Annotated in this window: 47 protein-coding genes and 1 pseudogene (2 of these 48 only partly in view); 25 read left to right on the top strand and 23 right to left on the bottom strand. The window is 71.7% G+C overall.

Features of this window, described 5'->3' with window-relative positions; genetic code table 11:
- A protein-coding gene (locus QF035_RS07340; RefSeq protein WP_307519083.1) for a LacI family DNA-binding transcriptional regulator crosses the window boundary here: on the top strand, positions 1–29 show its 3' portion. Its footprint begins 1,075 nt before the window's first position; only the last 29 of its 1,104 coding nucleotides appear in the window; the start codon falls outside the window, past its left edge; its stop codon occupies positions 27–29.
- A gap of 18 nt (positions 30–47) precedes the next feature.
- Positions 48–2,036 carry a DUF2264 domain-containing protein gene (locus QF035_RS07335; protein ID WP_307519081.1) on the top strand — a complete coding sequence of 663 codons (1,989 nt, stop codon included), beginning with the start codon at positions 48–50 and terminating at the stop codon, positions 2,034–2,036.
- On the opposite strand, the gene QF035_RS07330 is transcribed toward QF035_RS07335, so the two are convergent.
- Positions 1,957–2,394: an STAS domain-containing protein gene (locus QF035_RS07330; protein WP_307519079.1), complete on the bottom strand. Its 438-nt coding sequence runs from the start codon at positions 2,392–2,394 to the stop codon at positions 1,957–1,959. The genes QF035_RS07335 and QF035_RS07330 overlap by 80 nt on opposite strands.
- A gap of 315 nt (positions 2,395–2,709) precedes the next feature.
- On the opposite strand from QF035_RS07330, the gene QF035_RS07325 reads away from it, so the two are divergent.
- The 5 genes from QF035_RS07325 to QF035_RS07305 all read left to right on the top strand — a co-directional run bounded on the left by QF035_RS07325 (position 2,710) and on the right by QF035_RS07305 (position 8,518).
- Positions 2,710–3,207 (top strand): hypothetical protein, encoded by a 498-nt coding sequence (locus tag QF035_RS07325; protein ID WP_307519077.1) that lies wholly within the window; start codon positions 2,710–2,712, stop codon positions 3,205–3,207.
- Positions 3,208–3,223: 16 nt separating this feature from the next.
- Positions 3,224–3,757, top strand: coding sequence for a GNAT family N-acetyltransferase (locus QF035_RS07320; protein ID WP_307519076.1), 534 nt, complete (start codon positions 3,224–3,226; stop codon positions 3,755–3,757).
- Positions 3,758–3,859: 102 nt separating this feature from the next.
- Positions 3,860–5,359, top strand: a complete 1,500-nt coding sequence (locus QF035_RS07315) for an ABC transporter substrate-binding protein (RefSeq protein WP_307519074.1) — start codon at positions 3,860–3,862, stop codon at positions 5,357–5,359.
- Between the two features lie 15 nt (positions 5,360–5,374).
- On the top strand, positions 5,375–7,222 hold the full coding sequence (locus tag QF035_RS07310) for an ABC transporter permease subunit (RefSeq protein ID WP_373466614.1): 1,848 nt from the start codon (positions 5,375–5,377) through the stop codon (positions 7,220–7,222).
- 6 nt (positions 7,223–7,228) lie between these two features.
- Positions 7,229–8,518 carry an MDR family MFS transporter gene (locus QF035_RS07305; RefSeq protein WP_307519072.1) on the top strand — a complete coding sequence of 430 codons (1,290 nt, stop codon included), beginning with the start codon at positions 7,229–7,231 and terminating at the stop codon, positions 8,516–8,518.
- Positions 8,519–8,619: 101 nt separating this feature from the next.
- Here QF035_RS07305 and QF035_RS07300 read toward each other — a convergent pair whose 3' ends face one another.
- Positions 8,620–10,128 (bottom strand): MFS transporter, encoded by a 1,509-nt coding sequence (locus QF035_RS07300; RefSeq protein ID WP_307519070.1) that lies wholly within the window; start codon positions 10,126–10,128, stop codon positions 8,620–8,622.
- A gap of 125 nt (positions 10,129–10,253) precedes the next feature.
- Here QF035_RS07300 and QF035_RS07295 point away from each other — a divergent pair, with 125 nt between their 5' ends.
- From QF035_RS07295 to QF035_RS07285, 3 genes are all read left to right on the top strand, one after another.
- On the top strand, positions 10,254–11,087 hold the full coding sequence (locus tag QF035_RS07295) for an alpha/beta hydrolase (RefSeq protein ID WP_307519068.1): 834 nt from the start codon (positions 10,254–10,256) through the stop codon (positions 11,085–11,087).
- A gap of 76 nt (positions 11,088–11,163) precedes the next feature.
- The gene (locus tag QF035_RS07290; protein ID WP_307519067.1) at positions 11,164–11,550 is read left to right on the top strand and encodes an ArsR/SmtB family transcription factor; all 387 of its coding nucleotides are present in this window, start codon (positions 11,164–11,166) and stop codon (positions 11,548–11,550) included.
- Between the two features lie 6 nt (positions 11,551–11,556).
- A complete protein-coding gene (locus QF035_RS07285; protein ID WP_307519066.1) occupies positions 11,557–12,087 on the top strand; it encodes an SRPBCC family protein in 531 nt (176 codons plus the stop codon).
- A 23-nt stretch (positions 12,088–12,110) separates the two neighbouring features.
- On the opposite strand, the gene QF035_RS07280 is transcribed toward QF035_RS07285, so the two are convergent.
- From QF035_RS07280 to QF035_RS07255, 6 genes are all read right to left on the bottom strand, one after another.
- Positions 12,111–14,879 carry an NHLP bacteriocin export ABC transporter permease/ATPase subunit gene (locus QF035_RS07280; RefSeq protein WP_307530945.1) on the bottom strand — a complete coding sequence of 923 codons (2,769 nt, stop codon included), beginning with the start codon at positions 14,877–14,879 and terminating at the stop codon, positions 12,111–12,113.
- Between the two features lie 115 nt (positions 14,880–14,994).
- A complete protein-coding gene (locus tag QF035_RS07275; RefSeq protein ID WP_246575645.1) occupies positions 14,995–17,112 on the bottom strand; it encodes an NHLP family bacteriocin export ABC transporter peptidase/permease/ATPase subunit in 2,118 nt (705 codons plus the stop codon).
- A 143-nt stretch (positions 17,113–17,255) separates the two neighbouring features.
- On the bottom strand, positions 17,256–18,062 hold the full coding sequence (locus QF035_RS07270) for an HlyD family efflux transporter periplasmic adaptor subunit (RefSeq protein ID WP_307519065.1): 807 nt from the start codon (positions 18,060–18,062) through the stop codon (positions 17,256–17,258).
- A 107-nt stretch (positions 18,063–18,169) separates the two neighbouring features.
- A complete protein-coding gene (locus tag QF035_RS07265) occupies positions 18,170–18,385 on the bottom strand; it encodes a hypothetical protein (protein ID WP_055617627.1) in 216 nt (71 codons plus the stop codon).
- A 505-nt stretch (positions 18,386–18,890) separates the two neighbouring features.
- On the bottom strand, positions 18,891–19,586 hold the full coding sequence (locus QF035_RS07260; RefSeq protein WP_307519064.1) for a type 1 glutamine amidotransferase domain-containing protein: 696 nt from the start codon (positions 19,584–19,586) through the stop codon (positions 18,891–18,893).
- A gap of 218 nt (positions 19,587–19,804) precedes the next feature.
- Positions 19,805–20,218: a PaaI family thioesterase gene (locus QF035_RS07255; RefSeq protein ID WP_307519063.1), complete on the bottom strand. Its 414-nt coding sequence runs from the start codon at positions 20,216–20,218 to the stop codon at positions 19,805–19,807.
- A gap of 185 nt (positions 20,219–20,403) precedes the next feature.
- Here QF035_RS07255 and QF035_RS07250 point away from each other — a divergent pair, with 185 nt between their 5' ends.
- Positions 20,404–21,738, top strand: a complete 1,335-nt coding sequence (locus QF035_RS07250; protein ID WP_307519062.1) for a S1 family peptidase — start codon at positions 20,404–20,406, stop codon at positions 21,736–21,738.
- Between the two features lie 172 nt (positions 21,739–21,910).
- On the opposite strand, the gene QF035_RS07245 is transcribed toward QF035_RS07250, so the two are convergent.
- Positions 21,911–24,082 carry a SpoIIE family protein phosphatase gene (locus QF035_RS07245; protein WP_307519061.1) on the bottom strand — a complete coding sequence of 724 codons (2,172 nt, stop codon included), beginning with the start codon at positions 24,080–24,082 and terminating at the stop codon, positions 21,911–21,913.
- Positions 24,083–24,210: 128 nt separating this feature from the next.
- Here QF035_RS07245 and QF035_RS07240 point away from each other — a divergent pair.
- Positions 24,211–24,870, top strand: a pseudogene (locus QF035_RS07240) (LuxR C-terminal-related transcriptional regulator); the annotation flags it as partial.
- Here QF035_RS07240 and QF035_RS07235 read toward each other — a convergent pair.
- From QF035_RS07235 to lanKC, 4 genes are all read right to left on the bottom strand, one after another.
- Positions 24,796–26,709 (bottom strand): ATP-binding cassette domain-containing protein, encoded by a 1,914-nt coding sequence (locus QF035_RS07235; protein ID WP_373466932.1) that lies wholly within the window; start codon positions 26,707–26,709, stop codon positions 24,796–24,798. The pseudogene QF035_RS07240 and the gene QF035_RS07235 overlap by 75 nt on opposite strands.
- Before the next feature lie 116 nt (positions 26,710–26,825).
- Positions 26,826–28,646 (bottom strand): ABC transporter ATP-binding protein, encoded by a 1,821-nt coding sequence (locus QF035_RS07230; RefSeq protein WP_373466613.1) that lies wholly within the window; start codon positions 28,644–28,646, stop codon positions 26,826–26,828.
- On the bottom strand, positions 28,637–28,753 hold the full coding sequence (locus QF035_RS07225; RefSeq protein WP_055617622.1) for a SapB/AmfS family lanthipeptide: 117 nt from the start codon (positions 28,751–28,753) through the stop codon (positions 28,637–28,639). The genes QF035_RS07230 and QF035_RS07225 overlap by 10 nt, the downstream gene beginning before the upstream one ends.
- A gap of 81 nt (positions 28,754–28,834) precedes the next feature.
- Complete coding sequence (gene lanKC, locus QF035_RS07220) at positions 28,835–31,540, bottom strand: class III lanthionine synthetase LanKC (protein ID WP_307530939.1); 2,706 nt, start codon at positions 31,538–31,540, stop codon at positions 28,835–28,837.
- Positions 31,541–31,807: 267 nt separating this feature from the next.
- Here lanKC and QF035_RS07215 point away from each other — a divergent pair, with 267 nt between their 5' ends.
- The 8 genes from QF035_RS07215 to QF035_RS07180 all read left to right on the top strand — a co-directional run bounded on the left by QF035_RS07215 (position 31,808) and on the right by QF035_RS07180 (position 39,006).
- Positions 31,808–32,197: an effector-associated constant component EACC1 gene (locus QF035_RS07215; RefSeq protein WP_307519059.1), complete on the top strand. Its 390-nt coding sequence runs from the start codon at positions 31,808–31,810 to the stop codon at positions 32,195–32,197.
- A 22-nt stretch (positions 32,198–32,219) separates the two neighbouring features.
- A complete protein-coding gene (locus QF035_RS07210) occupies positions 32,220–32,885 on the top strand; it encodes a caspase family protein (RefSeq protein WP_444968446.1) in 666 nt (221 codons plus the stop codon).
- Positions 32,882–33,160 carry an nSTAND1 domain-containing NTPase gene (locus QF035_RS07205; protein ID WP_307519057.1) on the top strand — a complete coding sequence of 93 codons (279 nt, stop codon included), beginning with the start codon at positions 32,882–32,884 and terminating at the stop codon, positions 33,158–33,160. The genes QF035_RS07210 and QF035_RS07205 overlap by 4 nt, the downstream gene beginning before the upstream one ends.
- Before the next feature lie 26 nt (positions 33,161–33,186).
- A complete protein-coding gene (locus tag QF035_RS07200; RefSeq protein ID WP_307519056.1) occupies positions 33,187–34,065 on the top strand; it encodes a WD40 repeat domain-containing protein in 879 nt (292 codons plus the stop codon).
- A gap of 73 nt (positions 34,066–34,138) precedes the next feature.
- Complete coding sequence (locus QF035_RS07195; protein WP_307519054.1) at positions 34,139–34,957, top strand: WD40 repeat domain-containing protein; 819 nt, start codon at positions 34,139–34,141, stop codon at positions 34,955–34,957.
- A gap of 8 nt (positions 34,958–34,965) precedes the next feature.
- Positions 34,966–37,437, top strand: coding sequence for a SpoIIE family protein phosphatase (locus QF035_RS07190; RefSeq protein WP_307519053.1), 2,472 nt, complete (start codon positions 34,966–34,968; stop codon positions 37,435–37,437).
- A 27-nt stretch (positions 37,438–37,464) separates the two neighbouring features.
- Entirely contained in the window at positions 37,465–37,980 is a 516-nt protein-coding gene (locus tag QF035_RS07185; RefSeq protein ID WP_307519051.1) for a metallophosphoesterase family protein, read from the top strand.
- An 87-nt stretch (positions 37,981–38,067) separates the two neighbouring features.
- Positions 38,068–39,006 (top strand): aminoglycoside phosphotransferase family protein, encoded by a 939-nt coding sequence (locus QF035_RS07180; RefSeq protein ID WP_307519050.1) that lies wholly within the window; start codon positions 38,068–38,070, stop codon positions 39,004–39,006.
- Positions 39,007–39,039: 33 nt separating this feature from the next.
- On the opposite strand, the gene QF035_RS07175 is transcribed toward QF035_RS07180, so the two are convergent.
- Positions 39,040–39,648, bottom strand: coding sequence for a TetR/AcrR family transcriptional regulator (locus QF035_RS07175; protein WP_307519048.1), 609 nt, complete (start codon positions 39,646–39,648; stop codon positions 39,040–39,042).
- A 94-nt stretch (positions 39,649–39,742) separates the two neighbouring features.
- Between QF035_RS07175 and QF035_RS07170 the strand changes: the two genes are divergently transcribed.
- A complete protein-coding gene (locus QF035_RS07170; protein WP_307519046.1) occupies positions 39,743–40,492 on the top strand; it encodes an SDR family NAD(P)-dependent oxidoreductase in 750 nt (249 codons plus the stop codon).
- A 78-nt stretch (positions 40,493–40,570) separates the two neighbouring features.
- Here the strand turns inward: QF035_RS07170 and QF035_RS07165 are convergent, their stop codons facing one another.
- The 6 genes from QF035_RS07165 to QF035_RS07140 all read right to left on the bottom strand — a co-directional run bounded on the left by QF035_RS07165 (position 40,571) and on the right by QF035_RS07140 (position 48,203).
- Positions 40,571–41,674 (bottom strand): XdhC family protein, encoded by a 1,104-nt coding sequence (locus tag QF035_RS07165; protein ID WP_307519045.1) that lies wholly within the window; start codon positions 41,672–41,674, stop codon positions 40,571–40,573.
- A complete protein-coding gene (locus QF035_RS07160) occupies positions 41,667–42,866 on the bottom strand; it encodes a vWA domain-containing protein (RefSeq protein ID WP_373466612.1) in 1,200 nt (399 codons plus the stop codon). Before QF035_RS07160 ends, QF035_RS07165 begins: the two co-directional genes overlap by 8 nt.
- Positions 42,867–42,878: 12 nt before the next feature.
- The gene (locus QF035_RS07155; RefSeq protein WP_307519044.1) at positions 42,879–43,814 is read right to left on the bottom strand and encodes an AAA family ATPase; all 936 of its coding nucleotides are present in this window, start codon (positions 43,812–43,814) and stop codon (positions 42,879–42,881) included.
- Between the two features lie 647 nt (positions 43,815–44,461).
- The gene (locus QF035_RS07150; protein WP_307519043.1) at positions 44,462–45,322 is read right to left on the bottom strand and encodes an FAD binding domain-containing protein; all 861 of its coding nucleotides are present in this window, start codon (positions 45,320–45,322) and stop codon (positions 44,462–44,464) included.
- Positions 45,319–47,700, bottom strand: a complete 2,382-nt coding sequence (locus QF035_RS07145) for a xanthine dehydrogenase family protein molybdopterin-binding subunit (protein WP_307519042.1) — start codon at positions 47,698–47,700, stop codon at positions 45,319–45,321. The genes QF035_RS07150 and QF035_RS07145 overlap by 4 nt, the downstream gene beginning before the upstream one ends.
- Positions 47,697–48,203, bottom strand: a complete 507-nt coding sequence (locus tag QF035_RS07140; protein WP_307519040.1) for a (2Fe-2S)-binding protein — start codon at positions 48,201–48,203, stop codon at positions 47,697–47,699. Before QF035_RS07140 ends, QF035_RS07145 begins: the two co-directional genes overlap by 4 nt.
- A gap of 259 nt (positions 48,204–48,462) precedes the next feature.
- Between QF035_RS07140 and QF035_RS07135 the strand changes: the two genes are divergently transcribed.
- Together QF035_RS07135 and QF035_RS07130 are read left to right on the top strand one after the other, a co-directional pair.
- The gene (locus QF035_RS07135) at positions 48,463–50,430 is read left to right on the top strand and encodes an elongation factor G (RefSeq protein ID WP_307519039.1); all 1,968 of its coding nucleotides are present in this window, start codon (positions 48,463–48,465) and stop codon (positions 50,428–50,430) included.
- Positions 50,431–50,528: 98 nt separating this feature from the next.
- Positions 50,529–52,388: a cellulase family glycosylhydrolase gene (locus QF035_RS07130; RefSeq protein WP_307519038.1), complete on the top strand. Its 1,860-nt coding sequence runs from the start codon at positions 50,529–50,531 to the stop codon at positions 52,386–52,388.
- A gap of 135 nt (positions 52,389–52,523) precedes the next feature.
- On the opposite strand, the gene QF035_RS07125 is transcribed toward QF035_RS07130, so the two are convergent.
- Positions 52,524–53,774 carry a YncE family protein gene (locus tag QF035_RS07125; RefSeq protein WP_307519037.1) on the bottom strand — a complete coding sequence of 417 codons (1,251 nt, stop codon included), beginning with the start codon at positions 53,772–53,774 and terminating at the stop codon, positions 52,524–52,526.
- A gap of 156 nt (positions 53,775–53,930) precedes the next feature.
- Between QF035_RS07125 and QF035_RS07120 the strand changes: the two genes are divergently transcribed.
- Together QF035_RS07120 and QF035_RS07115 are read left to right on the top strand one after the other, a co-directional pair.
- Positions 53,931–54,593, top strand: a complete 663-nt coding sequence (locus QF035_RS07120) for a TetR/AcrR family transcriptional regulator (protein WP_307519035.1) — start codon at positions 53,931–53,933, stop codon at positions 54,591–54,593.
- A gap of 194 nt (positions 54,594–54,787) precedes the next feature.
- Positions 54,788–56,227, top strand: coding sequence for a M6 family metalloprotease domain-containing protein (locus QF035_RS07115; protein ID WP_307519034.1), 1,440 nt, complete (start codon positions 54,788–54,790; stop codon positions 56,225–56,227).
- 84 nt (positions 56,228–56,311) lie between these two features.
- On the opposite strand, the gene QF035_RS07110 is transcribed toward QF035_RS07115, so the two are convergent.
- Positions 56,312–57,547 (bottom strand): glycosyltransferase, encoded by a 1,236-nt coding sequence (locus tag QF035_RS07110; RefSeq protein ID WP_307530935.1) that lies wholly within the window; start codon positions 57,545–57,547, stop codon positions 56,312–56,314.
- 82 nt (positions 57,548–57,629) lie between these two features.
- Positions 57,630–57,671, bottom strand: partial view of a sigma-70 family RNA polymerase sigma factor gene (locus tag QF035_RS07105; RefSeq protein ID WP_307519033.1) — the final stretch only. The gene runs 843 nt beyond the window's last position; the window shows 42 of its 885 coding nt (coding positions 844–885); its start codon lies beyond the right edge, outside the window; it ends in the stop codon at positions 57,630–57,632.

Below are 57,671 nucleotides of genomic sequence, written 5' to 3'. Positions count from 1 at the left end.
GCGACGCAGCGCCCGACCACCCCCACTGACGGAGGACCCACCCCCGTATGACCGCGCCGCACGTGTCGCTCACCGACCCGACGCACTCGTCCTTCCTGCCGCCCCCCGACCCCGTACGGTCACCCGTCACCGGCTGGACCCGCGCACACTGGGAGGCGATGGCCGACCGGCTCCTGGCCGGCCTGCTCCCATACGCGTCAAGGGAGTTGGCCCAGTACCGGCTGCCCGGCCGGCCCGGCCACGCCGGATCCTGGTCCGACGGCCTGGAGGGGTACGCCCGCTCGTTCCTGCTGGCCGCCTGCCGCATCGCGGGCTCCGGCGGGCGCGTCCCGCCGGAGCTGATCGAGCGGTACGCGACCGGACTAGCCGCAGGTACCGATCCGGAGAGCGCCGAGCGCTGGCCGCCCATCGCCGACCGGGCCCAGCCCATGGTCGAGGCCGCCTCGATCGCGATCGCCCTGCACGAGACCAGACCATGGATCTGGGACCGGCTCGACGACGCGGTACGACAGCGGGTGGCCGCCTGGCTCGGCGGATTCGTCGGCGCCCGGGCCAACGACTCCAACTGGCGGCTCTTCCAGGTCGTCACCGAGGAGTTCCTCGCCTCGGTCGGCGCCCCGCACAGCCGCGCCGAGATCGACGGCGGCCTGGCGCGGCTGGAGGACTGGTACCGGGGCGACGGCTGGTACACCGACGGCGACGGCCGCAAGTTCGACTACTACAACGGCTGGGCCCTGCACCTGTACCCGGTCCTGTGGGCCCGCATCGCCGGACCCCGCGCGGACGCCTCGCTGACGGAGGTCCACCGGGAGCGCCTGCGCGCGTTCCTCGGCGCACACCAGTACTTCTTCGGCTCGGACGGCGCACCCGTCCACCAGGGCCGTTCCCTCACCTACCGCTACGCGACCACCGCCCCGCTGTGGGCCGGAGCGCTCGCCGACGCGACCCCGCTGCCGCCCGGACGCACCCGCCGTCTGACTTCGGGCGCCCTCAAGCACTTCACCGAGCGCGGGGTGCCCGACGAACGGGGACTGCTGAGCCTGGGCTGGTACCGGCCCTTCCTCCCGGTCACCCAGCGGTACTCGGGTCCGGCCTCGCCGTACTGGGCGAGCAAGGCCTTCCTCGGGCTGCTGCTGCCCGCCGACCATCCCGTCTGGACGGCTCCCGAGGAACCGGGTCCCGTGGACGCTGCGGACGCGTATCTGGCGCTGCCCGCTCCCGGCTGGCTGCTCCACTCGACGGCCGCCGACGGGATCGTACGACTGGTCAACCACGGCAGTGACCGCCTGCCACCGCCTCCGGCCGAGGCCGCGGACAGCCCGCACTACGCGAAGTTCGCGTATTCCAGCGCCACGGCACCCGACACCCCCGCGGATACCCCCGCGGACGGTCCCGCGACCGGGCCCGACAGTCACCTCGCCCTGCTCACGGCGGACGGGACGGCGGCCTCCCGACGGGGCCGGATCCATCCCCTCGGCGCGGAGGGCCGCGGTGCGGCGTCCTGGCACCGGGCCGTTCTGCCGGGCTCCGACGGGGGGCACCGCATCGAGACGACCAGCGTGGTCCACGGCCCCTGGGAGATCCGGGTCCACCGCGTCGAGGGGCCGCCGGGAGCCGTCGTACGCGAAGGGGGATGGGCCCTGGCCGACGACAGCGGGCCGTTGACCGAGGCCGCGGGGCCGGGTTGGGCACTGGCGCGCCGCGAGGCGGACGGTCTCACGAGCGCGGTCGTGGCGCTGCACGGGTGGGAGGAACCCGGGGCCGACGGCCCGTCGCGCGGCACCGTCGCACAGGTCCGTGGCGCCAACGCCTACGGCGAGTACTCCGCCACACCCTGTCTGTGGCTGCCCGCCCACCCGGGGAGTCGGTATCTCCTGGTCACGCTCGTCGTGCTGAGCGCCGACCCGGCGCGGCCCTGCGACCCCGAGGTGCTGCGGGCACGGGCCGGTACACGTGTCACCGCGGCGGGAGCGGTGGTGGTGCGTTTCCCGGACGGGACGGAGGAGGAAGTGCCGGCAGGGGAGGGAAGCGGCTGAGGAGCCCCGAGGCGCGTAACAGCCGGTGGATGCGGGGCTGGTCGGAGACGAGGCGGAGGGAGCCGCCCCGCTCCTTCGCCCGGCGGTCGGCCCGGCACAGCACGCGCAGCCCGGAGCAGTCGAAGAAGGCGACCTGGCGGAGGTCGACCAGGACCTGGGGCGCGGGGCCCGCGGTCACCGCGTCCAAGTGCTCGGCCAGGGCGTCGGCCGTCGCCATGTCGATCTCGCCCAGCACCTCGACGACGGTGAACCCGCCGCTCGGATAGCTGTGGGCGTACGGACTCGCCGTGGGGACTTCGGACTCCGCGGTGCCGCACTCGGGCAGCCCGGGGGCCTGGTCTTGGGATTCCGGCGACATGTCGTCTCCACCTCTGCAGGGGAGGGCGTATTCGATCTCGGTAGCTTCCCCGCCCGCAGCGGAACCATCCACGCCGCGCCGTCCACAAGATCTAGTTCACTCGACCCAGTGAATTTCAGCTGCAACGGTTGACTTTTGGTCTTTGTGTTTACTCAACGCGCCCTGTGCAAGGGGGTGTTGCGGACGTAGGGTCGCCGTGCTGCCCCGGTCACGGGCCGCAGTCACGGGCCACATCTTCGCCCGTTGTCCGCACGAATGTTCACGAGCTGTGTTCGTATGACTGACCATGAACTGTCTGACCAAGGAGGGTTGGCGGTGGGAACGCCGGTACGCACTCCGTCGGGCGGGCCGCCGCTGCTGACCGAGTGCGGGCTCATGGAGCCGGTGCAGGAGATGGAGTTCACCGCCCATTTCTCCCGCGCGGACGGGGAACTCGCCGCCGAGGAGGCCGCCGCGGCGGTGACGCGGGTGATCGACGCCCCGCTGTCCTTCGTCACCCCGGTCCTCGACGCCGGCCGCTCCGCGAGCAAGTGCCTGCTGGCGCGCAGCGCCGCCGACACCTGCCGGATCGTGCTCACCGCGGACCTCACCGGCATCACAGTGGCGGCCACCGACGACGTCAAGGTCTCCCTGGACTCATGCGACCAGGCCGGCGCCAAGAACCTGCCGCTGCTCGCCGTCGTCGACGGACTGAAGGTGCACCACGGGCCGGACGGCCATGTCTGGGTCGTGTGGAAGGGCTCCTGGCGGCGGGTGAACGCCACCTCCGACGGGCACGGTGACCACACCCCGGACGGGTCCGCCCAGCCTTAATGCATATGATGTGCAAGTGCGCGACTACTGCATAAGAACGGCGACCCCCGACGACCTCGACGGCGCGCGGTCCGTGATGCTCGACACCGTCTACCGGGACTTCGGCACCGGGTACGTACCGCGCTGGCACCGCGACATCATCGACCTGGACTCCTTCTACCTCGCACCCGACCGGCACACCCTGCTGGTCGCGGTCGACGAGCGCGACGGCACGGTGGCTGCGACCGCCGCGCTCGACTCCCGGGGCCCGGCGCATCCGCCCAACCCGCGCCACCTCGCCGAGCGCTACCCCTCCGGGGACACCGCCCAACTGCGCCGCGTGTACACGCGCGCCGATCACCGGCGACAGGGCCTGGCCCGGCGGCTGGTCGGCGAACTCCTCGACTTCGCGGCGGCCGACGGCGGCTACCGCGCCGCCTATCTGCACACCGACCCCGCGGTACCCGGCGCCGAGGCCTTCTGGCGGTCCCTCGGCAAAGTGGTCCACGACGAGCGCGAGGAACCCGGCGGCGGGCAGCGGATCGTGCACTTCGAAGTGCCCCTGCCCTGACGGACCCACTGCGCGAGCACCGCGCCCGCAGGGTTCGCGCCGCGCGAAGAAACCATTCCCCACGAATCACGAATCTCTCCCCCCCCCACGAAGAAAGAGACCATGCGCTTTCTGCCGCGCCGTCGCCGGTTCGTCGCCGGCCTGCTGCTCGTCCCTCTGCTCACCGGCTGCTTCGCCTCCGAGGGCGGGGAGGAGTCCTCCGGCGACGGGAACGGCTCCCGGCTCAAGGTCGCGCTCGCCTTCCCGCCCGCCGAGAACTTCAACCCGTACGGTGCCGACGCCACGCTCCTCAGCAGGCTCGGCGTCACTGAGGGCCTGACCCGCCTCGACGCCAACGGCGCCGCCGCCCCCGCGCTCGCCGAGTCGTGGAGCCGCGAGAACGACCGCAGTTGGCAGTTCACCCTGCGGGACGCGGCCTTCCAGGACGGCACCGAGGTCACCCCGAAGGCCGTCGCCGCGGCCCTCACCCGGGCCGCGGGCGCCGAGCCCGTGACCGCCGCCCTGTCCGGCGTCGAGCTCACCGCCGAGGCCGCGGGCGACCGACGCGTCCGGGTGACCACCGCCGAGACCGACCCCGCACTGCCGTTGCGCCTGTCCAGCCCCGGCCTGGTGGTCCTCTCCACCAAGGCGTACGCCGACAAGGACGCCGTCAGCCCGGTCGGCACCGCCACCGGACCCTTCGAACTCACCAAGGTCACCGGTACCACCGCGGCCACCCTGGACCGCTTCGACGACTACTGGGGCGGCCGCGCCCAGGCCTCGGGCGTCGACGCGAAGTTCACAGCCGACGGCACGGCCCGTACGAACGCGATACGCACCGGCGGTGCCGACATCGCCGAGGCGGTGCCGGTCTCGCAGGCGACCTCCCTCGACGAGGTGGCCCGCCGCGAGACGGCCACCACCCGCACCACGAGCCTGCTCCTCAACACCGAGAAGGGTGCCTTCAAGGACCCGAAGGCGCGGGCCGCCGCCCGCGAGGCGATCAACACCTCCGCCCTCGCCAGGGGCATCTACGAGGGGCACGCCGACCCCGGCGTCGGCATCTACGGACCCGCCCTGACCTGGGCGGCCGACAAGCGCGTCAAGCCGGCCGGGAGGGCCGGAGCGGCAGCCGCCGACGGCACCTCGGTCACCATGGCCACGTACGACAACCGGCCCGAACTGCCCGAGGTCGCCCAGGTGCTCAAGCAGCAACTGGAGCAGGTCGGCTTCAAGGTGAAGCTGGAGGTGCGCGAGTACTCACGGCTCGAAAGCGACGCGCTGGCCGGGAAGTTCGACGCGTTCGTGTCCGCCCGCAACACCATGCTCGACACCGGGGACCCCGTCTCCATCCTCGCCAGCGACTACACCTGCAAGGGCAGTTACAACCTGGCGCTGCTGTGCGACAAGAAGGTCGACAAGGCCGTCGCCGAGGCCGAGGCGGTCACCGACACCGCGAAGCGGCAGGACGCGGCGATGACCGCCGAAGCGGCGATCCTCGGCACGGACGCCGTCGTGCCGCTGGTCCACCAACGCATCATCACCGGCGTCGGCGCCGCGATCAGCGGTGTGCTGCTCGACCCGTACGAGCGCGGCCTCGTCGGCGTCGGCACGCGCCGCTGACGGGCGGCGGCGCACGTGCTCAAGGCCGTCGTACGCGGCGGGGCGCCGGTGCTGCTCTGGCGCGCCGCCCTCGTCGCCGCCCTGCTGTGCGGTGTCGGGCTGCTGCCCTGGCTGTCGCGCACGGACCCGGCGTTCACCGTGCTCAAGGCACGGTCCGCCGAACGCGCCCCGACGCCTGAGGTACTGGACGCGATCCGTGCTCAACTCGGCCTGGACGCCGGGCCGTTGAAGCTGCTCGGCGACTGGTTCGGCGGGCTGCTGCACGGTGACGCGGGCCGGTCGTGGATCTCCGGTGCGGAGGTCACGCCGTCGGTGCTCCAGGCGCTCGGGGTCTCGCTCCTGCTGATGGGCGGGTCGCTGGCCGTCGCGGTGCTCACGGCGGGGGCGGTGTGTGCCCGTACGCTGCGGCTCGGTGCGGGGCGGCGGCCCGACGGCCGGCGCTCGGCGGGCACCGGATCGGCGCTCCTGTCCACGCTGCCCGACTTCCTGACCGCCTCGGTGCTCGCCGCCGTCGTCGGCGTGCAGCTCGGCTGGCTGCCCGCGCTCGGCTGGTACGGGCCCCAGTGGATGGTGCTGCCCGCGCTCTCGCTCGGCCTGCCCGCGGGCGCGCTGCTCGGGCGGATGCTCGACGACCTGCTGCCGGGCGCGTTCGCCGAGCAGTGGGCGCTGGCGGCCGCCGCGCGCGGAGTCCCCGGCCGGAGCATCGCCCGTCAGGCACTGCGCCGCTGCGTGCCCGGACTGCTCCCGAACTTCAGCCTGTTCGTCGTCGGCCTGACCGGCGGCGCGGTCGCCGTGGAGCAGGTCTTCGACATCCCCGGCCTCGGACGGCTGACCCTCCAGGCCGCCGTGGCGCAGGACCTGCCCGTCCTCCAGGCGGGCGCCCTCGCACTCGTCCTGCTGGCGGCGGCCGCCGGAGGCCTCACCCGGCTCACGGCGCGGCTCCTGATCGGCCCGGCCCTGCGCGACGGCGCACTCTCCTCGCTGCACCGCCCGACACCGCCCCGGCCGACAACCCTGCCCCTGCTGTACGGCGGACTGCTGCTCTCAGTCGTCGCGCTGGGCCTTGCCCGGGATCCGCTGCGCCTCGACACCACCGACCGCCTCCAATCCCCTTCCTGGGCACACCCGTTCGGCACGGACGGACTCGGGCGCGATGTGCTGGCACGGGTCGGCCATGGCGCTCTGAGCACCCTGGTTCTGGCTCTGGCCGTGAGCGCGGCCGCGCTCCTGCTGGGCGTTCTGCTGGGGCTGCTGCCACGGTTCTCCGGGCCGCTGGTCGACACGGTCAACGCCGTACCGCCGGTCCTCGCGGCCCTCCTCGTCACAGGCGTCGCGGGCAGCGGTCCCTCGACACCGGCGCTCGCGGTGACCGCCGTCGCCTGGGCACCGCTCGCGGCCCACACCTCGGCACTGCTCCAACAGGAGCGCGCCACCACGCACTTGACGGCGACCCGGGGCCTGGGCGCGGGCCCGCTCCAACTGCTCCGCCACGAACTCCTCCCGGCCGTCCTGCCCCCGGTCCTGCGCCACGCACTGCTCCGCCTGCCCGGCGTCGCCCTGGCCCTCGCGGCCCTCGGTTTCCTCGGCCTCGGCGCGCAACCGCCGTCCCCGGAGTGGGGCCTGCTCCTGTCCGAGAACCAGCCGTACGCGGAACGGGCCCCCTGGGCGGTACTGGCACCCGCCGCCGCACTCGCCCTGCTGGGGGCGGTGGCCGTCACGGGCGGGGGCGGGGTGCGGTGGCCCGGGAGGCCGCGTCGCGCACGCCGACGCGACACCGGCAAGACCGAGACCGAGACTGAGACCGAGGCGGCGACGCGGCCCGGACCGCAGGCCCCCGCCCGCCCGATCCGGGCCGAGGCGTGACGTCCGATGCCTGAGCAATCGCCTCCGCGTGCCTCTCCCAACGGCCGTACGGAGTCCGGCCGCCCTCGCCGCAGGATCCTTTCCTCGCTGCGGACCTTCGTCTCTCTCCCTCCGCTGCTCCGGCTGCTGATCCTCACTCAGCTCGCCTTCAACATCGGGTTCTACGTGGTGCTGCCGTTCCTCGCGGAGCACCTCGGGACGGCAATCGGCATGGCGGGCTGGATGGTCGGGCTGGTGCTGGGACTGCGGACGTTCAGCCAGCAGGGGCTGTTCGTGGTGGGCGGGGCGCTGGCCGACCGGTACGGCGTACGGCCGGTGGTGCTCGCCGGCTGTGTGCTGCGGATCGCCGGATTCGGCTGGCTCGGATTCGCGGAGGCGAGCTGGGCGGTCGTCGGAGCCGTCCTCCTGATCGGTTTCGCCGCCGCGCTGTTCTCGCCGGCCGTCGAGTCGGAGGTGGCCCGGCAGGCGGTGTGCCGCGAGGAGGCGGGGGAGGGCCCGCGCACCCACGTACTCGCCCTGTTCACCGTGGCGGGCCAGGCGGGCGCGTTCCTCGGCCCGTTCCTCGGCGCGCTGCTGCTGGCCGTGGACTTCCGCGCCGTCTGTCTCGCCGGTGCCGGAGTCTTCGTACTCGTCCTGGCCGGGCACGCGTGGCTGCTGCCGCAGCACATTCCAGGCCGGGCCCGCGTGCGGAGCCGTGGTGGCGTCCGGCGGCTGGTGCGCAACCGTGGCTTCCTCGCGCTGTGCTGCGCGTACGGCGCCTATCTGCTGGCGTACAACCAGCTCTACCAGCTCCTGCCCGTCGAGGTGGAGCGTGCGGCGGGCTCGCAGGCGCCGCTGGCCTGGCTGTTCGCGCTGTCCTCGCTGCTGGTGGTGACGGCCCAACTGCCTCTCACGCGCTGGGCGGGGGACCGGCTCGACCTGCGCCGGTCCATGGCGGCCGGGCTGCTGCTCATCGCGGCCGGTTTCGCGGTGGTCGCCGTGGCCAGGCCCGCCGCGTGGACGGGAACCGTGGGGCTCCTGCCCGCGGCCGGTTACGTCGCCCTGCTCACCCTCGGCCAGATGCTCGTCGCGCCCGCCGCCCGGGCCTGGGTGCCCGACCTCGCCGACGACGGCAGGCTCGGCCTCTACATGGGCGCGCTGTCCTCCGTCTCCGGCCTGATCGTCCTCGTCGGCAGCGCGGCCACCGGATCTCTCCTGGACACCGGCCTGCCCCCGGCCGTGCCCTGGCTGGTGCTCGCCGTGCTCCCCGTGGCGGCGGTCGTCCTGCTGCCCCGGCACCACGTGCCGAGCAAATGAGACACCCCGAACCGCCGACATCAAGAGGCCGACATGACAGGCCGACATGAAAGAGGGGCCGCCGTCTCCCTGCAGACGGCGGCCCCTCGGCTTTCGGTGGGTCACATGTGGACGACCGGCGCGGCTTCCGCGTCCTGCTCGGGAACCCCGCGGCGGTAGAGGAGGAAGGCGATCACCGCGCCCACCGCGAAGAAGCCCGCCGACCACCAGAAGGCGGTGGTGTAGCTCTCGATCGTCGACTGGGCCTGGACCAGCTTGTTGGTGGCGTCCTTGCCGGACATGTAGCTGGTGGCGGCGCTCGCGGCGAGCGTGTTGAGCAGGGCGGTACCGATGGAACCGCCGACCTGCTGCATGGCGTTGACCGTCGCGGAGGCGACACCGGCGTCCTCCGGCGAGATCCCACTCGTGGCCAGGGCCATCGCGGGCGGCATCACGATGCCGAGTCCCGCGCCGATCAGGAGCAGCTGCGGCAGCACGTCGGTCGAGTAGCTGGAGCCGACCCCGATGCCGGTCAGCCAGGCCATGCCGACCGCGGCGATCGCGAAGCCCGCCGGGATGACGACCTTCGGGCCGATGCGCGGGACCAGCTTCGTCGTGGAGACCTGGGCCATGACCATCAGGGCCGCCATCATCGGCAGGAAGGCGACACCGGTCTTCGTCGGGCTGAAGCCCAGGTTCAGCTGCAGGTAGTAGGTGAGGAAGAGGAAGACTCCGAACATGCCCGCACCGGTCACGAGCACGGCGAGGAACGAGGCTCCGCGGCTGCGGTCGAGCAGGACGCGCATCGGCAGCAGCGGGTGCGCGGCACGGGTCTGCCACCAGGCGAACACCGTCAGGAGCAGCCCGCCGGCGATCAGGAAGCCCCAGGTCTGGGGCGAACTCCAGTCGTGCGTCTCGGCGTTGGAGAAGCCGTAGACGAGGGCGAAGAGACCGGAGGAGACCAGCAGCGCACCGGGCAGGTCCAGCTTGGAGCTCGCGGCGTCACGGTGGTTGCTCAGCAGCATCCAGCCGCCGACGAGGGCGATCACGGCGAAGATGATGTTGACGTACAGGGTCCAGCGCCAGTCCAGCGCGTCCGTCAGCACACCACCGAGCAGCAGTCCGAGCGCACCGCCGGCACCGGCGATGGCGCCGTACACGCTGAACGCCTTGGCGCGCTCCTTGGCGTCGGTGAAGGTCGTGTTGAGGAGCGAGAGCGCGGCGGGTGCGAGGAGTGCGGCGAACACACCCTGGAGGGCGCGCGCGGTGACCAGCATTCCGAAGCTGTTCGCCGCGCCGCCGAGCACCGAGGCCCCGGCGAATCCCGCGACACCGATGAGGAAGGTGGGCTTTCGCCCGAAGAGGTCGGCCAGCCGGCCGCCCAGCAGAAGCAGTGAGGCGAAGGCCAGCGCGTACGCGGTGACGATCCACTGGCGGTTGCCGTCGGAGAAGCCGAGGTCCGCCTGCGCCGACGGCAGGGCGATGTTCACGATGGTCGCGTCCAGCACCACCATCAGCTGGGCGATCGCGATGATCGAGAGGATCCACCACCGTTTCGCCGACGACGGCGCGTCGGCCTTGTCGGGTGTGCCCTTACGGGCACCTTCGGAAAGAGTCTCAGTCTGGGGCATCGGAGCATCACTCCAGGGAAGGTTCGCTCGGCATCACGGCTACGTAAACGAAACCGTTTCGTACGCCTTGAGGCTAGACCACTTTTATCGAAACGGCAAAGTTTCGCTACTGCGAGAGGGCTCACATGCGCAGGGGCATGTTCGAGGTCGACGGGGCCGAGCTGTACTACGAGGTGCGCGGCGACGGGCCCGCACTGCTGCTGATCAGCGGCGCAGGGGGTGACGCCGGATATTTCACGGGGATCGCCGACGAGCTGGCGGACGCCTTCACCGTGATCACGTACGACCGGCGGGGCAACTCCCGCAGCACGGGCCAGGGCGACGCGCTGATGGATCTGTCCCAGCAGGCTTCCGACGCTCGCGCGCTCATCGACGGCCTGGCGGGCGGCCGCGCCCTGGTGTTCGGCAACAGCGGAGGCGCGATCATCGGTCTCACGCTGGCCGCCCGCCACTCGGAAGTGGTCGTCGGGCTGATCGCGCACGAGCCGCCCGCCGTGAACGTCCTGCCCGACGGCGACCCCGCACGCGACTTCTTCGCCGAGGTGGCCGAGGCGTACGCGCGGGGTGGTGCCCCAGCGGCGGGCCGCCTCTTCGGGCGGACCGTGCGCGGCGAGGGCACGTACCTGTGGCCCGAAGACCTCTGGAAGAGGTTCCTCGGCAACGGCGACCACCTCTTCGGCCGGGAGTGGCCGGGCTTCGCCGCCTTCCTGCCGGACGAGGCCGCACTCTCGGGCGCCCCGTTCCCGATCGTCCTGGGGGCCGGCTCGGCGGACCGCGGTACCTACTACGCGCGGCCCTCGATCGAGATCGCCCGCAGGATCGGCGTGCCGTGGGTGGAGTTCCCCGGCATCCACATGGAGTTCCTGCCGCGCCCCGCGGGCTTCGCGGCGGCCGTACGGATCCTGGCGACGCAGATGTGGACGCGGGGCGGTGACGTGCCCCAGGGCTGGCTCGGGTGAGGCCGCGGCCCCCTGCCGGTGTTCCCCGACTGTTCATTCCTTGACTGGCATATAACCGTGGAGGCATATTGGAGCCATGTCCGACGCCTCCCTCTGGGCCGCACTCGCCGATCCGCACCGAAGGGCCATCGTCGCGCTCCTCCTGGAGCGGCCGAGGCCCGTCGGTGAGATCGTCGAGGCGTGCGGTCTGAGCCAGCCGAGCACGTCCAAGCATCTGAAGGTGCTGCGGGACGCCGGCCTGGTGCGCGTACGACAGGACGCGCAGCGCCGTGTCTACGCGCTCGACCCGGCGCCGATCGCGGAGCTCGACGCCTGGCTGGCCCCGTACCGCAAGCTCTGGAGCATGAGCCTGGACGCGCTGGGCCGACGCCTGGACGAGACGGCGACAGCCGCAGCGACGGCACCGGGGGAGTCGTCGGACGAAGAGGACGCAGACACTTCAACCCCCTCCCCGAAGGACTGAGTCACCATGTCCACGGAACCCACCGGCACCTACCTCACCCTGGACGACGGCCGCCCCGCCGTCCGCTTCACCCGCACCTACGACCACCCAGTCGACCGCGTCTGGGAGTTCGTCACCGAGCCCGGGGAACTGGCCCACTGGTTCCCCTCCCGCGTCGAGATCGAGCTCCGCGAGGGCGGCACGATCAGGTTCGGTGACGACCCGAACATGGAGGACTCCACCGGGCGAGTGCTCGCGGTCGACGTGCCCCGGCACCTCTCCTTCAGCTGGGGCGGCGACGAACTGCACTTCGATCTGGAGGAGTTGGACGAGAAGCGCACCCGTTTCACCCTCACCAACGTCCTGGAGGCCGAGAACACGGCCGCCCGCAACGGCGCCGGCTGGGAGGTGTGCCTCTCCGCCCTCGACGCGCACGCCCGCGGAGCCTCGCTCGGTGGCCCGCACGCGGGTGCCGGTGCGCCCTGGCAGGAGGTCTACCGGGCGTACGTCGAGGCCGGCGTCCCCTCCGGAGCCGCGATCCCGGGACAGGACGCCTGACGCCGGCCCCCGCCGCGTGGCGGCTACTGCATCTGCCGCCGCACCAGCTCGTGCAGCCGCCCGCCCGTGTCCGCCAACAGCTGGGCGGGCGGGCCCTGTTGGGCGACCCGGCCGTCCTCCATCACGATGACGCGGTCCGCGTCCATGACGGTGGACAGGCGGTGCGCGATCACCACACGCGTGGCGTTGAGGGCTCGGGTGCTCTCGATGACCGTGCGCTGGGTCTCGTTGTCCAGGGCGCTGGTCGCCTCGTCGAAGAAGAGGATGCGCGGGCGCCGGATCAACGCCTGGGCGATCATCAGCCGTTGACGCTGGCCGCCGGACACGGCGCCGCTGCCGGAGACGATCGTGTGCAGGCCCATCGGCATGCGCTTGATGTCCTCGGCGAGCCCGGCCATCTCGGCGGCCGCCATCGCCTCCTCGGGCGTGTAGGGCTCGGTGCCGCAGATGACGTCCAGGATCGACCCGGTGAACGGCTGCGCGTGCTGGAGCACCACACCGCACTGACGGCGTACGGCGGACTGGTCGAGGGCCGCCAGGTCCTGGCCGTCGTACAGGACGCTCCCCGAGACCGGCTTGTCGAAGCCGATGAGGAGCCGCAGCAGGGTGGACTTGCCGCAGCCGCTGGGGCCGACGACCGCCACGAACTCGCCCGGCCGGATCGCGAAGGACACGTCGTCCAGGACCAGCGGACCGTCCTCGGTGTACCGGAAGGAGAGCTTCTTCGCCTCCATGGCTCCGGACAGTTCGGCAGGACGCGTACTCGCCACCCGCACCTCGGGCGTCGCGTCCAGGACCGGCCTGATCTCCTCGAACATCGGCAGCGCGGAGACCATCGACACGAAGGCACCCGTCACCTGGGTGACCGAGGTCAGCAGCATCGTCATCGAGGTGTTGAACGTCAGGAAGGCGGCGGCCGACAGCGAACCGCGCGCGGGACCCGCCAGCAACATGAACATGATGAGTGAGCAGAGCGGCAGATACACCGCGCCCAGCACCGTCGTGAGGTTCTTGATCCGGCCCACGCGCTGCTGGAGTTCACGGCTGCGCGCGAACTCGCCGGCCCAGGCCGCGTACGCGTAGTTCTCCGCCGCCGCGACCCGCAGCTTGGGCAGGCCGCGCAGGGTCTGGAAGGCCTGGTTGTTGAGCTTGTTGCTCAGTACGACCAGCCGGCGCTGCCAGCGCACCTGCCACAGACCGAGTCCGAGGAAGACCCCGGCGATGACGACGAGCATGCCGATCGCGGCGAGAGCCATCGGGACGCTGTACCAGAAGAGCAGCGCGAGGTTCATCGCGCCGACCGTCACCGACTGGACCACCACCGGGCCGACGCCCGCCATCAGCCGGCGGATCGCGCTGATCCCCATGGCCGCACTGGCCAGTTCACCGGTGGAGCGGGACGTGAAGAACTTCGTCGGCAGCCGCAAAAGCCTGTCCCACACGGCCGGTTGGAGCGTGGCCTCGATACGGCCCTCCAGCCGCAGCATGGTGAGGTTCTGCATCAGCATGAAGGCCGCAGACACCACACTGGCGATCATGATGGCCAGACAGAACTGGACGATCAGGCTCTCCTGGGCCTTCGGCACGAACTCGCCGAGCACCTTGCCGGTCGCGATCGGCACCAGCGCGCCGAGGGCCACCGTCACCAGACCGCTCATCGCGAGGTTGCGCATGTCCCCACCGGTGCCCCGGAGACTGAACCGCAGCAGCCGCAGCGGGCTCAGCCGACGTTCGGGCAGTGGCCGGTAGAACATGACGGCCCGCGGTTCGAACTCCGCCGCGTTGGCCTTCTCGACCGGCGTCTCACGACCGCTCGACGGATGCACCGCCACATATCCGCCGCGCCGCCACAGCAGCGCGGCCGGGGCGCCGGACGCGACCCGGTGCCCGACGAGCGGCCCGATGTTGTCGCGCCACCAGCGCCCGTCGAGGCGTACGGCACGCACCCGGACCCGGGAGGCGAGCGCGATCTGTTCGACGGGGTCGAGCCGGTCGCTCTCCACGCCGCCCTGCGCCGGGTCGGCGAGCGTGATCCCGGCGGCGTGTGCGACGAGCTTGCAGGCGGCGTACGTGGCATCGGCGTCCGCCGCGCCCGGACCCGATCCCGATCGCTTGGACATGGAGGCGATGAGCGTCCGGTCGGCCTGCGCGCGGACCGCCTCGCCCGCCTTGATGCCCGCGGCCGTGCGGGTCTCGTGCGTGCGCTCCAACTGCTCGATCCAGCGGTCGAGGGTGGCCAGCAGCCGGTACTGCTGGTCGACCATGGCCTGCCACATCGCGGGGTCCACGAGCAGGTCCGCCGCGGCCTCGGCGCCGTACACGGAGCCGTACTGCACACTGCCCGGCGGCACCTGCATCCACAGCACGTCGTCGTCCGTGAGCACCGCGTCCCGCTCGGTCGCCAGGGGGGCCTCGAAGAGGATGGCGAGGCCCCGGCCGACGCCGAGCGACAGGGCGTACTCCAGCGGGCTGGTGGCCGGGGGGACGTACTGGGGGTTGCCGTACGCGTCGTACGTCCAGGTCTCGGTCTGCGGGGGCTGGTACAGCTCGCGCAGCGCGATCCGGCGCAGTACGCACGCGCGCAGCGGCCTGCCGACCAGGGTGTGCTGGGGTCCCGCGACCGGGCCGAGCAGCAGCGCGCCCGCTTCGAGGCGGCCGAGGTGGTGCCAGTGGCCCTGCTGGGCGGCGTCGACCGCGAACAGGTCCATGGCGCCGGACACGACCAGCCACAGCACGTGCGGCCCTTCGAGGTCCAGACGGGTGAGGCCGGAGCCGTCGACCGGTGTGCCCATGCCGCCGAGCGCGCCGAGCACGTAGTCGCCCTCGGTGGCGGGCTGTTGGTGCTGCTCGTTCGGTTGATACTGCTGGTTCTGGTTCTGCTGGTCCTGCGGGTACGCGGACGTCATCTCATCGCTCCCTGACCAGCTCGGCGTACGCGCCGCCGGCCGCCACCAGGGCGTCGTGACGCCCGCGCTCCACGATCGTGCCGTGCTGGAGCACCACGATCTCGTCGCTGTCGCGCACGGTGCTGAGCCGGTGCGCGATCACCACGCAGGCACAGCCGCGCTTGCGCAGGTTGTCCATGACGAGCTGCTCGGTCTCCGCGTCCAGGGCGCTCGTCACCTCGTCGAGCACGAGGATGCTGGGCCTGCGCACCAACGCCCGTGCGATCTCCAGGCGTTGACGCTGACCGCCGGAGAAGTTCCGCCCGTCCTGCTCGACCCGGCTCTGGATACCGCCCGGGCGGCGCATCACCACGTCGTACAGAGCCGCGTCCTCCAGCGCGGCGACCACGGCCTCGTCCGGGACCGACGGGTCCCACAGGGCGATGTTGTCGCGGACCGAGCCCTCGAAGAGGAACACGTCCTGGTCGACGAAGGAGACGGAGGCCGCGAGCGCGCCGCGCGGGATGTCCTCCAGACGCTGGTCGTCGATACGGATCACGCCCTCCCAGGGCGCGTAGAGCCCCGAGATCAGCCTGGACACCGTCGACTTGCCGCTGCCCGAGCCACCGACCAGGGCGACCTGCTGGCCCGGGCCGACCGTCAGCGAGAAGCCGGACAGCAGCGGCTTGTCGAGCGGGCTGTAGCCGAACGTGATGTTCTCCAGCTCCACATGGCCGTGCAGCCTGCGCGTGCTGTCGCCCCCGCCGCGGCGCGAGTAGAGCGGATCGGCCGCGAAGTTCTCCACATCCTTCAGACGGGCCACGTCGGCCGCGAAGTCCTGGATGCGGCCCGCGACGCCGTTGAGCCGGGTGATCGGCGCGGTGAAGCGGGTCACCAGCGCCTGGAACGCCACCAGCAGACCGACGGATATGTGCCCCTCCACGGCCCGCATACCGCCGATCCACAGGATCAGCGCGCTGTTGAGCGTCGCGAGGGTCGGCGCGACCACCCCCAGCCAGGCACTCGGCACACCGAGCCGCTGCTGCTCCTCCAGCGTGGTGGCGTGCTGCCCGGCCCACTTGCGGAAGTAGCCCTCCTCGCCGCCGGTCGCCTTCATCGTCTCGATCAACTGGAGGCCCGTGTACGCCGTGTTGGTCAGCCGCGCGCTGTCGGCGCGCAGCTTGGCCGTACGCGTCGCACGCAGCCGGATCACCACCCGCATCGCCACGATGTTGAGCAGTGCGACCCCGATGCCCACGGCCGTGAGCTGCGGGTCGTAGGTGTAGAGCAGCACGGCGTAGAGGACGACGACCACCGCGTCCACGCCCGCCGCCGCGAGGTCCCGGGCCAGGGTCTCGGCCACCGCGTCGTTGGACTGGAGACGCTGCACCAGGTCGGCCGGGCTGCGCTGGGAGAAGAAGGTGACCGGCAGCCGCATCAGATGCCGGAGGAACTTCGCGCTGCTGAGCGTGGACGAGATGATGCGGCCGCGCAGCAGGTTCGTCTGCTGCAGCCAGGTCAGCACGACCGTCAGCAGCACCGTCGCGCCCATCGACGAGAACAGCACCCCGAGCAGCGACGTCTGCCCGCCGATCAGGAACATGTCGATGTACGTACGGCTGAGCGCGGGCACCGCCGCGCCGACCGCGACCAGCAGCAGGCTCGCCAGGACGGCGGCGGGCATCGTGCCCGACGTGCCGCGCAGCCGGGCCGGCATGGCGCCCATGACGCCGGGTTTGCGGCCGCCCTTCTTGAAGTCCGGACCCGGCTCCAGGACCAGCACGACACCGGTGAAGCTGGTGTCGAAGTCCTCCATGGGCACGAAACGACGGCCCTTGCCGGGGTCGTTGATGTGTACACCGCGCCGGCCGAAACGGCGCCCCATGCCGTCGTAGACGACGTAGTGGTTGAACTCCCAGAACAGGATCGCCGGAGCCCGCACCTCGGCGAGCGCGACCGTGTCCATCTGCATGCCCTTGGCCGTCAGGCCGTAACTCCGCGCAGCCTTCAGCAGGTTGCTGGCCCGGGAGCCGTCCCGCGAGACGCCGCAGGCGATGCGCAGCTCCTCCAGCGGGATGTGCCGTCCGTAGTGACCTAGGACCATCGCGAGCGAGGCGGCGCCGCACTCCACGGCCTCCATCTGGAGGACGGTGGGCGTACGGACAGTCTTGACCCGGCCCTTGGGGACGGGGCGCTTGGGCGGGGTGGCCTTGCGGCGGCCCCGTACGGGCGGCGGCAGTTGTGACCCCCGGCCGGCCGCGGTGGTGGTCTCGTCGGTCGCGCTCACGGCAGCAGCCAATCGATCGGGCGCTGGTCCTCCAGGCGGATCGAGCCGGAGCCCACGGTCATGGAGCTCAGCCGGAACGGCGGACCGTCGGCCGACGACCACTTGTAGCCGGACTTCGTGCCCGACGAACGGTCGAGCCGGACGAGGACGGCCACCGGCCTGCCCTTCTTCGTGAACTGCTCACCCAACTGGCTGTCACCGAGGAAGGCGGCGATCTGCTGTTCCGACTGGGCGGCCCGGTCGACCGACTTCACATGGCCGCGCAGCACCCCGTACTGCTGGGTCGGCGCGGACTGGACGGTGAGGTCGACGGCCGCGTCCGAGGGAATCGTGGCGGCGTTCTCGGCGGGCACGTACACCGTCGCGTACAGCGGGTCGTCGGCGTCGGCGACCTTCTCCACGGCGGCCACGTTCGTACCCGTGCTGATGATCGCGCCGATCGTGGCGGCGAGCCCGGTGACCCGGCCCGCGGCGACACTGCGTACGACCGTCTCGCCCTTCGCCGTACGGACCTTGAGGACGGGGGCGTTCGCGGCGATCCGCTGTCCCTGCTCGGCGACGACCGCGGTCACCTGGCCGGAGACAGGGCTCTGCAGGAGGTAACTGCCCTGCCCGTGCGTGAGGATGGCGGGCGCGCTCACCGTGGACGCCACGGAGCCCGTCACGGCCCAGACCGACGCGGCCGCCATGACGACCACCGTCACGAACAGCACGAGCCAGCCCTGGGGGCGGGCGAAGCGCACCGGGAGGTCGAGCTCCTCCGGCGACTGCAGCTTGGCGAGGGCCTGTTGGCGGAACTGCACGGTCTTCCCTCACCTGCGAGAAATGAGATCCGAACTACGACATCCGTAAGTCCCGGAACCGGGAAGCGGTTCCGGGACTCACGGCACGCTATGCGATCACAGAGTGATCAGATGCCGGCGACCAGGCCGGTGACCGGGGCGGTGTTCAGGCCGGTCGCGCCCTCAACGGTGCCCACGACGGTGTCGACCAGGCCGGAAACCGGGGCGATGCCGTCGACGACGCCCGTGACGGTGCCGAGCGCGTTGACCGAGAGGCCACCGGAGACGTTGTCGAGCTCAGCGTCGGAGATCTCGACGGTGGCAACCTGGGGGGTGGAGTTCATGATGGAACTTCCCTTCCTATTGATATTCACAAGGGGGGAGCGGCCCCCTCTGGGGACAGATGGACGGCCGCGATCGCGGGCGTCCGGAACCCGGAACCGGGAACCGTCGAACGACCCCCGCGGTGCAATGGATCAAAGCACGCTGCCGCGCTACTCATCCAATCAACGACCCATGTGATCAGGGCATTTGAGAGCCGGATCGACTCAACGGTGCAGGCGTGCGCACGTCTCGGTGGCGACTTCTTCACATGCCCCCGGGGTGATTCACATTTCGGCAACAAAGAGTGCCGGCCCGAATCGGGCACACCTCTCCAAAGACGCGGCACGCGACGCTCCACTGTGTGGATTCGTCGCGTGCCGTGACCCGCGTGCGTATTCGATGTGCAGATTTGCTGAAGCCAGGATTCCGCTCCCTGGCCCGAACGGGCTGTTACCGCGTGGTGGCGGAGTGCAAGCCGATGGCCTCTGTTGCGGGAGTGGCGTTACCCGAGTTACGGGAGTGGCGTCAGCCGAGCTTCTTCAGGAGCTCGGTGGCGAGCGGCGCCGAGGAGGCGGGGTTCTGGCCCGTGACGAGGTTGCGGTCGACGACCACGTACGGCGCCCACGGCTCGCTCTCCTGGAAATCGGCGCCGGCCTCCACCAGCCGGTCCTGCAGCAGCCACTTGGCCTTGTCGGCGAAACCGGCCTGGGTCTCCTCGGTGTTGGTGAAGCCGGTCAGCCGGTAGCCCGCGAAGGCGTTGGAGCCGTCCTCCTTCGTGGCGGCCAGCAGCGCGGCCGGGGCGTGGCAGACGACACCGAGCGGCTTGCCGGACTCCAGGGCGAGAGTGAGGAGCCGGCCCGAGTCGGCGTTGACGGCGAGGTCCTCCATGGGGCCGTGGCCGCCGGGGTAGAAGACGGCCGCGTACTCGTCCAGGTCCACGTCCTCCACACGGATGGGGTGCTGCAGCTCGGCGAACGAGCCGAGCGCGGCGGCGACCTCGGCGGCGCCCTCCTCGCCGCCGTTGAACTCGGGAGCCAGGCTGCCCCGGTCCACGGTCGGCACGACGCCGCCCGGGGTGGCCACGACGACCTCGTACCCCGCCGCCTTGAACGCCTTGTACGGGGCGACGGCCTCCTCGGCCCAGAAGCCGGTCGGGTGCTTGGTGCCGTCCGCGAGGGTCCAGAAGTCGGTACCGGTCACTACGAAAAGAATTTTTGCCATGCCTCGAAGGTAGGCCGACGGGACACGGAGATCCAATAGGGGATCCATTGGAGGGCATCGGATTTCCAATGGCATCACGGGAATAGACCCGAATGGCCGTCGGTGCGCCCGAATGTCGTCCTTTCGTCACCCGCAACTGGAATGCGTGGCGGATCCCGGTCGGGAAACGGATCCGGGCCCGGCAATGGGCAGCTCCGGGCCCGGCAGTGGGCCGCGGATCAGCCGAGCAGCGCGTACACCGTGCTCGCGCGGGCCGCGATCTCCTCCGTGCCCTCGGCGGTCATCGTGATGTCGGCGAAGGCCATCCGGCGGCCCAGTTTCGTCACGACCGCCTCGATCAGGACGTCCGCGTCCGTGACCGCGCGCTGGAACGTCGTGGACTGCTGGACCGTGGTCATCGGCCCGTACGCACCGCGCGCCGCCGACACCGCGATCACCGTCGCCGTGTCAGCCGCGGCCATCAGCGCCTGCCCGGACAGCGAGCCGCCCTCCCGGGCCAGCCGATCGGACCAGGGCAGCCGCAGCAGCGCCCGGCCGTCCCCCAACTCCTCGACCGACAGACCGAGTTCGAGAACCCAGGGAGCGAAGTTCACCGAGAGGATCTTGTCCGCATCAGCGGTGGTCAGCGTCATGCGGGCATTGTTCCCCGGCATCGGCGGCCGGTCACCCGGGACAGCTGAATCATGCTTTCGCAAAGGAAGTTGAGGAAAGACGTTGAACGCCACACGCACCGCTTGCGTACCTACAGCCATCCAGGCGCCCGCAGTCAGCTGCCAGACGGCGGCTCGGACCCCCCAGTCCCCAGGAGGTCAAGAAGTTGAGTCACAAGCGGATACCCAAGCGCAAGGCCGTCATAGCCGCAGGAAGCGTGGTGGCGCTCGGCGCGGCGGCACTCATCCTGCCCAACGCGATGGCGTCCCAGACCGATGCGACGGAAGGTGCCGCCCCCAGAACGGTGAAGGCCGCGGAGGCGTCCGACCTCGCCTCGCAGCTGGCCGAACTGCTCGGTGAAGCCTATGCCGGTGCCTACTACGACTCGGGCAAGCAGCAGCTCATCATCAACGTCGTGGGCGACGACAACAACATCATCGTCCAGGCCGAGGAGGCCGGTGCCGTCGTCCAGCAGGTCGACAACAGCACGAAGGAACTCACGGCGGCCTCGCAGACGCTGAAGGCCGACGCGACCATCCCCGGCACCTCGTGGGCCGTCGACCCCAGGACGAACAAGATCCAGGTCACCGCCGACAGCACCGTCACGGGCGCAAAGTGGGACCAGCTCGAGTCGACCGTCAACACCCTCGGTTCGGGCATGGCGACCATCAAGAAGTCGGCCGGCACGTTCAAGACGTTCGTCGAGGGCGGCGACGCCATCTTCGGCGGCGGCGCACGCTGCTCGCTCGGCTTCAACGTCGTCGCCGACGACGGCTCCCCGGCCTTCCTGACGGCGGGGCACTGCGGTGTCGCCGCGGCCCAGTGGTCGGACTCCGAGGCAGGCGCGCCCATCGGTACGGTCGAGGCCGCCACGTTCCCCGGTGACGGCGACTTCGCCCTCGTCAAGTACGACGACCCGGCGACCGAGGCCCCCAGCACGGTGAACACCGGCCAGCAGTCGGTGGAGATCACCCAGGCCGCGGAGGCCGCGGTCGGCCAGGCCGTCATCCGGATGGGCAGCACCACCGGCCTGAACGACGGTGAGGTCACCGGCCTCAACGCCACCGTGAACTACCCGGAGGGCACGGTCACCGGTCTCATCCAGACCAACGTCTGCGCCGAGCCCGGCGACAGCGGCGGCTCCCTGTTCACCGCGGACGGCAGCGCGATCGGCCTGACCTCGGGCGGCAGCGGCGACTGCACCGTCGGCGGCGAGACATTCTTCCAGCCGGTGACCACCGCGCTGGCCGCGGTCGGCGCGACCCTCGGTGCGGGCGACGCGGGTGCCGGTGCCGGCGAGGAGGCCGGCGCTGGTGAAGAGGCTGGTGCCGGTGAGGAGGCCGGCGCTGGTGAAGAGGCCGGTGCCGGTGGTGACGCGGTCGGCGGTGAAGAGGTCGGCGGCGAGGAGCAGGTCGGCGGCGTCGAGGACCAGAACGGGCAGGTCGAGGACCAGAACGGTGACGGTGTGGACGACGAGTCGGGTCTCACGAACAACCAGTGACCTGAACGTACGTCGGTAACGGCGCCTCGTTGGTTTGCAGCGGCTCGGTCCCCCCGGGGGCCGGGCCGCTCCGTGTGTGGGGCCGGCTCGGGGTGGTGTGTCGTCTGCGGGCCGCATGTGGCTGGTCGCGCAGTTCCCCGCGCCCCTGAAGGGCGCCTTTGTCGGGCCTCTCTTACGGGGCGGGGCGGGCGCGGAGCAGGAGTAGTGCCACGTCGTCCACCCGTTGTTCTGCCGTTCCGCTGTGTTCCACGAGGGAGTCGGCGACCTCGTCGAGAGGGCGGTCGCCGATCTCGCTGAGGCGTTGGGCCAGGCCGGCCAGTGCGTCCTCGATGTCGACGCCGGGGGACTCGATCAGCCCGTCGGTGTAGAGGGCGAGCAGCGACCCGGGCGGCAGCGCGACGTCGGTCGTCGGGTAGGTGGCGGCCGGGTCGATGCCGAGCAGCGGCCCGCCGGCCAGGTCCAGGACCCGTACCTTGCCGTCCGGCTTTCTCAGCAGGGGCGGCGGATGGCCCGCCCGGGCCATCACGAGCTGCCCGTGCGCCGGGTCCAGACGCAGGTAGACACAGCTCGCGAAGAGTTCCGTACCCAGGTCGATCATCAGCCGGTTGGTGCTGCTCATGACCTCCCCGGGCGGCTGGCCGACGGTCGTGTACGCACGTACGGCGGTACGGATCTGCCCCATGAGGCCGGCCGCGGTGACGTTGTGGCCCTGCACGTCCCCGATCACCGCCGCGGCCTGGCCGCCCGTCGCTCCCTCGCCGCCCGTCGGCACGAGGTCGTAGAAGTCCCCGCCGATCTCCATGCCCTGTGTCGCGGGCAGATAGCGGGCGGCCGCCTCGATGCCGGGCAGCGACGGCAGCGAGTGCGGCAGCAGCGCGGCCTGCAGACCGTGCGCCAGCTGGTGCTTGGCGTCGTAGAGGCGGGCCCGGTCCAGCGCCTGCGCGATCAGTCCGCTCAGGCTGGTCAGCACGGCACGCTCGTCGGCCGGGAAGGGATGCGGGTCGGCGTACGCGAGGACACAGGTGCCCACCGGCCGCCCGGACGCGATGAGCGGCAGGAACGCCCAGGCCGCCATGCCGTCGGGCGTGGAGTTCCGGGCCGGGTAGAGGCGCTCCAGCTGCTGACGGGAGTCGAAGAAGGCGGGCACACCGCTTCTCAGGGCGTGCGCCCCGGGAGTCTGCTCGGTCAGCGGCATCCCGTCGAAGCGCTCCACGACATGCGGATCCGGATAACCGCGGTGCCCGAGGACGTGCAGCCGGCCCGCCTGGGAGCCGAGGAGCACCAGTGCCTGGCTGCCGACGGCGGGCGCGATCTCGTCCGCGACCAGTTGCACCACGTCCTGCACGCCGACCGCCTCGGTGAGCGCCCCGGCCAGGCTCAGCACCTGCGAGATGGTCACGAGGCGCGTGCCGGTGTCCGCGTGCCGGAATCCCGCGGGGCCCTCCCGCGCCACGGCCCGCGCCCGGGTGATGCGCAGGCTCAGCCCGTTCGTACTGGGATAGAGCCGGAACGACAGCCAGTCCGCGGGCGGCCGGAGCGCCACGAACGACGTGGCCTGCTGGCTGAGCAGCGCGGCCCGGTAGCGGTCCTCGTAGACCGGATCGTTGAGCCACGGCACGGTCGCCCACAGCTGGGTGCCAAGCAGCCCGCTGACCGGCAGGCCGAGCAGGTCGCCCGCCGCCGCGTTGGCGAAGCTGATCCGGCCGTGCAGATCGAGCGCGCACAGCCCGTACGGCAGCCGCGCCACCATCCGCGCCGCCTCCACCGTGCCGAGGGTTCCGGCCACCGTCGCCACCGACGCCGGGGCGATCAGATCGGGCTCCGGATGGATCGGCCGGCCCTCCTCGACGGCCCGCTCCAGGCGCAGCGCGAGCCGGTCGCAGGCAGCGGTGAGATGGTCCCGCTCCCGGTCGGACAGCTCCGCGGGGTGCGAGCCCGGCCAGGTCACGAAGACCGCCCCGAAGGTGGCCCTGTCGGTCGCCACCGGCAGTGCGGCCAGTGCGAACGGGTACGGCAGGACGACGGCGATCCGCGGATAGTTGCGGGCCATCTCCTCCTCGCCGCCCACCCACACGAGCCGTCGGTCGCGCGCCGCCTCCGCCACCGGGATCGGCGCGCTCAGGCCCACCCGCTCCCAGGGCGCCGCGAAGGCCCTGGGCAGACCGGCCATCACCGCCATCTCAAGGACCGGCTCGCCGGGAGTCAGCAGATACACCGCGCCCGAGTGCGCGTGCACGTCGTCCATGAGCGCGGCGAGCGTCAGCGACAGCAGCGGCCGGCCGACCGGCGGCGGGGCGGCGTCCCGGTCCTGCCCGGACGCCTGCCAGTCGGACACGCCGACCACCTCCTCCCACGGACACGCGAAGGAGCCCAGGGCACAAGGCTCCCTCGGGAGGGCGCTTCCCGCACGGCGAGGGGCCTCTGGGTGCCACGGCCACCGGCTTCGACGTCGCGGCCACCGGCCTCGATGCCATGGTCACCGGCCATTGCGCCTCGGTCACCGACCATGGCCGGTTCTTCACGCCCGGGACAGGAGAGAAGTGGGACGCGCCTGGCATTGGGCACACGCGCAGAGCACGACGGAATCGGCAGGCGGAGGGGGTAGGGACGGACGTGATCCGGGTGCTTCTGGTGCACGATGTGTGTCTGGTGCGGTCGGTCCTGGCGGAGTGGCTGCGCCATGTGTCCGACTTGACGGTGTTCGACGCCGAGTGGCGCGGTGCGCCCGGGAGCGCCCGATCGCTGCGGCCCGACGTCTGCGCGGCGGATCTCGAACGCGTCGACTCGCACGAGATGCCGCCGCTCGGTGACCTGTGCGGTCGGGGCGTTTCGGGCCCCCGGCTGCTGGTGCTGGCCACAGCGCGAAGACCCGGTCTCCTGCGGCGCGCGTTCGACGCCGGGGCGCTCGGCTACGTCGACAAGGAGGGCTCGCCGGAGCGGCTGGTCTCCGCGATACGACGGGTGGCCGCGGGCGAACGCTTCGTCGACGACTCGCTCGGCTTCGGGTTCCTCAGGGCCGCCCGGATGCCGCTGACCAGCAGGGAGCTGAGCGTGCTCTCACTGGCCGCCGAGGGGGCCTCCGTCGCGGAGATCGCCGGAAGCCTCCATCTGTCCAACGGGACCGTACGCAACTACATGGCGGCGATCACGCGGAAGACCGGCGCCCGCAACCGTGTCGACGCCATCCGGATCTCGCAGGGGGAGGGCTGGGTGTGACGTCCCCGGCCGGTGGGCGGGCGGGGCGGCTGGGACAGCCGGGGCTTCGCCGACCGGCGACCAGGCACCGACCAGATCGCGGTAGAGCGGGGACCGCTCCAGCAGGTCGTCGTGGCTGCCGTACTCGGTCCGTCGGCCGTCCATGACCAGCACCCGGTCGGCTCGGAGGGCGGAGCTGATGCGGTGGGCCACGACGACGAGCGTGCCGCCCCGCCGGGCGAAGGCACGCTCCACGCGCTCCTCGGCCGCCGGGTCCAGGTGACAGGTCGCCTCGTCCAGCAGGGCGAGGGAGGCTCGCGCCAGGTAGGCGCGGGTCAGCGCGATGAGCTGGCGCTCGCCCGAGGACAGGGCTCCCGGGTCGACCTCGGCCGTCGGCCCGCCCAGCCGGTCGAGCAGCGCGCTCAGCCCGACGGCCTCGGCCGCGGCCAGCAACTCCCGCTCCGGCACCCGGTCCGGCCGCAGCTGGCCGAGGTTCTCGGCGAGCGTCCCGGTGAAGACGTACGCCTCCTGCGGGATCAGTACGCGGGTGGGGTGCCCGGGGTGGCCGGGCACAGGGAGATCGGGCCCGGGGCGGTCGGGCGCCGGGTGTATGCCGACGGAGCCCCCGGTCGGTGCGAGGAGCCCGGCGATGAGGGCGGTGAGCGTGGACTTGCCGATGCCGCTGGGGCCCACTACCGCCAGGTGGGTTCCGTGGGGGACGGACAGGTCGAGGCCGTCGATCACCGGCTCGCTGGCGGGGCCGTAGGCGAAGGTGAGGGACGAGAGGGTGACGGCGGCGGGAGGGCGGCCGGGCGGGGTGGGACCCGGTGCGGGTGTCGTGTCCGGCGCGGGGGCGTTCACGGGTGCCGAGGACTTGGTGGGTGCCGGAGTGTCGGGTGCGAGCCGGCGGAGGACGACCGCCAGCCGGGAGCCGCTCGTGCCCAGGCCGTGGATCAGGTTCTGGAGGGCCGGGAGCAGGGACTGCGTGACATAGGCGAGGGCGCCCACCAGGGCGCCGGGTGTGACCCCGTGGGCGAGGAGCCAGGGTGCGGTCGCGAGCAGAAGGACGATAGGGAGCTGTCCGCCGATCGCCAGGGCAACCACCCGCAGGACGCCCCAGCGGGCCAGGGACCGTGCGGCGCACTGCTCGGCCGCGATGCGCGCCCCCGCGTCGGCGGCGACCGGGTCCTCGGCACCGGCGGCCGTGATGTCCCTCAACCCCGGGCAGACCGTGCCGAGTCGGTCGGCGAGTTCCTCGTCGGCCACGAGGAAGGCCTCCTGGCGGCGGGTCAGTGGCCGCAGTGTCAGGGTGAACAGGGCCACGCCGGCGACGAGCGGTGGCGCCACCACGAGCAGCAGCGCCGGCGCGAGCGAGAACAGGCCGATCAGGGCGCCGGCGGCGGTGAACACGAACGAGCGCGACACCATGACGAGTCCGGCGAAGGTGTCCCGGGCGATCTCCACCTGCTGGGTGAGCCGGGACAGCGCGCCCCGGTCCGCGTCCCGCACCCCCCGCTCGACCACGTGCCGCACGAGCCGGTCCCGCAACGGCTCGACCAGCGCGGCCACGGCCCCGTAGACGCGCCCGGTTCCGTACGCCCCGACGACCACGGCGAGGGCGGCCGCCGCGAGCCAGCCGAGCCCGACGTCCACCCGACCGGCCAGGAACCCGGCGTCGAGGGCCCGCGCCAGCGCGTACCCGGTGAGGAAGGTCTGCGCCGTCTCCAGTACGGACCACGCGGCGAGCCGCCCGACCACGCGCCGCCTGGCCCGCAGGAAGCGGAGCCCGCGCCGGTGGACGCTGTTGTGCCTGTCCGAGGTGGTGCGGTCGGAGCGCCGGGCACGACGGGGCGGTTCGGCTCCGGGCCGCCGGTCGGCCGATGGGTCCCCGCTCACGGAATCCCTCCGTTCCGCTCGTCGCCTGTGTAGTTGGCGTTGTCGCCCGCATCGCTCCCGAACACGGCCCGGTACTCGGGCTGTGCCCACAACTCCGCATGCCGGCCGACGGCCCGTACGCGCCCGCCGTCCAGCCAGGCCACCGAGTCCGCCCGTGCCGCCGTCGACGCCCGGTGGGCGACGACCAGGCGGCCGCACCCCGGTGTGCGCCGGAAAAGCGCCTCTGTGACGTGGTGTTCCGTCACCGTGTCGAGGCTCGACAGCGCGTCGTCCAGGATCAGCAGCCGCCCGCCGCGCGCGAACGCCCGTGCCAGACCGAGGCGTTGGGCCTCACCGCCGGAGAGGGGGGACGAAGCGCAGGGTGTCGCGTAACCGTGGGGGAGACGGCGTACGAAGTCGTCGGCGCGGGCGGTTCGGGCGGCCTCCCGGACCCGGTCCGGGGGCGGTGGCGGGTGGCCGAAGCCGATCGTGTCCTCGATGGTCTCGCCGAGCAGGGCGGGGCGTTCGAAGGCGTAACCGACGGCGCGCCGCAGTGTGTGTCGGTCCAGTTCGCGCAGTGGTACCCCGTCGAGGAGCACCTCGCCGGAGTCCGGGTCGGCCAGCCGCCCGGCGAGCGCGGCGAGCAGCGACTTGCCCGCGCCCGAGCGTCCGACCACGGCCAGTGTGGTTCCGCCGGGGATGACGAGATCGACACCGCGCAGCACGGTGCGGCCGCCGCGGTTCTGGGCGGTCACCGCACGCAGCTCCAACTGCCCCTGCCTCGACGGGAGATGACGTGTCCCGTACGCAGTCTCCGGCTCTTCCAGTACCTCGCCGAGGCGGCGGGCCGAAGCCCGGGCCTCGATCAGCCCGCCGAGTCGGCCGACGAGCACGCCGACGCCGGTCGCCAGTACGGCGTACCGGGAGGCGGCCAGCAACTCGCCGACAGAGAGCCGGTGTTGGGTGAGCAGCAGCCCGGCCGTGGCCAGCACCGCGATCTGCAGCAGGGGCGCCACCCCGACGGCCTGTGCGGCGGCGCGCCCCTGGACGCGCCACATCCGGTGGCCCTCGCGGGACAGTTCGGGCAGCGGCCGCAGGATGCGCGCCACCTCCTTGTCGGCGGTCCCGCCCGCCGCGATGGTGCGTGCGCCGCCGATCGCCTCCGCCAGCGCGCCCGCGATCCGCCCCTGCGCGTCCTGGTAACGCGCCACGCACCGCGAGGAGTTGCGGGCGAAGGCCCGGAGCACCGCCACGACGACGGGCACCCCGCCCAGGAACACGAGTGCCAGCCGGGGATCGATCAGCCAGAGTGCCACGATCGCCCCGAGCGGGGCGGCCAGCGCGGCGAAGAGCCCGGCCAGTGTGGCGGGGGCCGTTCCGGCCTGCGCGGCGTTGCCGACGAGGCGTGCGACGAGTTCACCCGGCCCGAACCGGTGGCCGGCCCGGGGACCGACGCCCAGGACATGCCCGGTGAGCCGCTCGCGCAGCCACGCCGTGGCGCGGGCGTTCGTGGTCGCGCCCAGTACCGTCTCGCACGCGTCGAGCACGGCGAGCACCAGTACCAGGGCGGTGCAGTACAGCACCCAGTTGGTCGCCCGGGAGGGATCCGCCAAGGGATCCGCCAGCAGGGCGTCGAGCGCCCGGCCCAGCGAGGCCGGCAGCAGCAGGCCCGCCGCCGTCCCGGCCAGGGACAGGAAGGTGAGGGTCGCGCAGCGGACGCCACTGTGCCGGGTCGCCGCCCGTAACAGCGCACCCCCGCGCGAGGCCCCGGGCGGCCCCTCCCCACTTGGGGTCGGGAACCGCCCGGAGCCGTGAGAACGCGGTGATGTCAGAGACACAGGGTGACGCTGGCCGCGCTGATGCACGAGAGCAGGCTGAGGGTGCTGTTCGCGCCGCCGTCCGTCTGCTCGTCGGATTCCATCGTCTGCAGGTCGAGAAGTGCCATGGTGATGTCCTTTTCTCTGTGAAGTCGCCCTGTGGGGACGGGGTTTGGTGTCACGACTCCGCCGAATGGCGGAACCGCGTATCAGGGCCGCCGTGGAGGCGGCGGGAGGAACGGCAGATGGGCGAGGGCCTCACCGTCGAGGGCGGCGCCGAGCGCCAGCAGACACCCTGCCGTTCCGGTGCCCAGGTCCATGGAGAGGCGCATCATCTGGTGCCCGGGGAAGGCCAGTTGGCCTTGGTAGGGCATCGCGAACCAGCCGAGCCCGGCGATCTGCGCGGCGAGCTGCCCGGGGTCGGCGCCGGTGCGGCTCAGGTGGAGGATCATGCCCGCCCGGCCCTGGAACAGCCCGGGCTGCGCGTAGAAGCGCGAGGTGGCGGCGGTCAGGATCTGCGAGCGGGCTCGCTCGAACGCGTCCGGTTCGTGCGCGACTTGGCCATTCTCGTCCCGACCGTCCTCGCTTCGGCCGTCGCCGGCGTGCGCGAGGTAGTCGTCGACGACCAGGCCGATTCCGGCGCTGCCGTCGCCGAGGTAGGGCATGGTGCGTCGGCCCTCGTCGACTTCCAGGCCGCCGCCCCGCTGGACGACGCAGCACTCCAGGTCCCGTCGCAGCGCCTCGGCGGCCGACGTCAGCAGCTCGGGGTCACCGGTCGACTCGTACCGGCGCAGCAGGAACAGCGCGGGCCCGCTCGCGCCGCGGAGGAGTCCGGCGCGGCGCTTCTTCGGCTCGGGCCGTGGCTCGGCCGCCCGCTCCCGGAGGATCCGCGCCACCTCCGCCGCACGGAGGTCCAGTTCCGGCTCCCCGGTCGTGCGTGCCAGCCGGTCGAGCACCAGGCCGAGCCCGGCCAGCCCGCCCTTCAGGTCGGAGGACAGCTTCCGCCACTTCTCCTTGAGCACGGTGTCGACGAGGTCCAGCGCCCGCTGCCGGTGCCCCAGCAGGTCGAGGACGTACGCGACGCCCGCGAGGCCGTCGTACAGCCCGAGCGGCGTTCCCGTCGGCACCGGGTCGGTGTGGTCGAGCAGCCAGCGCTCGCCCTCCTCGTACCGGTCCGCGCCGGTCTCGGCCAGGGCGTACAGCACGCCCGCGGCCCCGTACGCGAGTCCGAGTCCGCCGCCGTCGGAGAACTGGGCCATGTCCCCGGGGAAGAGCCGGTCGTCGCGCTCCGGCGTGGCCGAGGCGAGGATCGCCTTGACCATCGAGTCGCGGCTGTACGGCCAGTCACCGGGCTCGGCGAGCGCGGCGTACGGTGAGGCGTTCGCGGGTGACGGCAGGACGGCCGCGGAGGACGATGCGGCGTCGGCAGGTGACGGCGGGGCGGACAAGGGCGGGGCAGTCGTGGGGGACGCGGGGTCCCGGGTGATCTCGGCGACCGCCTCGGTCAGGAACTCCCGTGGTACGTCGGGGAATTGACCGGTGATGACCTCGGCGAGGTGAGCCGCCTTCGCGCGGTCCACCACGAACAGCGTGGTGACCGGCATGAACATCGCGAGCCGCAGACACGCCAGTGCGTACCGGTCCACGTCCGCGCCCGTCCGGTCCGGAGGTGCGAAGAACCCCGGATGGGCGACGACTTGGCGTCCGCCCTCCTCGATCGGCGCCGCCGCCTCGAAGTCGAGGAGCGCGACCGACTGTTCGTCGGGGGCGACCATGATGTTGAACATGTGCAGGTCGTTGAAGGCGATGCCACGCGCGTGCACCGCCTCTACCGCCTCCTCGACCAGCCCGTGAACGCGCAGCGCCCAGGCCGTGTAGTCGGCGACGGCGACGGGATCCGGGTCGGCGGTGAGCAACGGATGGCGTTCGGCGAAGAAGGAGTTGAGCGGCCGGCCCTCCAGGAAGTCCATGACGAGGAAACGGTGGTCACCGAGCGGGAACCAGTCGCGCACCTCGGGTACGACACCGAGCCCGGACACCCGCTCCAGCGCGTACTTCTCCCGGGCGAGCCGGGCGACGGCGTCCGCCCCGTCGGCGGCGAGCCCCGCGTGCGGCCGGCCCTCCTTGAGGACGACCCTGCTTCCGTCGCGGGTGTCGACGCCCGAGTACACGCCACCGCCGTTGGAGAAGTGCAGCGCCTTCTCGATGCGGTACGGCAGTTCGCCGACCGTCGTCGTGTTCCGCGCGGCGAGCTGCGGTTCCAGGAACGCGGGCAGGGTCACCCACTCCGGCACCTGGAAGGAGGGCGCCCGCCGGTCCGGCACGAGCCGACCCTCGCCGTCCGTCACCGCGGGCACCAGCCTGCCGCGCTCGTCGACGACGAAGGACCGTGCGAACGCCCCGTAGCGCACATACAGCGGACCGTCGTTCCAGCGCAGGTCGGTGAGGATGTACGGCCCTTCGAGCCCCTTCAGGAGTGCGCCCAACTCCTCCAGTACGACCTGGAGTTGATCCTCGTCGGCCGGATAGACGGTGACGAACTTGCCGCTCGTGTCGCGGGCGGCGTACTTGACGTTCCGCAGATGCAGCAGATGCGGACCCGGCACGAACTTGAAGGGGATCAGCCGGGGCACGCAGTAGTCCCACACGGCCGCCGCGATGCGCTCCGCGTTCTCCCGGGTGGCCGAGGCGTGGATCTTCCATCCCTGGACCGGGCCGGACCGTGGCCTGCCCTCCCCGTCGACGGGAGTCATCGTCAGCCAGTCCCCGATCCGGGCCGCGCGCCATCCCTCGGGCACCGCCCGCCGGGCCGTCTCGTAGCCGGGCGCTTCGCCGCGCCCCTCCCCGGTCAGCCGGTCGGGCGTCTCGTAGAAGAACCTGTCGGCCAGCGCGTAGACCTCGTACCGCTCGTCCATCGCATTCCCCTCGACGGCTGCCGAGCCTTCCACCCCGCCGGGAGCCCGGACAGTCACGGCTGTCACGAGGTGACCGTGAGGAATGCACGGGTCGAGTCGTGTTCGGTCGCTTTCGAGCGGTCGCGGTCGGAGCAGTGCCGCAGATCGCCGCATTTGCCTCATGGATAGCCAATTAGAGCTTGACCGGCGCTTATGGCGCGGACCGCTGGCACCATCACAGGTCTCTGCCAATGGCGGTGCGCCTATCACGGTGCGAAGGGGGACCCCATGGATGTGAGCGTGCGTCTCGACGGAGCCACCCAGTCCGGCCAGTTGCGTTCGCTGGCCCTGTGGCTCACCGCGGAACGGGAGCTGCGCGGCAGGGTGCGAACTGTCGAACCGCCGCCGGAGGAAGGGACGTTGGGCCCGGTGGTCCAGGAGGTCCTGATAGCCGTCGTCCAAGGAGGCATAGGCGCCTTCGTCGCCGCTCTCGTCGGGTGGAAACGCCGGCGCGGCGTCGACATCACGTGCTCGGTCACCACGACGACCGGCATCACCGTCGAGGTGTCCACCGGCCGGGTCCGGGTGGCGGACGCGGAGGAACTGCAGGCTCTGGTCGCCGACTTGGCGGAGGGCCTCAGCCGTACTCACGAGCTGCGGGGCCAGTCGGACGAGTGACCTCTCCGAGCGCCCCGGACGGCTGCTCCTGCCCGCGCTGGCCTCCTCCGGGAGCCGCGCGCTGCTCATCGGCACGGGTTCCCATCCCGACGGGGCCGGACTGCCCTCGGTGCCGGCCGTCGCCGGCACGCTCACGGATCTGGGACAACTGCTCGTGGAGCGGTGCGGGCTGGACGAGCAGAACCTCGTCGTCGTCCGCGATCCGGCCGACCCCATGGAACTGGGACTCACTCTCGCGGACCAGGCCGAACAGGCCGCGGACGTCCTGTTCGTCTACTACGTGGGCCACGGACTCGTCAGTCCCGGCGGCGGCCTCCATCTGGCCACGCGGTACACCGACCGGCGCACCAACCGCCTGTCCCACACGGCCCTGGCCTACGCGGGGGTGCGGGACTGCCTGCTTTCCAGCCCCGCCCGGTCCATCGTGGTGGTGCTCGACTGCTGCTACTCGGGCCGGGCGATCGGCACACTGGGCCCCGCGGCGGGCGAGGACACGGCCGGCGGGGGGACGGACGGTGAGGCCGCCCAGCCGGCGAGGGTGCACGGCGCCTACGTACTGACGTCGACGGGCGGGGAGGAGCGCGCGCTTGCGCCGCCCGGACAGCCCCACACAGCCTTCAGCGGCGAACTCATCGCCCTGCTCCGCGAAGGCGAGCCCGATGCCCCCGCCTACCTGACCCTGCGTTGACGGCGAAGACCGGGCCGTTGTTCGTGCTCGGTCCGTCCGGGTCGGGCAAGTCGTCACTGCTGCGCGCGGGTCTGCTGCCGGCCCTGGCGTCGGGCGCGGTGCCCGTCCCGGGGTCCCGCACCTGGCCGCACGTGCTGCTGACCCCCTCCGCCACCCCCCTGCGGTCCCTCGCCACGGCTCTGTCCGCGGTGACCGGCAGCTCTCAGGAGAACTGGCCGCGCCGCGGACCGTACGGCTGTGGGACCTCTCCACGCGCCGACGTGTCGCCGTCCTGACGGGGCACCGGAAGGCTGTCCCGTCCGTGGCCTTCTCGCCGGACGGGTGGTACCTGGCGGCGGGTGGCGCGGACGGGACGGTGCGCCTGTGGAACACCTCCCCACATCGTCGTGGGTCCGTCCTGAGCGGGAATCAGGGAGCGCTCACGGCGGTGGCGTTCTCGCCGGACGGCAAGCTGCGGGCCGTCGGGGGCAGGGACGCCACCATCGCCCTCTGGGCGCCGGACACCGACAAGCGGCTCGCACGGCTGACGGGCCACGGGAAAGGCGTCGAGGACGGCGGCGTCCTGGCCCTCGCCTTCGGCCCCGACGGCCGCACCCTGGCCAGCGGCGGGGACGACAGGACCGTACGCCTGGGGGACACGCGGGAGCGAGAGGCACTCGCGGTGCTCGAAGGACACACCAACAGCGTGACCACCGTGGCCTTCGCTCCCTCCGGAGCGTCCGTCGTCTCCGGAGGGACGGACGGCAAGGTGAAACTCTGGGACGTCGTCCGGCGACGGCTGCGGAGCGACGTGGACTCCAACCCCGCTCAGGTCCGTTCGGTCGTCTTCAGCCCGGACAGCCGGCTGGTCGCCGTGGGGAACGACACCGGGGACACCGAGATCTGGACCGTCGAGGACGGGCAGTACGTCACCGAGTTCACCGGCCACGCCGACGCCGTGCTCACCGTCGCGTTCAGCAAGGACGGCAAGAGGATCGCCACCGGTGGCGTCGACCGCACGGTGCGCCTCTGGTCCACCGACACCTCCGTCCTGACGCTCCGCCCCGACGCCGCGCAGTACCGTGTCGCGGTCAGCCACGACGGCCGGTGGATCGCGGCCTACAACACCCACGACGGATCCGTCGACCTGTGGGACCTGAGGACCCAGCGGCACGTCGCCTCGCTGCCCGACGCCGGGTAACTGACCTGGGGCCTGGCCTTCAGCCCCGACGACGGCCTGCTGGCCTCGGCCGGACCCCTCCGGCAAGGTGCGGGTGTGGGACACCGGATCGCGTCGTTCCGTCGCGGTCCTCGACACGACCAGCCCGAAGCGGAAGGCGCAGGCCGTCCACTTCAGCCCCGACGGCCGCACGATCGCCTCGGTGGGCGAGGACAGCACCCTGCGCCTGTGGGGCGCACGGTCCGGACGCTCCCTGGCGGTCCTCGACAACCGCGCCGGCATGACGTTCGACGTCGTCCATGCCCCGGACGGCCGTACCCTGATCACGGGCAACAACGACGGGACGGTCCACCTGTGGGACGTCCGCACACGCACCAGGCGCGCGACGCTCGACATCTCGGACGGAACGGTCTATGGGATCGCCGTGGACGCCAAGGGCACCTCCCTGGCTGTCGCGAACTCCGACGGGACGGTCCAGCTCCGGGACATCGCCTCCAAGCGGCGCACCGCCACGCTCACCGGCCACACGCTGGGCGCCATCACGGCCGCCTTCTCCCCGAGCGGAAGCACCCTCGTGTCGAGCGGAAACGACACGATCCGCCTCTGGGACCTGGACGCCGGCCGGGCGACGCGCCACATCTGCGAGGTGGTGGGGCCCTCCGTCGACCGGGACCGCTGGCACAAGCTGATGCCGGACGTCGCCTTCCACACGCCGTGCTCCTGGACACGCCGTGCTCCTAGACGCGCCGTGCTCCTGGACACGCCGTGCCTCTGGACCCGATCGCAGTTCCAGACATACGGAGACATACGGGCCGGCAGGGCCTCCCGGAGCCCCGCCTCGGGGTGCCGCCCGACCCATGACCTGCCTCCGAACGGTCACAGGGGCTGCGCCGCCGTCCCGGAAGCGCTGTAATTGCGGACGTGGTCAGTGAGGGCGCTGCGGAACGCAGAACGAGAACGCTGCGTACCGAACTTGCCCTCAAGACGCTTCACGCGGACCTCGGGGCCCCCGAACGGCTACGGAGCGTGCTCGAACAGGCACTCGTGTTCGGTGGCGCGACACTCGCCACCGTGTACGCGCCGGGCGACAGCGGTGACCAACTGTGTCTGATCGAGGCGGCGGGCGTACCCCGGTCCCTGTACGGACTGCGCGACAGCTACCCGCTCTCCGGCGGCTCGCCCGCGGCGGACGCCTACCGGATCGGCCGGCCCCTGTGGCTCAGCCCCGAGGAACTCGCCGTGCGCCCCGGCGCCCGCCCGATGCCCGCGGGGGACTTCTGGCTGGCCGCCCTGCCGCTGCCCCCGGACCCGCGCGGCGGCGGCTGTCTGGTCGCCGTGAACGAGAACCCGGGCGGCTTCGGCACCGAGGACCGCAGCTGCCTCGAACTGCTCGCCGAGGCCGTCTCCTTCCCGCCCTCCACCCGGTCCGCGGACTCCGAGGACCTGCCCAGCAGCTCGTTCAGCCTGGCCATGGACACCGGGCGCGTCGAGGTCGACGACGAGATGCTGGAGCTGTTCGGGCTCGCCCCCGACGAGTTCGACGGCAAGGTCGAGACCCTGCTGGGCATGACCGTGCCGGAGGACCTGCCCTCGCTGATGTCCGTGGTGGAGTCCGACCACATGTCCATCGGCGAGCGCGAGCTGGAGTTCCGTATCCTCCAGCCCTCGGGCGACCAGCGGTGGCTCAGGCTGCGCGCGCGACTGCTGCCGGCCGCCGACGGGCGCCCGTCCCGGCTGGTGGGCACCGTCGCGGACGCCTCCAAGCTGCGCTCCGGCGGCAACGAGGTCGCCCGCGTCCAGCGCCTCGCCGCGGCCCTCGCCACCGCGGGCACCGTCCACGACGTCAGCCAGGCCGTCGTCACCGCCCTGCGCCGGCCCCTGAAGGCCGACCGGATCGCCCTGGCCGAGCTGGAGGGCGACCGCCTCGTCGTCACCGTCCTGGACCCGCCCGAACCGGAGGCCTGGCCCGAGGTCTGGCGCTCGGAGTGGCGCTCGGAGTGGCCCGACGCGCCCGTCCGCACCATGCCGACCCTGGCGGCAGCCCTGCGCGACGGACGCGCGGCCATCTGGCCGGCCGGAACCCCACTGGAGGCCACGCTCGCCGAGGTCGGTCCCGGCGGCCTCGCCATCCTCCCGCTGCCGGCCGGCAGCGGCCGAATGGCCGGCGCCTGCCTCATCGGCTGGGACACCCCGCACGACTTCGGCCCCGACGAGCGTGCCCTGCTCACCGCCTCCGCCGGCCTCGCGGGCCAGGCCCTCATGCGTGCCCACGCCTTCGACGCCGAACACGAACTCGTCGGCATGCTCCAGCGCACCCTCCTCCCGCGCAGACTGCCTCCCCTGCCGGGCGCGGAGGCCGTGGCCCGCTATCTGCCCACCACGGCGGGCCTGGAGGTCGGCGGCGACTGGTACGACGTGATCCCGCTGCCCGACAGCCATGTCGCCCTCGTCATCGGTGACGTCCAGGGGCACAACGCCCAGGCCGCCACCCTCATGGGCCAGATGCGCACCGCGCTACGCGCGTACGCCGTGGAGGGTCACCCGCCGGACGTGGTCGTCTCGCACGCCAACCGCCTGCTCATGGACATGGAGACCGACCTCTTCGCCACCTGCTGCTACGTCGACGTCGACATGGCGGAGGGCACGGCCTGGTGTGTACGCGCCGGACATCTGCCGCCCGTCCTGCGTCACCCGGACGGCACCACCGAGATCGTCGTCACGGAGGGCGGACCGCCGCTCGGCGTCATCACCCAGGCCGACTTCCCGATGAGCCCGCTGCCGCTCCGGCCCGGCACCATCGTGGCCCTCACCACGGACGGCCTCGTCGAGTCCTCCGAGCTCGAAATGGAGGACGGCCTGAACAGGCTGTGCGACGAGCTGTCCGCCGCCGACCCCGCCCACCTCGGACTCGTCGCCGACGCCCTGCTCGCGGGTGCCAACCGCAGCGACGACGTGGCCCTGCTCCTCATGCGCTACGACGGACTCGACCTGCGGCCGCTGCGCGAGAGCTGGACCGTGTGGCGCGTACCCGAGGCCGTCCGCCACGCCCGCCGCTTCACCCGGCGCACCCTGCGCGCCTGGGGCATGACGGAGGAGTACGACGCCATCCTCCTGATCGTCTCCGAACTCGTCACCAACGCCCTCGTGCACACCGACGGCCAGGTCCGCTTCGACCTCACCCTCATCAACGACCGCCTGCGCATCGCCGTCGCCGACGCCTCGCCGCGTACGCCCATCAAGCCCACCAGCATCGGCTGGGAGGCCACCGGCGGCCGCGGCATCCTCCTCGTCGAGGCACTCTCCGCGACCTGGGGAACGGTCCCGGTCAGCGGCGGCAAGCAGGTGTGGGCCGAGATCGCCGTGACCGAACCGCCCGTGACCGAACCGCCGTGACGGAACCGCCCGCCCTAGGCTGATCGCGTGCGCCTCCTCCTGATGTCCGACACCCACCTCCCCAAGCGCGCCAAGCAGCTCCCGGCACCGCTCCTCGCCGAACTCCCGCGCGCCGACGTCGTGATCCACGCGGGCGACTGGGTGGACACCGCCACCCTCGACCTCCTGGAGAGCCGCTCGAACCGGTTCATCGGCGTGTACGGCAACAACGACGGCCCCGAACTCAGGGCCCGCCTCCCCGAGATCGCCCGGGCCGACCTCGACGGCCTGCGCGTCGGAGTCGTCCACGAGACCGGAGCCGCTCAAGGCCGCGAGACGCGCTGCGCCGCCCGCTTCCCGGACCTCGACGTCCTGGTCTTCGGCCACAGCCACATCCCCTGGGACACCACGGCCCCGACCGGCCTGCGGCTCCTCAACCCGGGCTCGCCCACCGACCGCCGACGCCAGCCGCACTGCACGTACATGACGGCGGCGGTGAAGGACGGCGAGCTCACCGAGGTACGACTCCACCCGCTGCCGCCCCGCACAACGGGGGACGGCTGACGGGCCGGCAGAAAACCAGTGGACGATGAATGTTCCGGCGGATGGGATGGGTCGGCCGCTTCCCGGTCCGCACACAGGAGTTGACCCTTGTCATCCGGTGACCCGCATGCCCACGACGACGTGACCATCGACGCCGATCTCGTCCGCCGTCTGCTCGCCGTCCAGTTCCCCCGGTGGGCCGAACTCCCGATCTCGCCGGTGCCCCGGTCCGGGATGGACAACGCGACGTTCCGGCTGGGCAACGTCCTGTCCGTACGGCTGCCCCGCTACCCGCGCTGGGTCGGGCAGGTCGAGCGCGAGCACCGCTGGCTGCCGCTGCTCGCCCCGTATCTGCCGCTGACGGTGTCCGAACCGCTCGCGGCGGGCGTACCGGGGGAGGGCTACCCCTTCCCCTGGTCGGTCTACCGGTGGCTGGAGGGCGAGACGGCGACCACCGAGGGGCTCGCCGATCCGGTGCGGGCGGCCGGACAACTCGCCGAGTTCATCAGGGCGTTGCGGAAGATCGATGCCACCGACGGTCCAGGACCGCAGTGGAGCAACGCGTTCCGCGGGGTACCCATGGGCGACGAACGCGACTCGCTGGCCGCCGACGCGGTGGTCCGGCCGAAGATCGCCAAACTGAAGGGCGTGGTCGACACCGACGCGGTGACGGCCGTGTGGGACGCGGCGCTCGCGGCACCCGCCTGGGACGGACCGCCGGTCTGGTTCCACGGCGACCTCGCGACCGGCAACCTGCTGTCCGTCGACGGCCACCTCAGCGCGGTCATCGACTTCGGCACGCTGGGCGTCGGCGACCCCGCCGTCGACGTGCTGCCCGCGTGGAAGTTCCTCCCCGACGCGGCACGCGGCACCTTCCGCGAGGCACTCGGCGACGACGACGCCACCTGGGCACGCGGACGCGGCTGGGCGCTCGCCGGATCACTGCCCGTACTCGACGACCCCTTCTTCCAGGAGGACCCGGCCCGCGTGACCACGGCCCTGCGCCACCTCGAAGCGATCATCGCCGACTTCCACGACGAGACCTGACACGACGACGCGTGAGGCCGACGCCCTCGGTCGTCAGGCAGCCGGCCAGCTCCGCAGGGCCATGTCGGCCACCCGCTGGAGGCGTTCGCGGGTGGTGCCGCCGACGGCCTGGACGGCGATGCCGTTCGCCACGGTCATGAGGTAGTGGGCCAGTAGTTCGGGATCGGTGTCGGGAGGCAGGTCACCTTCGTCGACGGCTCGCCGGAACCGGTCGCGGAGGAGGGAGGTGTGCTCGTTGCGCCAGGTGATGAGGGCGTCCCGGGCGTTGCTTCCCGTGTCGCCGGCGGCGAGGGATCCCTGGACGCCGAGGCATCCGGTGGGGCAGCCGGGGCGGGTGGTGGCCCGGACGGAGCCGTTGAGGAAGACGATGGCGACCTGGCGGGCGGTCGGTTCCTGCAACGCCCGGGCCCCGTACGAGGCGGGGCCTTCGGTATAGCGCTCCAGGGCCTTGCGGAACAGGTCCTCCTTGTTGCCGAAGGCCGCGTACATGCTGGTGCGGGTGATGCCCATGGCGTTGGTCAGGTCGGTGAGGCTGGCGCCCTCGTAGCCCTGTTCCCAGAAGACCCGTATGGCCTTTTCGAGGGCCTCTTCGGCGTCGAAACCTCTCGGTCGGCCCATCGGTGCCTTCTGTCGTGTCGCCATGCGCCCAACCATACCTCTTCCGTACCGGTCGGTGCAGATGTGCTACGGTCCCGTTCGGTACTGATCGGTACTGAAATTCATGGAGGTTACCGGCATGGGGCAGCAGCTAGAAGGCAAGACCGCCGTCGTCACCGGCGGCGGCACCGGGATCGGCCTGGCCACCGCCGTTCGGCTGGCGGCCGAGGGCGCGCACGTGTTCATCACCGGCCGGCGCAAGGCCGTACTCGACACGGCCGTCGGGACGATCGGCTCGGCAGGGGCCACCGCGGTGGTGGGCGACATCTCGAACCTCGCCGACCTGGACCGGCTCTATGACATGGTCCGCGCCCGGGGCCGGGGACTGGACGTGCTGTTCGCCAACGCCGGCACCGGGTCGTTCGCGACGCTGGAGCAGGTCACCGAGGAGCACTTCGAGGAGACCTTCGGCGTCAACGTCCGGGGCACGTTGTTCACAGTGCAGAAGGCACTGCCGCTGCTCAACGACGGCGCGTCGGTGATCCTGAACTCCTCGGTGCGCGCCGATGACGGTGTCGCGGCGTTCGGCGCGTACGCGGCCTCCAAGGCGGCGATACGGTCCTTCGCCCGGACCTGGGCCAACGAGCTCAAGGGCCACGGCATCCGGGTCAACGCGATCTCCCCGGGCACCATCGACACTCCCGGACTCGACGCCGTGGCCGCGGGAGACACGCCCCTCACCAAGTCACAGTTCGCCGCGGGTGTCCCACTGGGCCGGATCGGGACCCCGGAGGACGTCGCCGACGTGGTGGCCTTCCTCGCTTCCGAACAGAGCAGGTTCATCCTCGGAGCCAACCTGTACGTCGACGGCGGCGAGAACCAGATCTGACCCGCGGTCCGCCACGTGAGCAGCGTCCGTCACGGAGCAAACCGCATCCGGCCGTCCGCAGAGCAGGGCGCGGGCCTGTCACTGTTCCCGAGGGTGGATCTCCCCGGCCGTCGCCGTCAGCGGGGCGCCGCTGCCGCCCCAGCGCAGGGCGACGATCTCGGCGGCGACGGACACGGCCACCTCCTCGGGCGTACGCGCTCCGAGGTCGAGGCCGACCGGCGAGCGCAGCCGGGCCAGTTCGGCCTCGCCGAGACCGCCGTCCCGCAGCCGTTTCATCCGGTCGTCGTGCGTACGCCGGCTGCCCATGGCCCCGATGTACGCGGCCGGCCTGCGCAGCGCCTCCTCCAGGAGCGGCACGTCGAACTTGGGGTCGTGGGTGAGGACGCAGATCACCGTGCGTTCGTCGGTCGGGGTGGAGTGCAGATAGCGGTGCGGCCACTCGACGACGACCTCCACGCCAGCCGGGAAGCGTTTCGGGGTGGCGAAGACGGGCCGCGCGTCGCACACGGTCACCCGGTAACCGAGGAAGGCGCCGATCCGGGCCACGGCGGCCGCGTAGTCGATCGCCCCGAAGACCAGCATCCGCGGCGGGGGAGCGAAGGAGTGCAGGAAGACCGTCACGGCGTCCTCGCGCCGCTCGCCGCGCGGGCCGTAGTGCCGCTGCCCCGTGGCGCCCAGGGCCAGTTCGCCCCGCGCGTCGGCGGTCACCGCCACATCCAGGCCCGTCGTGCCGAGCGTGCCCGACACCTCGTCCTCCCAGACGGCGAGGGTCGCGCCGCGCCGGGCAGGGCCGTCGATCACCGTCGCCACGGTCACCGGGCGGCCCGCGGCCACCGACTCCGCGACCGCCCCGAAGGACGGATCGAGGCCGGCCGTGACGGGCCGTACGAGGAGGGTGATCTCCCCGCCGCAGGTCAGACCGACGGCGAACGCGTCCTCGTCGCTGTACCCGAAGGTTTCGAGCCGTGCCTCGCCGGACTCCACCACGTCCTGGGCCAGCTCGAACACCGCGCCCTCGACACAGCCGCCGGACACACTGCCCACGACCTCGTCACCGGGACCGACGGCCATGGAGGCGCCCGGATCCCGTGGCGCGCTCCGGCTGACGGCGACGACCGTGGCGAGACCGAAGGGCGAGCCCTCCGCGTACCACCGGCCGAGCGCCGGGAGGATCTCACGCATCGCCCGCTCCTCTCACCACCGCCGCCAGACGTTCCAGCGCGGCCAGGCTGTGTCCCTCGACGAATGAGTCAACGCTCGGCAGCGCCGCCGCCATACCCGCGGCCAGGGGCGCGTAGTCGGGACGGGCCTTGCGCGGATTCGCCCAGATCACCCGGTGCGCCAGCCGGTGCAAGCGTCGCATCTGGGCCGCGAGCAGCTCCGGATCGCCACGCTCCCAGCCGTCCGACAGCACGACGACCACCGCGCCGCGCGCCATACCGCGCTGCCCCCACCGGTCGAGGAAGCCCCGCAGCAGTTCGCCGAGCCGGGTGCCGCCGCGCCAGTCCGGCACGGCCGCGGCGACCGCGGCCATCGCGGCCTCGGGATCGCGGTGGGTCAGCTCACGGGTCACCCGGGTCAGCCGCGTACCGATCGTGAACACCTCCGTACGAGCCCGGCCGCCGTACGGCCCGGCGTGCGCGGCGGCGTGCGCGAACCGCAGCAGCGCGTCCGCGTACGCGGCCATCGAGCCGCTCACATCCACCAGCAGCACCACCCGGCGAGGTCGCTCGGCCCGGGCCCGCATCCGGGGCGGCGCGGGCTCGCCGCCCCGCCGCAGCACCTCCCGCACGGTGCGCCGCGGATCGACGACCCCGCGTCTGGCCGGCCGCAGCCGGGCGGTACGCCGGAGCTCGCCCCGCAAGGCGAACGCGGCCAGCAGCCGCCGGAGTTGACCCCGCTCGGCGTCGGTGAGCCCGGCGAAGTCCCGGTGCCGCAGCACCTCGGCGGAACTCGCGAGGACCGCCGTGGGTACGGCATCCCGTTCGCCCTCGACCTGCGCACGGGGAGCGGGCCCGGCGTCCCGTACGGTCATCCGCAGTCGCGGCGGGGGAGCGGCGCGCATACCCCGGCCCCCGGACGCCGCGCCCCCGAAGTAGGCGGCGAACACCCGGTCGTACCGCTCCAGATCGTCCCGGCTGCCGCACAGCGTGAGCCGCCCCGACCAGTACACGTCGGACCGCATCCCGGGCCGCAGCACGTCGAGCGCGCCGAGGAAGGCCTGTACGCGGTCGGGCCCCGCCTCGACCCCCGCGGCGCGCAGGGCACGGGCGAAGCCGACGAGGACGGCGGGCACGTCGACGTACGCCCCGGCGCGTTCCTCGACGCCGGCCCCGCGCTCCGTCCCGGTCACCTCACGCCCCGCTCCGCGCACGCCGTACGCACCTCACGCGCCACGTACCGAGAGCAGCGCCGCCAGATCGAGCCCCCGGGCCCGTTCCAGGTCCTCCCGGTACTTCAGCACCGACCCCAGCGTGGCCACCGCCAGCTCCGCGTCGACCTCCGTGGCGCCCAGCGCGTCCAGTGCCTCCGCCCAGTCGATCGTCTCCGCGACCCCCGGCGGCTTCACCAGATCCTCCGCGCGCAGCGCCTGTACGAGGCCGGTCACCTGCTCGGCGAGCCGTGCCGTCACACCCGGCAACCGCCTTCGTACGATGGCCAGTTCGCGGGCGAAGCCGGGATGGTCGAACCAGTGGTAGAGACAGCGCCGCTTGAGCGCGTCGTGCACCTCACGGGTCCGGTTCGACGTGAGGACCACGACGGGCGGCGACTCGGCGCGCAGGGTGCCGAGTTCGGGGACGGTGACCGTGTACTCGGACAGCAGCTCCAGCAGGAACGCCTCGAACTCGTCGTCGGCACGGTCGATCTCGTCGACGAGCAGCACGCACGGCTGGGTCTCCAGGGCCCGCAGCAGCGGCCGGGCGACCAGGAACCGCCGCCCGTACAACTCGCCCTCAAGGCGGTCGGCGTCGGTGACACCGGCCGCCTCGGCCGCCCGCAGATGCAGCAACTGGCGCGGGAAGTCCCAGTCGTACAGCGCCTGCGAGGCGTCGATGCCCTCGTAGCACTGGAGGCGGATCAGCGGGGCGTCCAGCGCGGCGGCGAGGGCCGACGCGAGCGAGGTCTTGCCCACACCCGCGTCGCCCTCGCAGAAGATCGGCCGGCGCAGCTTCAGGGCGAGGAAACACGCGACCGCCAGGCCGTCGTCGACGAGGTACCCCGTCGCCTCAAGCCGCTCCCGCACATCCCCGGGCGCCCTTCGGCCAGGCGGTCCCGCCACCGGGCGGCTCGCCCCCGTCCGGGTCGCCGAGGGACGCCCCATGGCCGCCCGGTCGGTCGTCGGACGGCCCGTCGGCGCTCAAGTGGCCGTCGGCCGACCCACCATGGCCCGAGCCCGCCCCGGAACCCGACCTCGACCCAAGCCCTGCCCCGGACCCTGGGCCCGCTCCGGACCCCGAGCCCGAGCCCGAGCCCGAGCCCGAGCCCGAGCCCGACCCCAGCCCGGAGCCCGACTCGGCACCCGACCTCGACTTCGACCTCGGCGCCGAGCCCGACCCGGAACCCGAGATTGCACCCGGCCCCGGCCCGGAACCCGAGCCTGCCCCCGACCTCGATGCCGACCCCGGCCCCGGTGATGATCCGGACTCCGACTCCGACCCCGACCCCGACCCGGCCCCCGAGCCCGACCCCGGCCCAGAGCCCGACTCGGCACCCGTGCCTGCACCTGACCTCGATCCCGACCTCGATGCCGACCCCGGCCCCGGTGATGATCCGGACTCCGACTCCGACTCCGACCCCGACCCCGACCCGGCCCCCGAGCCTGCCCCCGGCCCAGAGCCCGACTCGGCACCCGTGCCTGCACCTGACCTCGATCCCGATCCCGACCCCGGCCCCGGCCCCGGTGATGATCCGGACTCCGACTCCGACCAGGACCCTGACCCCGCTCCGTCCATGCGTGCGATCGGCTCCTCACCCCATCCCCGCGGCGGCCAGCACCGAGCGCCGCGTCAGCACCCGTGCCAGATGCGCCCGGTACTCGGGCGAGGCGGACGGGTCGCCGGTCGGCCGGGTGCCCTCCGCCGCCGACCGCGCGGCCCCCGCCACGCCGTCCGGCCCCACCCCCACCAGCGCCTCCTCGGTCGCCGAGGCCCGCAGCGGAGTGGATCCCATGTTGCTGAGACCGACCCGCGCCTCGGCGATGTGCCCGTGGTCGCGCCGCACCAGCGCCGCGACGCCGACCACGGCCCAGGCCTGTGCCACCCGACTGAACTTCTCGTAGTGGAAGCCCCAGCCTTCGGCTTTGTCCGTCATAGGGAGCCGCACCTCGACCAGCAACTCGTCCGGCCGCAACGAGGTCTGGAGGTAGTCGACGAAGAACTCCCTTGCCGGGATGGTCCGTTGGCCCCCGGGCCCCGCCGCGACCAACTCCGCGTCCAGCGCGAGCGCCACCGCCGGCAGATCGCCCGCGGGATCGGCATGGGCGAGCGAGCCGCCGAGGGTGCCCCGATGGCGTATCGCGGGATCGGCGACCGTCGCCGTGGCCGCCGCGAGAAGGCCCGCATGACGGCGTACCAGCGGATCCGCGAGGACGTCGTGGTGCGTGGTCAGCGCGCCGATGACGAGCGTGCCGCCGTCCTCGCGCACCCCGCGCAGCCCGGGTATCCGGCCGACGTCCACGACCAGTTCGGGGAAGGTGAGCCGCAACCGCAGCAGCGGGAGCAGGCTCTGCCCGCCCGCCAGTACCTTCGCGTCCTCGCCCGCAGCGCCGAGCGTCCGTACGGCCTCGTCGACGCTCGCGGGCCTGACGTACTCGAATGCCGGAGGAATCATGACCGGGTCTCCTTCCTGGCCCGAGCGGACTGCAGGGCCTCCCACACCCGCCCCGGCGAGCAGGGCATCGCGATGTCCTGGACGCCCAGCGGGCGGAGCGCGTCCACGATCGCGTTGACGACGGCGGGTGTCGAGGCGATCGTGCCGGCCTCGCCAACTCCCTTCACCCCCAAGGGATTCGAGGTGGCGGGCGTCTCCGTACGGCCGGTCGTGAACTCGGGCAGATCCACCGCGGAGGGCACCAGATAGTCGGCCATCGTGCCCGAGACCAGGTTGCCCTCGTCGTCGTACACGGCCTCCTCGTACAGTGCCTGCGCGATGCCCTGGGCGAGCCCGCCGTGCACCTGGCCCTCGACGATCACGGGGTTGATGACCCGGCCGACGTCGTCGACGCAGACGTACGAACGGATCGACGTCCGCCCGGTCTCCGTGTCGACCTCGACCGCGCACAGATGCGTGCCGTGCGGGTAGGAGAAGTTGTCCGGGTCGAGCAGGTGCTCGGCGTTGATGGTCGGCTCCATGCCGTCGGGCAGATCGTGCGAGGAGAACGTGTCGAAGGCGACCTCCTGGATCGTCTTCCGTGCCTCGGGCGACCCCTTCACGGAGAACGCGCCGTCCGTGAACTCCAGGTCGTGCTCGCTGGCCTCCAGCAGATGCGCGGCCACCTTCCGCGCCTTGTCGACGACCTTCTGGGCCGCGTGATGCACGGCCGAGCCTCCGACGACGAGCGACCGCGACCCGTACGTGTCCATGCCCTGCGGCGCCGACCTGGTGTCGCCGTGCACGACCTCGATGTCCTCGAAGGGCACCCCGAGCACATCGGCGGCGATCTGGCTCCAGCAGGTCTCGTGCCCCTGCCCGTGCGGGCTGGTCCCTGTGATCACCTCGACCTTGCCGGTGGGCAGCATGCGGATGCTCGCCGCCTCCCAGCCGCCGGCCGCGTACCGCAGATCCCGCAGCACCCGGCTCGGCGCGAGCCCGCACATCTCGGTGTACGTGGACACCCCGATCCCGAGCCGCACGGCGTCACCGCTCTCGTTCCGCTTGGCCTGCTCGGCACGGAGTTCGTCGTACCCGAAGAGGGTGAGCGCCTTGTCGGTGGCGGCCTCGTAGTTGCCGCTGTCGTAGGTCAGCCCGGAGACCGACGTGTACGGGAACTCGTCGTGCCCGATCCAGTTCCGGCGCCGCAACTCCACCGGATCCAGGCCGAGTTCGACGGCCAGCTCGTCCATGATCCGCTCGATGGCGTACGTCGCCTCCGGGCGCCCGGCACCCCGGTACGCGTCCGTGGGCGTGCGCGTCGTGAAGACACCCGTGCATGTGAAGTCGTACGCGTCCATCTTGTAGATCGCCGGATACATGAAGGCGCCCAGGATCGGGATGCCCGGAGTGACGAGCATCAGATAGGCGCCCATGTCGGCGAGCAGGTCGACCTTGAGACCGAGCAGCTTGCCCTCGCGGGTCGCGGCGACCTCGATGTCCTGGACCTGGCCGCGTCCGTGGTGGGTGGCGAGGTAGCCCTCGGAGCGGGACTCGGTCCACTTGACCGGCCGGCCGAGGCGCCGCGCGATGTCGAGGGCGATGACCTCCTCGCCGTACACCTGGAGCTTGGAGCCGAAGCCGCCGCCGACGTCGGGGGCGACCACGCGCAGTTTGTGCTCGGGGACGCCGGTGACCATGGAGAGCATCACCCGCAGGACGTGCGGGACCTGGGTCGCCGAGTACACCGTGTACTCGCCGGACGCGGCGAGCGGGGTGACGACCACCGCGCGCGGTTCCATGGCGTTGGGGATGAGCCGCTGCTGGAGATAGCGGCGGCGTACGACGACGTCGGCGCGCTGTTTGACCGTCTCGTAGTTCTCGCCTGTGGCCAGCGGCCAGACGTAACAGCGGTTGGTTCCCTTGTCCGAGTGGACCAGTGGCGCGTCGTCGGCGAGCGCGGCCTCCAGGTCGAGCACCGGGGGCAGCGGCTCGTAGTCGACCTCGATCGCTTCGAGCGCGTCGGCGGCCGCGTACCGGTCGCGGGCCACGACGACCGCCACCGGGTCGCCCGCGTACCGCACCTCGTCGACCGCGACGGACGGGTGGTCCGGCAGCACGATGTCCTCGGTCACCGGCCAGGCGCACGGCAGTGAGGCCGTGCCCTCCGCGAGGTCGCGACCGGTGAACGCGGCGATGACACCGGGCCGTTCGAGCGCGGGGGCCACGTCGACACGGCCGATGCGCGCGTGCGCCATCGGGCTGCGCAGGATGGCCAGATGCAGCAGCCCGTTGACGCTGATGTTGTCGGTCCAGTTCGTCTGACCGGTGACCAGCCGGGCGTCCTCCTTGCGGGCACGGGACCGGCCGACCTCGCGCTCGGTGATCTGCTCGCTCATGTCCTCGCCTCCTGGCCGGAAACCGCGGAGGCCACATCCGCCTCGGGGGCTCCGGAGGCGGCCAGCACCGCTCGCACGATGTTCTGATAGCCCGTGCACCGGCAGAGATTGCCTTCCAGCGCATGCCGTACGTCGTCCGCGCTCGGCTGCGGATTCTCGCGGAGCAGATCACGCGCGGCCATGATCATGCCTGGCGTGCAGTACCCGCACTGCAGGGCGTGCCGCTCGTGGAACGCCCTCTGCAGGGGATGCCACTCCCCGTTCGTGGCCAGCCCCTGGACGGTGGTCACTTCGCTTCCGTCGGCCTGGACCGTGAGCACCGAGCAGCTCTTGACGGTCTCGCCGTCCAGGTCGACCGTGCAGGCCCCGCAGTTGGAGGTGTCGCAGCCAATCGGGGTGCCGGTCAGACCCAGCCGGTCACGCAGATAGTGGATCAGCAGAAGACGGGGTTCCACCTCGTCCTCGTACGTCGTGCCGTCCACCTTCACCGAGATGCGGGTCATGTGCCCTCCCAGGGAACCGTGCGAGGGAAATCAGCCACCGGACGTGATGGGCGTCACTCTAGGACCGTGTCCGGGGAGGGGCGAGTGCCGCGACAGGCTTTGTTGAGCGTTAATCCGTTGCTCGTGGATGCCAGGGCCTGATGGACTGAAAGGGATCAGCCGCGAGGCACAGTCGACCGGAATCAAGGAGCAGCAATGCGCGCACCGTTCATGTCCACCCAGGAAGGAATCCCTCTCACTTCAAAGGACATGACAAGCGGTGCACACGCTGAACCTTGGAATTCTGGCGCACGTAGACGCAGGTAAGACAAGCCTGACCGAGCGGCTGCTGCACACCGTCGGGATCATCGACGAGATCGGCAGCGTCGACGACGGCAGCACCCAGACCGACTCGCTCGCGCTGGAACGACAGCGCGGTATCACCATCAAGTCGGCCGTCGTCTCGTTCGAGATCGACGACATCACGGTCAATCTGATCGACACACCCGGCCACCCGGACTTCATCGCCGAGGTGGAGCGGGTGCTGAGCGTGCTCGACGGGGCCGTGCTCGTGGTCTCGGCCGTGGAGGGCGTCCAGGCGCAGACGCGTGTCCTGATGCGGACGCTGCGGCGGCTGCGCGTTCCCACGCTCGTCTTCGTCAACAAGATCGACCGCCGCGGCGCACGGGACGAGGCCGTGCTGCGGGCCGTCGCCGAGCGCCTCACCCCGGCCGTGGTCCCGATGGGCCGGACCGTCGGACAGGGCACGCCCGAGGCCCATGTCGTCCCGGGGCTCGCCCCGGACGCGCTCGACGTGCTGGCCGACCACGACGACCGGCTGCTCACCGCGTATGTCGAGGGAGGCGTGCCGGACGGCCTGCTCCGCGCGGCACTCGCGGACCAGACCGGACAGGCACTCGTGCACCCGGTGTTCTTCGGCTCCGCCATGACGGGCGCTGGCGTGGACGAGCTGATCACCGGCATCAGGGACCTGCTCCCCGCCGGCCGGAGTGACACCGAAGAACAGGTCTCCGGCACGGTGTTCAAGGTCGAGCGGGGCCGGGCGGGGGAGCGGGTCGCGTACGCGCGGATGTTCTCCGGGACCCTCCGTACCCGGGACCGGGTGACCTTCGGGGACGACAAGGAAGGCAAGGTCACCGCGGTCCGTGTCTTCGAACGCGGCTCGGACGCTCAGGACGGACTGTTGTCCGCCGGCCGCATCGGCAAGCTGTGGGGCCTCGACGGCATCAGGATCGGCGACAGCATTGGTCTGGCGCGCCCGTCGTACGAGCACTTCTTCGCTCCGCCGACCCTCGAAACCGTCGTCGTGCCGAACCGTCCCGCCGACAAGGGCACCCTGCACACCGCACTCACCCAGCTCGCCGAGCAGGACCCGCTGATCAACCTGCGTCTGGACGAGACGCGCCGGGAGATCTCCGTGTCCCTCTACGGCGAGGTGCAGAAGGAGGTCGTCCAGGCGACCCTGGCCGACGAGTTCGGCCTCGACGTCGGCTTCCGCGAGACGACGACGATCTGTGTCGAGCGGCCCGTCGGCAGTGGCGCGGCGGTCGAGTTCAACGGCAAGGATCCCAACCCGTTCCTCGCCACGGTCGGGCTGCGCGTCGATCCGGCCCCGGTCGGCTCCGGTGTGGAGTTCCGGCTGGAGGTCGAGCTGGGGTCGATGCCGTACGCCTTCTTCAAGGCCGTCGAGGACACCGTGAAGGAGACCCTGGACCAGGGAATCCACGGCTGGCGGGTCCCCGACTGCACGGTCACCATGACGCACTCCGGGTACTCGCCCCGGCAGAGCCACGCGCACCAGGGCTTCGACAAGAGCATGTCGAGCACGGGGGCGGACTTCCGCGGCCTCACCCCGCTCGTCCTGATGGACGCGCTGCGACAGGCAGGCAGCCAGGTGTACGAGCCGATGCACCGATTCCGCCTGGAGGCCCCGTTGGACTCGCTGGGCGCCCTGCTCCCGGTCCTCGCCGGGCTGCGGGCGGTGCCCCGGACGACGGAGACGCGGGGCACCTCATGTGTGCTGGAGGGCGCGATCCCCGCGGCCCAGGTGCACGGCCTTGAGCAACAGCTACCGGGTCTGACCAGCGGAGAGGGCGAGCTGGAGGCCGCGTTCGACCACTACGCGCCGCTCGCGCGAGGCACGGTCCGGGAGCGGCCGCGTACCGATCACAACCCGCTCAACCGCAAGGAATACCTGCTGAACGTGACGCGGCGAATCGGCGGGTGAGCGGCGGGCGATCGGCACAACGCCATTCCGGAAAAGGTGACTTACTCTCAAGTCAGGAGTCTTGACGGGTCGAAGACGCACCCACGACTGTTGTGCACATGTCGAAGTTGCGTGCGCATCTGCTCGGCGTCCTCGTACTCCTGACCGGTCTCCTGACGACCACCGGAGCTCAGCCCGCCTCAGCCCTCCCCGACGATCTGTGGTTCGACCCGGCCGCCGCCGAGACCCTCACGGTCCAGAACGGCCGCTTCACCGACGGCCTCGGCCGCGAGGTCGTGCTGCGCGGTTACAACGTCTCCGGCGAGACGAAACTCAAGGAGAACAACGGCCTTCCCTTCGCCTCGGTCGCGGACGCCAAGAAGTCCGCGACCGCGCTCCGGGCGCTCGGCGGCGGCAACTCCGTCCGCTTCCTGCTCTCCTGGGCGTACGCGGAGCCCACGCGCGGCCAGGTGGACCCGGCCTACCTGGCCGCGGCCACCGGCCAGATACGTGCGTTCCTGGACGCCGGCATCCGCGTGTACCCCGACTTCCACCAGGACCTCTACTCCCGCTGGCTGTTCGACTCGGACAGCTGGTACACCGGCGACGGCGCCCCGAAGTGGGCCGTCGACCTCGGTGACTACCCCGACGAGTACTGCGGCATCTGCCCGTTCTGGGGCCAGAACATCACCTCCAACGCGGCCGTGACACAGGCCACTTACGACTTCTGGCACAACGAGTACGGCCTCCAGGACGCCTTCCTCGACACCGCCCAGAAGACGATGACGTACGTGAAGCAGAACCTCACCGCGACCCAGTTCGCGGGCGTCGTCGGCTTCGACCCGTGGAACGAGCCGCACGCGGGAACCTACGACTCGGGCCAGACCAGCCGGGCGTGGGAGAAGGACGTCCTGTGGCCGTTCTACGTCAAGTTCCGCGCCCGGATGGACGCGGCGGGCTGGCAGGCCAAGCCGGCCTTCGTCGAGCCGAACCTGTTCTGGAACGCCAACATCGACTTCCAGAAGCAGGAGGGCGGACTGCTCGACTCGACCCTCGGGTCGCGCTACGTCTTCAACACCCACTTCTACGACCAGAAGGCCATCTCCGGCGTCTTCATGTGGGGCAAGGCCGAGGACGGTCAGTACGTCGGCGACTTCGGCACCATCCGCGACCGGGCCACGGCCACCGGGACGACGGCGATCATCAGCGAGTTCGGGCACCCGCTCGCCGGCTCCGTCTCCGACAAGGCGCCGACGGTCTACAAGGCGATGTACCAGGCCCTCGACTCCCGGGTGAAGGGAGCCAACTGGTGGGCAAACCCGGCGAGTTCGGGTCCCGTCCTGTCCGGCTCCCAGTGGCAGTGGGACATCTACAACGGCCGCCACCACGAGCTGATGAACGACAACCCGAACGAGGTGCAGACCGAGGGCGACGCCTGGAACGACGAGGACCTGTCCGCGGTACGCCTCGACGACTCCGGCAAGGCCGTGCTGCGCCAGGACGCGCGGATGCTCGACCGCGTCTACCCCAGCGCCACGGCGGGCCGCTCGCTCGCCTTCACCTACGAGGACCGCTCACGGGACGGCTCCACGACACTGACGTGGAACCCGGTGCCGAGTTCCCTGCCGAATGTCGCCCAACTGGTGGGTTCGGGTCAGTACGCGCTGCAGGTCTGGCGCTCCGACGGCAGTGCCGAGCCGACGGAACTGCATCTTCCGGCGTCCTTCCCGAACGCGTCGACCACGGTGGTCTCCGACCTCGGGACGGTGTTCGGTCCGCCCGCGTACACCCGAACCACTCCGATCGCCGTGGCGGCCGAGCCGGGTGGCACGGGTAGTCGGCGGCTGTTGCTCACCGCGGCGGACTCGGGCGCGCTGCACTACGCCCTCGTCACCAACGGTGCGACGGCCCCGTCCGCTGCGGTGCTCAGCGCGGCGCGGGCGGAGCTGTCCTCGTGGATGGCGGCGGAGTTCAACTAGGCACTGTCTCCCCGCTCCGCCGGGTCCGGTGCTTCGGCCGCGGGTCCGTCGTGGCTGGTCGCGCCCACGCGGTGGAGCCGCAAAGTGTCACAGCCCCGCGCCCCTTTGGGGGCGCGGGGAACTGGCCGGAGGCGGTCAGTGGGCGGCCGGTCCCGTCCAGTTGGCAGGCACGTGAGCCAGCCGGACGCGCTGCGGGTGGTCGCCGACGGCCACGGACACGGTCTTCCTGCCGGTGGCGAAGTCGATCGCCGTGACCTGGTCGGCGCCGCTCTCGGAGACCACGCAGGACTTGCCGTCACCGCTGACGGTCGCCCAGTAGGGCTTGGAGGCGGTGACGAGCGGGCCCTCCTGGAGGGTGGCGCGGTCGATGACGGTCGCGTAGTCGTCCATCGTGCCCGCGACGCAGATCTTCGTGCCGTCGGGCTTCATCGAGATGCCGTGGTGGCGCGAGTCGTTGACCCAGGTGGTGCGGTCGGTGCTGGTCGCGGGGTTCATCGGCAGAGTCTTGGTGCGGGTGATCCGGTCCGTGGCGATGTCGTACTCGAAGAAGCCGTTGAAGAACGACACCTGGAAGTACAGCTTCGACTCGTCCGGGTTGAAGGCGGCCGGGCGGACCGCGTCGGAGTAGTCGGTGAGGCCGATCGCGTCGAGCCGCTGTCGCATGTCGATGACCTTGACCTGCTTGAACGTGGTCGCGTCGACGACCGTGATCTTGCGGTCGCCCTTCGTCCAGTCCAGCCACGGGGCGTCGGTCGCGGTGTTGACGTCGCCGATCGCCATGTTCCAGATCTGCTTGCCGTCGCTGGTGAAGATGTTCTCGTGCGGTTTGTCACCCGTGGCGAACGAGCCCGCCTGTTTGCCCGTGTTGATGTCCAGCACGTGCACGGTGTTGGAGGTGGAGGCCGAGACGGCGACCCGGGTGCCGTCGGGGGAGACCGCCATGTGGTCGGCGCGGAAACCCGACACGGGGAAGCGCCAGTTGATGTCGCCCGAGGCGAGGTCGATCGAGACCACGTCGGCGAAGCTCGGCCGGGATACCACCATCGACCTGCCGTCGGGGGTGGAGTACATGTCGTCGACGAACTGGTCGTGACCCTCGCCCACGCTGTTGCGGATGGTCATGAAGGCGATCCACTTGATCGGGTCGGCGTTGATCTCCGCCATCCGCGCGTCCTTGTCCGGGATGACGTTGATCCGGCCGACCTTCGCGAAGTCGCCCGTGGACTTGATGACGTCGGCGGTGCCCTCCCAGTTGTTGCCGACGAACATCACCTCTCGCAGATCCGCGGAGGCGTTCGGTGCGGCGGACACGGTGGCCGGCGCGGTGACGGCCAGGACGAGGGCGGCCGCGATGGACACGGCGTGCCGGGCTCTGAAGGCAGACATGACCGATCTCTCCTATGTGTGGGGAGCATGACAAGGCGGAGAATCTGAAAACGCGTACGTTCAGATTGGACTTACTGGAAAGTAAGGAGCGGGGCCCGCTCACCACAAGACTCCGGACAGGACAAAATTGGCCGTCGGGTCGATCAGGGAGGGTCAATGGCGGGCAGGCTTCGAACGCCGACCGGTCGTTACGGCGGCAAGACCGCCGAGGAGCGGAAGTCCGAGCGTCGCCGGAGATTCCTGGACGCCGGACTCCAGCTGTTCGGGGACGCCCCCGGTTACCGCGCCACGACCGTCTCCGCCCTGAGCGAGGCCGCCGGCCTGTCCACCCGCCAGTTCTACGAGGAGTTCCGCACCCTCGAAGACGTACTGGCCGCTCTCCACCTCCAGGTCAACGACTGGGCCGAGGAGGCCGCCCTGACCGGCCTCGCCGAGGCGGACGGACTGCCGATCGAGGGACGCGCCACGGCAGCCTTCCGCGCCTACGCCGCCAACGTCACCGGCGATCCGCGCCGCCTGCGCATCACCTTCGTCGAGATCATCGGCGTCAGCCCACGGCTCGAACGGCAACGGCTGGCCCGTCGTTCCCGCTGGATCGACTTCGTCTGCGCCGAGGCCACGGCCGCCGCGGTCCGGGGCGAGGCGGTCCCCCGCGATTACCGGATCGCCGCCGCGGCGTTCATCGGCAGCGTCAACGGCCTGCTGCACGACTGGAGTTCGGGTTGGGTCGACGCGAGCCTCGACGAGGTGGTGGACGAACTCGTGGGGTTGCTCCTGGGGATCCTGCGCCCGGCGGGATGGCGTTCGGAGGGCTCGTAGATCCGGGCCGAGGGCACGGCCCGGTCGGGGGACCGGAGAGTTCCGTTTCGGCACGCCCAAGTTCCGCTGTACGACTGCACATTGACAGTAATCTCGGCCCCAACTATGAGAAGGTGTACGGCCTTCGCATGGCCGGATTTTTCTGGATTCTCCGTGTCCGGCAAGAGGGGTTCGTCCCCTGAAGGGGGTGCCTGATGCGTCATACGCTCAGCCCTGTACGACCAGTCCACGACTGTTCCGCCGCCTGCCCGGTACCGCTGTCGCCCCAGGCCCTGGCGCAGTTGTACGCCCGCTATCTCGAACTGCTCAAGCAACGCCGCCTGCCAGGGAACATGACGTTCGAGGAGTACTACACCGTCTGGCGCGCGGGACGGCGGGGCGAGAACCTCGTCGGCCTCGACGACGGAGCCCTCGACCCGGGCCCCAGCACCGACAAGCAGCTCATCACCCGGCCGCCGTCCCAACTCCGGGGAACGATCCGGACGTTGGTGCTGCTAGTCGACTTTCCCGACCAGCCGCACGAGGTCGACCACGGCCCCGGCCACTACGACAGCATGCTCTTCGGCCTCGACGAGTTCCCGACCGGCAGCATGCGCTCGTTCTACCGCGACGTCAGCGCCTTCGACACGTCACCGAGCACCGGCATCGATGTCCAGGGCGCGGTGCACGGCTGGTTCCGGATGCCGCAGCCGCTCTCCTTCTACGCCGACGGCAACTCCGGCATGAACGCCAACTTCCCGCGCAACTCACAGGGGTTGGCGCGTGACGCCGTACTGGCGGCCCGGGACGCCGGAGTCGACTTCACCTCCTTCGACGCACTCGACGAAGGAGTCGTCACCGCCCTGTTCGTCATCCACGCCGGACGCGGCGCCGAGCAGACGACCCAGCGCGGCGACCTGTGGAGCCTCAAGTGGACGATCCCCGGCGGCGTCGACGTCGGTCCGGGTCTGTCCGCGCGCACCTTCCTGACCGTCCCCGAGGACAGTGCCGTCGGCGTCTGCGCCCACGAGTGGGGCCACCTCGCGGCGCGCTGGGCCGACTACTACGACACCGGGCAGCAGCAGCTGACCCGCTCGGCCGGACTCGGCAACTACTGCCTGATGGCGGGCGGTTCATGGGGCAACGGCGGTCTGACCCCGGTCTTCCCGACCGCCATGCTGCGTATGTTCCACGGCTGGATCGAGCCCCAGGTGGTGAACAAGACCACCCGGGACATCAGGCTGCGGCCCGCCGCCGAGGACGGCGAAGCGGTGTTCATCCAGAACCCCGCGACCATGTCCGACAGCCAGTACATACTCGTCGAGTACCGTCGCCGTCGCGGCCAGGACGCCTTCCTGCCCGACGAGGGGATCGCCGTCTACGTCGTCGACGAATCGATCGACAACGTCAACGACGAACAGAACCTGGCCATCGAACTCCTCCAGGCGGACGGCCGCGGCGACCTCTCCCGGATGTTCGGCCGGGGCAACCGCGGTGACAGCGACGACCTGTACCCGTTCAAGGACAACACCACGGTCGGCGAGAAGACGGCTCCGGCGCTGAACCTGCCCCAGGGCACCTGGACCGGGGTCACGATCGAGACGGTGGGCACACCCGGGGCCGACGAGATGACGGTGCACGTCACCGTGGCGTAGGGGCCCTAGCCAGGGGGCGCGGCGCTGTCGCCGGGAGCCGCGGTGCTCCGACCTGCGGGCAGGGTGCCGGCGGCTCACGGTGCTTCAGTTTCCCGCGGCCAGCCGGTCCACGGCGGCGAGGACGGGGCCCACCCCGTCCTCGTCCCGGAGCCGGCCGGCCAGCGCCTTCGCGCGGCGGGCGTACACGGGCTCGGTGACGGCACGCGCCACGGCACCGCCGAGCGCCTCGGCATCGAGCCTGCGCAGCGGAACGGCCTCCGGAGCCACCCCGAGCGCGACGAGCCGGGCGGCCCAGAACGCCTCGTCGAACTGGATCGGTACGGGCACGGCCGGCACCCCGGCCCGCAGCGCGGCCGCGGTCGTGCCCGCACCCGCGTGGTGGATCACCGCGGCCATCCTCGGGAACAGCGCCGAGTGCGGGACCTCGTCCACGGTGAACATGTCGTCCCCGCCGGCCTCCAGCCCGGCCCAGCCCCGCTGCACGACACCACGCACCCCGGCCGCCCGCAGGGCTCGTACGACCTCCTCGCTCAACCGCTCGGGATTCGGCACGGTCGCGCTGCCGAGACCGAAGTAGACCGGAGGGGTCCCGGCGTCCAGGAAGTCCCGCAGTCCGTCCGGGAGTTGGACTTCGCGGTCGTGAGGCCACCAGTACCCGGCGATGCCCAGACCGGGCCGCCAGTCAAGCGGCCGGGGCACCACCAGCGGGCTGAAGCCGTGCTGGACCGGCCAGTTCTGCCGCTCACGGGCACGCCGGGCGGCACGCGAACCGAGCGGCGGCAGCCCGAGCCGGGCCCGCAGCGACCGAGTGGTGTCAGCGAAGATGCGCTCGACGGCGACATTGACGGCCCGCCCCGCGAGCCGGTTCCCGGCCGGACCAAGGGAGCGGGTGCCGATCACCGGAGGAGCGAACTCCCCCGTGGGCGCCAGGGGTTGGAGATAGACGCCCATGCTCGGCAGCGCGTGCCCCTCGGCGATGGCGTGACCGAGAGGCCCCAGCGAACTCGACAACAGCAGCACATCGGCGGCCTCGGCGGCGGCCACCAGATCGTCGGCCATCCGCCCCACCAACGACCTGGCCATCTCGACGACCCGGGCCAGCTTCCCGATCCCGGTGACGCTGCGATGCAGCGCGAGCCCGCGTACGGACTCCAGTTCGGCCCGCGGATCCACGGGCAGTGGATGAAAGCCCACCCCGGCGGCTGCCACCAGCGGTTCGAAGCACGCGTGCGTCACCACGGTGACCTCGTGCCCGCCCCGTGCCAGCCCGTGCCCAAGTCCTGTGTACGGCGCGGCGTCGCCCCGCGACCCCGCCGTCATGATCGCTACTCGCACGACGGTCAGTATGGCGGCGCGTGCCGTACGGGTCATAGGGTCCGCACGCCGACGCGCCGTACCGCCGTCAGCCGTCGAGCACCGCGAGCTCCAGTTCGTCGAGGCGGTC

This window comes from Streptomyces umbrinus (genome assembly GCF_030817415.1).
Classification (GTDB): domain Bacteria; phylum Actinomycetota; class Actinomycetes; order Streptomycetales; family Streptomycetaceae; genus Streptomyces; species Streptomyces umbrinus_A.
Note: the sequence above shows the minus strand (reverse complement) of the source record. Positions and strands in the feature narration are given on the sequence as shown.

What these genes read in the sequence shown, in the direction of transcription:
- QF035_RS07130 (WP_307519038.1), top strand. Translation starts at nt 50,529, where the DNA reads ATGTCGAAGTTGCGTGCGCATCTGCTCGGCGTCCTCGTACTCCTGACC.
- QF035_RS07115 (WP_307519034.1), top strand. Translation starts at nt 54,788, where the DNA reads ATGCGTCATACGCTCAGCCCTGTACGACCAGTCCACGACTGTTCCGCC.
- QF035_RS07305 (WP_307519072.1), top strand. Translation starts at nt 7,229, where the DNA reads ATGCCTGAGCAATCGCCTCCGCGTGCCTCTCCCAACGGCCGTACGGAG.
- QF035_RS07300 (WP_307519070.1), bottom strand. Translation starts at nt 10,128, where the DNA reads ATGCCCCAGACTGAGACTCTTTCCGAAGGTGCCCGTAAGGGCACACCC.
- QF035_RS07145 (WP_307519042.1), bottom strand. Translation starts at nt 47,700, where the DNA reads ATGAGCGAGCAGATCACCGAGCGCGAGGTCGGCCGGTCCCGTGCCCGC.
- QF035_RS07165 (WP_307519045.1), bottom strand. Translation starts at nt 41,674, where the DNA reads ATGCGTGAGATCCTCCCGGCGCTCGGCCGGTGGTACGCGGAGGGCTCG.
- QF035_RS07225 (WP_055617622.1), bottom strand. Translation starts at nt 28,753, where the DNA reads ATGGCACTTCTCGACCTGCAGACGATGGAATCCGACGAGCAGACGGAC.
- QF035_RS07335 (WP_307519081.1), top strand. Translation starts at nt 48, where the DNA reads ATGACCGCGCCGCACGTGTCGCTCACCGACCCGACGCACTCGTCCTTC.
- QF035_RS07280 (WP_307530945.1), bottom strand. Translation starts at nt 14,879, where the DNA reads ATGGGCACACCGGTCGACGGCTCCGGCCTCACCCGTCTGGACCTCGAA.
- QF035_RS07265 (WP_055617627.1), bottom strand. Translation starts at nt 18,385, where the DNA reads ATGAACTCCACCCCCCAGGTTGCCACCGTCGAGATCTCCGACGCTGAG.
- QF035_RS07170 (WP_307519046.1), top strand. Translation starts at nt 39,743, where the DNA reads ATGGGGCAGCAGCTAGAAGGCAAGACCGCCGTCGTCACCGGCGGCGGC.
- QF035_RS07120 (WP_307519035.1), top strand. Translation starts at nt 53,931, where the DNA reads ATGGCGGGCAGGCTTCGAACGCCGACCGGTCGTTACGGCGGCAAGACC.
- QF035_RS07285 (WP_307519066.1), top strand. Translation starts at nt 11,557, where the DNA reads ATGTCCACGGAACCCACCGGCACCTACCTCACCCTGGACGACGGCCGC.
- QF035_RS07330 (WP_307519079.1), bottom strand. Translation starts at nt 2,394, where the DNA reads ATGTCGCCGGAATCCCAAGACCAGGCCCCCGGGCTGCCCGAGTGCGGC.
- QF035_RS07155 (WP_307519044.1), bottom strand. Translation starts at nt 43,814, where the DNA reads ATGGGGCGTCCCTCGGCGACCCGGACGGGGGCGAGCCGCCCGGTGGCG.
- QF035_RS07215 (WP_307519059.1), top strand. Translation starts at nt 31,808, where the DNA reads ATGGATGTGAGCGTGCGTCTCGACGGAGCCACCCAGTCCGGCCAGTTG.
- QF035_RS07125 (WP_307519037.1), bottom strand. Translation starts at nt 53,774, where the DNA reads ATGTCTGCCTTCAGAGCCCGGCACGCCGTGTCCATCGCGGCCGCCCTC.
- QF035_RS07255 (WP_307519063.1), bottom strand. Translation starts at nt 20,218, where the DNA reads ATGACGCTGACCACCGCTGATGCGGACAAGATCCTCTCGGTGAACTTC.
- QF035_RS07260 (WP_307519064.1), bottom strand. Translation starts at nt 19,586, where the DNA reads ATGGCAAAAATTCTTTTCGTAGTGACCGGTACCGACTTCTGGACCCTC.
- QF035_RS07175 (WP_307519048.1), bottom strand. Translation starts at nt 39,648, where the DNA reads ATGGCGACACGACAGAAGGCACCGATGGGCCGACCGAGAGGTTTCGAC.
- QF035_RS07110 (WP_307530935.1), bottom strand. Translation starts at nt 57,547, where the DNA reads ATGACGGCGGGGTCGCGGGGCGACGCCGCGCCGTACACAGGACTTGGG.
- QF035_RS07140 (WP_307519040.1), bottom strand. Translation starts at nt 48,203, where the DNA reads ATGACCCGCATCTCGGTGAAGGTGGACGGCACGACGTACGAGGACGAG.
- QF035_RS07315 (WP_307519074.1), top strand. Translation starts at nt 3,860, where the DNA reads ATGCGCTTTCTGCCGCGCCGTCGCCGGTTCGTCGCCGGCCTGCTGCTC.
- QF035_RS07290 (WP_307519067.1), top strand. Translation starts at nt 11,164, where the DNA reads ATGTCCGACGCCTCCCTCTGGGCCGCACTCGCCGATCCGCACCGAAGG.
- QF035_RS07295 (WP_307519068.1), top strand. Translation starts at nt 10,254, where the DNA reads ATGCGCAGGGGCATGTTCGAGGTCGACGGGGCCGAGCTGTACTACGAG.
- lanKC (WP_307530939.1), bottom strand. Translation starts at nt 31,540, where the DNA reads ATGGACGAGCGGTACGAGGTCTACGCGCTGGCCGACAGGTTCTTCTAC.
- QF035_RS07150 (WP_307519043.1), bottom strand. Translation starts at nt 45,322, where the DNA reads ATGATTCCTCCGGCATTCGAGTACGTCAGGCCCGCGAGCGTCGACGAG.
- QF035_RS07275 (WP_246575645.1), bottom strand. Translation starts at nt 17,112, where the DNA reads ATGGAGGCCGTGGAGTGCGGCGCCGCCTCGCTCGCGATGGTCCTAGGT.